The following is a 57,671-nucleotide window of genomic DNA, read 5'->3' on the forward strand; positions in this document are numbered from 1 at the left end:
GCTCGGTGTTAAACCGGCAACGTGATGCCAAAGGTATTGCCGCTGCCATCACTGCGCACAAACACATCCCCGCCATGCATCAACGCAATCGCCTTGACGATCGCCAGCCCCAACCCATGATTCGCCCCGCTGTTACTGCGCGACGCATCCACCCGATAAAACCGCTCGAACAACCGTGGCAAGTGCTCACTGGCAATCTCATCCCCAGGGTTGGTCACCGCAATCGCCACCTGATGCGCCTGCGCCTCGATAGCCACCTCAATCACCTGCCCCGGCGCGGTGTGCTGCACCGCATTGCTCAGCAGATTAATCAGCGCACGGCGCAAGTGCGCTTTTTCAATCTGCACCAAAGCGTCACCGCGCACTCGCACTTGGACCTGGGCGTCTTCGAGGATGAAGTCCAGGTAGTCGAGCGTGGTAGCCACCTCATCCGCCAGCGAACTTTCGATCAGCTTGGTCGCCTTGCTACCCTGGTCAGCACTGGCAAGAAACAACATGTCATTGATGATCGAACGCAAGCGTTCCAGCTCTTCAAGATTAGATTGCAGCACCTCGAAATAATGCTCGGCCGAACGCCCGCGCGTCAGCGCTACCTGGGTCTGGCCAATCAGGTTGGTCAGCGGTGAACGCAATTCATGCGCCACGTCGGCATTGAAAGACTCCAAGCGCGAATAAGCCTGTTCCACCCGGTCCAGCGTGGAGTTGAACGAATTGACGAACTGGCTCAATTCCGGCGGTAACGGCGACAGTTGCAAGCGCCCCGAGAGCTTGGGCGGTGCAAGTTTCTGCGCTTCATCCGAGAGTTTGCTCAACGGCTTGAGGCCGATACGCGAAACCCAAAACCCCAACAGCGCCGCCAGCACCACGCCGACAAATGCCAGGCTGATCAGCGCCACCAGCAATTGGTGTTGGGTCGTGCGGAAGTTTTCGGTGTCGATGGCGATCATAAAACGCAGCGGCGGGCGCTGTTCTTTCGCCGCGAACTGGCTCACCAGTACCTTGAACGGGTACTCACGCTCCGGCAGACGCAAGTCGCGCTTACCGGTCGGCCCTGCAGCGAACGCGCGGATCTGCGCATCCGGGTTGCCGTACTCGTAGTTTGGATCGCTGCTCACCACCCAGAAGCGGATGCGCTGGTCTTCCTCACCGAGCAATTTCAGTTTGGCGGTGATTTTCGCCCAGTGGTCCGGCGTGCCGAAGCGGTTCACCGAGGATTCAAGCACGCTGTAGCGCGCATCCAGCTCGGCGCCCGGCAACAACCCCAGGCCCCGGTCCACTTGCTGGTACAACGCGCCGCCGATCAACACGAAGATCAGCAACGCCACCAACGTGAACATGCCGCTCAGGCGCAGGGCGATGGAGTTAGCCGACACTGCGGTTCTCCAGCACATAGCCCATGCCGCGAATGGTGTGCAGCAGCTTGGTATCGAACGGCCCGTCGAGCTTGGCGCGCAGGCGCTTGATCGCCACTTCCACGACGTTGGCATCGCTGTCGAAATTGATGTCCCAGACCATCTCGGCAATCGCGGTCTTGGAGAGGATTTCACCCTGGCGCCGCGCCAACACGCTGAGCAGCGAGAACTCCTTGGCGGTCAGGTCCAGGCGCAGGCCGTTGCGGCTGGCTTTGCGGCTGATCAAGTCGATCCACAGGTCGGCGACGGTGACCTGCACCGGTTCATGCCCGCCACTGCGCCGGGTCAGCGCTTGCAGGCGTGCCACCAGTTCCAGGAATGAAAACGGTTTGCCCAAATAGTCATCGGCGCCTTCACGCAGGCCACGAATACGGTCTTCCACGCGCTCGCGGGCGGTGAGCATGATCACCGGCGTCTGCTTGCGCGCACGCAGCGCACGCAGCACGCCGAAGCCGTCGAGGCCGGGCAGCATCACGTCGAGCACGATCACTGCGTAATCGTTCTCCAGCGCCAGGTGCAGGCCCTCGATGCCTTCGCGTGCCACATCGACGGTGTAGCCTTGTTCCGTCAGGCCGCGGTGCAGGTAATCCGCGGTTTTTTCTTCATCTTCAATAATCAGGACGCGCATAAGCCTTTTGCTCCAAGGCGGGGCTTCAGCCTCAGTGTGTGGTCGCCAGCTCGTTGGCTGGTTTGGGCCTGTGGAAAAACTTCTCAAGGTACAAGTATATGACCGGTGTGGTGAACAGCGTCAGCGCCTGGCTCACCAGCAAGCCGCCTACTACGGCGATCCCCAGCGGCTGGCGCAGTTCCGCACCCGGGCCGGAGCCCAGCATCAACGGCACCGCGCCGAGCAAGGCGGCGAGGGTGGTCATGATGATCGGCCGGAACCGCGTGACGCAGGCTTCATAAATCGCCTCCTCGGGCGGCAGCCCACGCACACGCTGGGCGTCCAGGGCGAAGTCGATCATCAGGATGCCATTCTTCTTCACGATACCGATCAGCAACACCAGGCCGATCAAGGCCATGATCGAAAAATCCTGGCCCAGCAGCCACAGCATGATCAGCGCACCCAAGCCCGCTGAGGGCAGGGTGGAGATGATCGTCAGCGGGTGCACAAAGCTCTCATACAGCACACCCAGGATAATGTAGACCGCCACCAGCGCCGCAAGGATCAGCCAGGGCTGGCTGGCCAACGAACTCTGGAACGCCTGGGCGGCGCCCTGGAAGGTGCCGATCATGGTCGCCGGCATGCCGATTTCGTTCTTGGCCTGGTTGAGCATGATCACCGCATCGCCCAACGCCACGCCGGGCGCCAGGTTGAACGACAGGTTGGCCGCCGGGAACATGCCGTCATGGCTGATCGACAACGGCCCCACGGTGGGTGGATCGACTTTAGCCACTGCCGACAGCGGCACCATCTCGTTGGTCAACGGCGAGCGCAGGTAGAAGTAGTTCAGGCTTTCGGCCTTGCCGCGCTGTTGGCTGTCGAGTTCCAGCACCACTTGGTACTGGTTGATCTCGGTCTGGAACTCGTTGATCTGGCGCTGGCCGAACGCGTCATACAGCGCCTGGTCGACATCGGTGGCGGTCAGGCCGAAACGCGCGGCGGCCTGGCGGTCGATGCTGATGTGGGTGATGCTGCCGCCCAGCTGCAGGTCGTTGGACAGGTCGCGGAACGCCGGGTTGGCGCGCAGTTTTTCAGTCAGGCGCTGGGTCCAGGTGTTCAACGTCGGGCCGTCGTTACTCTTGAGCACATATTGGTACTGGGCGCGGCTGGGGCCGGAGCTGAGGTTGATGTCCTGGCCTGCGCGCAGGTACAGCACAATGCCCGGCACCGCGGCCAGTTTCGGGCGGATACGGTCGATGAACTGGCTGGCTGACACGTCACGATCACCGCGGTCTTTCAAGGCGATCCAGAAGCGGCCGTTGGCGATGGTCTGGTTACTGCCGGTGACGCCCACCGAATGGGAAAACGCCTCCACGGCTGGGTCGGCCTTGACGATCTCGGCCAGGGCCTTGTGCTTGGCGACCATGTCCGGGTACGACACGTCGGCCGCCGCCTCGCTGGTGCCGAGTACAAAACCGGTGTCTTGCACCGGAAAGAAACCCTTGGGGATAAACACGTAGCCGACCACCGCCAACGCCAGGGTGACCATGAAGATCGCCGCCATGGTGCGTTGATGGGCCAGCGCACGGCGCAGGTTGCGGGCGTAGGCGGCGAGCAGGCGTTCGCTGAAACCGGGTTTGTCTTGGGCGTGATGGGTGGGGGCGCGCATGAACAGCGCGGCGAGGGTGGGCGCCAGGGTCAACGAAACCACGACTGAAATCAGGATGGTCGAGGTCGCCGTCAGCGCGAACTCCTTGAACAACCGCCCGACCACGCCGCCCATGAACAGCAGCGGAATAAACGCCGCCACCAGTGAGAAACTGATGGACACCACGGTAAAGCCAATCTCGCCGGAACCTTTGATCGCCGCCTCGCGTTTGCTCAGGCCCGCTTCCAGGTGCCGGTGAATGTTTTCCACCACCACGATGGCGTCGTCCACCACAAAACCCACGGAAATCACGATCGCCACCAAGGTCAGGTTGTTCAGGCTGAAACCCATCAGGTACATCAAGGCGAAACTGGCGATCAGCGACACGCCGAGCACGCTGGACACGATCAGCGTCGCCGACAATTGGCGCAGGAACAGCGCCATCACCGCCACCACCAGCAAGATGGCGATCAGCAGCGTGACTTCCACTTCATGCAGGGACGCGCGGATGGTCTTGGTGCGGTCGGTTAACACGCTGACCTGCACTGAAGCGGGCAGCATGCCTTCCAGGCGCGGCAGTTCGGCTTGAATGCGGTCCACGGTCTCGACGATGTTGGCGCCGGGCTGGCGCGAAATCACCAGGTTGACCCCAGGTGTGTCGCCGGACCAGGCCTGCACGTAGGCGTTTTCCGAACCGTTGATGACTTTTGCGACGTCACGCAGTTGAACCGGCGCGCCGTTCTTGTAGGAAACGATCAACTGGCCGTATTCATCCGGGTGAAACAGCTGGTCGTTGGTGGACAGGGTCGACACGCTGTTCTCGCCGTAGATCGCGCCCTTGGCCAGGTTCAAGCTGGATTGCTGGATCGCCACGCGCACGTCGGCGAGGGTCAGGCCAATCGCCGCGAGTTTGTCGGGCGAGGCCTGTACGCGAATCGCCGGGCGTTGTTGGCCGGTGATGTTGATCTGGCCGACGCCGTCGATCTGGCTGATCTGGCGGGCCAGCAAGGTTTCTACGTAGTCACTCAGCTCGGTGCTGGGCATGCTGTCGGAGCTGACGCTGAGGATCAGCACCGGGCTGTCTGCCGGGTTGACCTTCTTCCAGGTCGGCAGGCTCGGCATGTCGCTGGGCAACTTGCCGGAGGCGGTGTTGATCGCCGCCTGCACTTCTTGCGCGGCGGTGTCGATGCTCTTGTTCAGGGTGAATTGCAGGGTCAGCAGGCTTGAGCCCAAGGCGCTGCTGGAAGTCATTTGGGTCATGCCTGGGATGGCACTGAATTGCACCTCCAGGGGCGTTGCCACCGACGAGGCCATGGTGTCCGGGCTGGCGCCGGGCAGTTGCGCGGTGACCTGGATCGTCGGGAATTCCGCTTCCGGCAGTGGCGCAACGGCCAGGCGCGGGAAGGCAATGATGCCCAACAGTACCAGGGCAAAGGTCAGCAGCAGGGTGGCGACCGGGTGATCAACGCACCAGGCGGACGGCGAGCGGTTGGCGCTCATGGCTGCACCTTGGCGTCGACGGTCTGGATCACTTGCGGCGGTTCCTTGAGTACTTCTACCTGGGCACCGGCTTTGAGCCGCGACTGGCCATCGCTGACCAGCACATCACCGGCCTGTACGCCCTTGATGATGTTCACATCGCTGTTCTGATAAGTGACTTGCACCGGCACACTCTCGACCTTGTCACCCTTGACCCGGTACACAAAGTGCGAGTCCAGGCCGCGTTGCACCACGGTGGGTGGGACCACCAGGGCATTTTTGTCGAGGGCGGTCTGGATCTTGATGGTTACCAACTGGCCCGGCCACAGGCGCTGCGAGGCATTCTTGAATTCGGCCTTGGCGCGCAGGGTGCCGGTGGTGGAGCTGATCTGGTTGTCGATCAGGCTCAAGTGGCCTTCGCCGAGCAAGTCGCCGGTCTGGCCGTCGGTGTCGGCCCCCATGTAGGCATCGACGCTGGCCGGGGTAGGCGCTGCGATCAGGCCTTGCAGGGTTGGCAGCATTTGTTGCGGCAATGAGAACTCCACGGCAATCGGGTCGATTTGCGTGACGGAGAACAGGCCCTGGGTATCACTCATGCGCAGGAAGTTGCCTTCATCCACCGTGCGAATGCCGACACGGCCGGTGACGGGAGAGCGAATCTGGGTGTAGGAAAGCTGTACCTGAGCCGAGTCAATCGCGGCCTGATTACCTTGCGCCGTGGCCTTCAGTTGGTTGACCAAGGCTTGCTGCTGGTCGTAGGTCTGCTTCGACACGCCGTCGTCGATGCTCAGTTCCTTGTAACGCTTGAGGTTGACCTGCGCCACTTGCAGCTGCGCCTGGCTTTCCCCCAGTTGCGCCCTGGCCTGGTCGAGGCTGGCGCGGATCGAGCGATCATCAATGGTGGCCAGCAGGTCGCCGGTTTTGACCAGTTGACCTTCCTTGACCAGCAATTGGGTGAGGATGCCGTCGATTTGCGGGCGAATCATCACGCTGTGCAACGACAGCACCGAGCCGATCCCGCTGACAAAGCGGGGGATGTCCTGCTGTACAACGCTGACCACGCGTACCGGGATGGCGGTCGGCGCCGCCAGTTTGGTCTTGGCCGGCCGGGTCAGGGCCCAGGCTGCAATCGCCACTACCACGAGGACGCCCACGATCAGGGCGGTTTTTCGTTGAATGTGCATGGGGATGGGGCGCCGGGGCAAAGGGTTGGGAGAATGAAAGGTCTTTATAGCCCGCCAACCCGGTCAGCACGGTGACTGCTAACTGACAGCGCTGTCAGTAAAGTCCAACCATTCGTACCAGCGGTGGTTAAAGATCCGAAGCGCGCAGGTATACTGCGCGCCAGTGTGGCCCGCAAGCCGGCCCCGCCTCATTTTTTGCACGCTCCGGAGCTTCCATGACTTCCCCGACACAATCCCCTGTTGAAGCGGCCGACCTCGTCGATCCGGCCGACGCTCAAAGCGTTGAACAAGCCGAGATCCCGGCGTTCAAGTTCCCGTTTAAACCGGGTGAGTTGGCTGGAGCCAAGAATGCCGCCCAGCCTTGGTACAAGAATGGCGCCAAAAACGGCCATACCAAGTCCCCAGGCATGGCCCCGCCAGGCACTCGCCGTTCGATGGGTAAACGCTGAGAGTAATGTGTCGGACGCTGTATCGGCTTTTGCCTACGTGGTTCGCTGACGTTTCTGATTGTAGGTCCACGACCGTTTCTTGAAAGTTTGCACTGCCTCTTTACCACCCCCACGTTTTTACAGGGGAAGGAGGTTGGTCTTTCCGGAAAAGGACGTTTCCCGTGGCTCTGATTTGCCTCTATGCAGCGCTTGCGCTATTGCTGTCGGTCGATACCGTTGCGGCCAGTGACCCCCCGCGGCGCGAAATCCGCTTCGCGGTTGTTGCGCACTTCCCCCCCTTCCAGAGCCGCAGCCCGCAAGGGCAACTGGTCGGTGTGAACATCGAATTGGGCAATGCCCTTTGCAGGCAGTTGAATGTGCGTTGTACCTGGGTCGACCAGGTCCTTGTCGAGAATTTCTCCGCCCTTGAAGCCAGGCAATTTGACGCGATCATGGGCATAGCGCCTACGTCCAATCGGCGGCGATGGGTGAGCTTTACCGATGAACTCTATGCGTTCACCACGCGGCTGGTTGGCCGCAGGGCGTCAGGCCTGACGCCTACCGTACGCTCGCTCAAGGGCAAGCGTGTCGGAGTGTTACTGGGAAGTAATCGTGAAGCTTTCGCCCGTTCGCAGTGGGCGCCCAAGGGGGTCATCATCAAGAGCTTCTGGCTGATTGACGAGGTGATCCGCAGCCTGGTGGCAGGCGAAATCGACGCTACCCTGCAAGGCCCCGTGGAATTGCGTGAGTCACTGCTCGACACCTCCCACGGTCGCGATTTTGCCTTCCTTGGCCCCGAAGTCTCGGCGGATCTATTGGGCAGCGGCGTGGCGATCGCGCTGCGCAAATCTGATATTGAACTGCTCAATGATCTCAACGGTGCCCTTGAACAGTTGGTACAGAACGGCGAGTACCAGCGAATCATCCAGCCCTACCGCCTCTACGAACACCTGGCCACGCCATGATGGCTAATTAATTGTGCGGAATATGAGCTGGATCAGTATTTGCCCCTCCCGTGAAAATCAATCTGCCGGTCACCGGTCGACATGTGGACTTAGCCCCCGATGCCAATATCCTCTCGACCACTGACCTGACCAGCGCGATTACCTATGCCAATCAGGATTTCATCGACGTTTGCGGTTATAGCCGTGACGGGTTGATTGGTTCGCCGCATAACCTGCTGCGCCACCCCGACATGCCGCCCGCAGCGTTTGCGCATAGGTGGCAGAGCCTGAAAAGCGGCCGCTCATGGATGGGCATGGTGAAAAACCGTTGTAAGAACGGCGAGCATTATTGGGTCAGCGCCTATGCCACGCCGGTCAATCGGGAAGGGGCGGCGGTGGAGTATCAGTTGGTGCGCCCCGCGACGCCGGTGAGGCCACCGTCAGCGCCGGGCAGCAAAGCCCGCGCAGCTCGGGGGAAGATTTGCGCCAGTTGGCACAAGAGTTTTGGGGCCTGAGGCGCTAAAGCAAAAAGCTGTCTACTATGACTTTGGGAATTCTCCTACTCAACATACAGGCGTGTCGTAGTTAAAGACCGGTCAGTGCTTGTTAGAACACTGGGTGCATTGGGTCATGAGTGACCGAGCCCGGATGCCTCACACCACTTTTGCATAGGACTGGTTTATGACTACGGCAACAAGAATGCTGGCGCTCGCTCTGCTTATGTTCGCCGGGAGCGGGTGTGCTGTAACTCCCCCTGGCCCGAACCCGTGGAGCGAGATACGGTTTGGAGTCGAGGCGGATGTACCGCCCTTTGAATACCGCACAGCGCAAGGCGAGCTTGTGGGGTTGGATATCGAGTTGGGTAACGCCCTGTGCGCTGAGCTCAACGCGCTTTGTGTGTGGGTCGATCAGCCTTATGCGACCAATATTGCCGCGCTCCAGGCTGGGCGTTTCGACGCGATCATGCCGATGACCGCAACCCCGGCGCGGCGCGAAGTGGTTGACTTCACCCACGACCTCTATGCCCTTGAAAGCAAGTTAGTCGCCCGCACGGGTTCAAGCCTGCTGCCAGATCCCCAATCGCTCAAGGGCAAACGTATTGGCGTACTGGCGGGCACCAGCCGGGAAGCGTTCGCCAAGGCGCGGTGGGCACCTCAAGGCGTGACCGTGCGCAGCTTCAACCTCAATGGTGAGTTGATCAAGAGCCTGCTGGCCGGGGAAATTGACGCCACCTTGCAAAACACCATTGAAATCACCGAAGCGTTGTTGAACACGCCTCAGGGCGCCGCGTTCGCTTTTGCCGGCCCCGCGGTTGTCGACGAAATGCTGGGCGGCGGCGTCGCCATTGCCACGCGCAAGAACACCCCTGAATTGACGGTGGCGCTGAACAAGGCATTGCAGCGCTTGAAGGACAATGGCAAGTACGCGGCCATTACCCAGCCTTACCTGGCGCCGGCCGCAAGTAAACCGGCCTCGGCAAAGATGATTTACACGCCGGCAGACGGTGGTTTGCCGTTCTCAGAAACCGTGCAAGTGGGGCAAACCCTCTATGTGTCGGGTTTGCTGGGGCTGGATGACCACGGCAAGCTCGTGCGCGGTGGCATTCGTGCAGAAACCGCCCAGGCGTTGACTACTCTGCGCAGCATTCTGCAAAAAAACGGCGTGGGGATGGACCGAGTCGCCAAATGCACGGTGATTCTGGCCGACATTAAGGAGTTTGCTGCGATGAACAGCGTCTATGCCGGCTACTTCCCGGCGGACCGCCTTCCGACCCGCACGACCTTCGCTGCCGGCAAGCTGTTGGCGGGCGCGCGGATCGAAATCGAGTGCCTGGCCAGCCTTTAAGCCCGCAACGAAATAAACGCGTAGTTGGCCGGCACCTGGGTGGCAATCTGGGCGCCGGCATCCAGCAGTTGTTCGGCGATGTCCATGCCGGACACATGAAACACCCACTCATTGGCCACGGACGGTTGTTCAAGCGCCAATTCGATCGCTTGGGCAAAGGCGTTCATGTCCGGCAAGTACGCGGTAAACCCGTCGCCCTTGAGCGCGGTGGTGCAAATGCCCAGCAAAGCGCACACCGCCTCCTTGGTCTGCACGTCATCGCGGTCGGCCTGGCGCGAGCGGCGGATCAGCTCAGCCAGCTCCTGATCCATCAACTCGCCACCGACGATCAACGCGGGGCCTTGCTCCCAGGACTCCGGCGGGCAGTCTTTGGCGCCAGGGTTGAGCGGGATATGCGGGTTGATTTCCATCGGATAGATGCGACACACCAGCGGGCGACGTTCATAAATGCCGCAGCGGTTGTCTTCGTCAAGATTCCGGCAGCGCCCGGCGTTGTAAGCGGCAAAGGTGATTGCCACGAACGCCTCGGTAGTACCGCTGGGCACCACCACCGAACGGCGCTCGGCGTGCTCGCGTTGTTGCGGGGGCAAACCCAGGCCATTGCCGAGAAAACCCTCCACCAGCACGATGACGTTACCGCCGTCAGCCGCCCAACTGCGGGCCTCTTCGAGGGTCAGGGGCACATGGTGGTCGGTGCAGCATTTGCCGCAACCCACGCAGGAAAAGTGAGTGTTCATGGAGGATCTGTCACCAGGCTAGGTCAGAGGGCACTCTTGAACAGTGACGGGTTTTTGCCTCTATGCACTGTTCAGGCTCTTGCGAAGCAAGTTATGCGCCAGTGCCGGTCAGCCCTCGGGTACCCGGTCGCGCAACACAAAGACCATGCCGGCGCTTTCATAGAGTTGCCGGGCGCGCAGGTTGCTCTCGCGCACCTTGAGGTCGACGTAGGGTTCGCCGCGCTGCTTGAATACCTCAAAGGTGTGCAGCAACAAGGCGCGGCCCAGCCCCTGGCCTTGGGCGCAGGGATGTACGCAGAGGTTTTTGATAAACGCACTGGTCCAGCATTGGGCCACGCCGAGAATGCCGTCGCCATTACTGACCACCAGGCACAGCGTCGGGTCGAATTCGGCATCGGTGACGAACCGGTGTTGCCATTGCTCCAGGCTGTCGACGCGGCCGCCGCCTTGGTCTTGGGCCATGCGCAACACGGCATGAATCGCTGGGGCCAGCTCTGCGCGGTAATGATCCAGCTGCGTGCCCACCGGCCACTGCGGCGCGGGCAGGCGGGTGGTGAGGTCGCGGCGTAGCAGTTGGAAGTATTCCGCCACCGGCTACAGGCCCTTTTGCGCCACGTGTTTTGCAGCGACGACCAGGCACTTGGTCAGTTCAGGCGACGAGAATTTGGTCAGCACTGCGTCGGCACCTGCCAGGCGCGCCTTTTCACTGTTCATCGCACTGTCCAGGGAGGTGTGCAGCAGCACGTAAAGCTCCTGGAAGTCCGGGGTTTCGCGCAAAGTGCGGGTGAGGGCGTAACCGTCCATTTCGGACATTTCGATGTCCGACACCACTACGTTGATCTGCCGGGCCGTGCCTTGCAGCTCGAGCAGCACATCGATGGCTTCCTTGGCGCTGCGGGCGGTGTGGCAGGTCAGGCCGAGGTTGCGCAAGGTGTGTACCGACTGCTGCAGGGCGACCTGGCTGTCGTCCACCACCAGAATCCGCGCATTGCCGAGTACTTCGGCCTCTTCCATGGTCAGGTCGGTCGGCGCCGCTTCAGCCGGTGCCGGGGCGATGCCGTGGATGACCTTTTCGATATCCAGCACCTGCACCAGCCCGCCTTCGACTTGGGTGACCCCAGTGATGAACGAGCGATTGCCGCCGGAGCCATACGGTGGCGGGCGTATATCGGTGGTCAGGCAGTGCACGATCTTGCTCACCGCCTGCACATGCAGGCCCTGCTTGGAGCGGCTGACGTCGGTGACGATCAGGCAGCCGCCATTCGGGTCTGCCAGGGGCATTTCGCCGAGGGCTCGGCTCAGGTCGATCACCGACAGCGAAGCACCGCGCAGCGTGGCGATGCCCTTAACGTGAGGGTGAGACTCGGGCAGCTTGGTCAGCGGCGGGCAGGGGATGATTTCACTGACTTTCAGCAGGTTGATCGCCATCAGCTTGCCGCTGCGCAAGGTAAAGAGCAGAAGCGAGAGTGAATCTGCGCGGGCTTTGGTGGTGGACATAAAAACCTTCTGTGGATCAGGGATGACGATCTATAGAGGGTTATCGACTTGGGCGCGCCAGGCTTTAACCGGATTTGTGTGGGGGAGTGTGTCAGCACTTCCATACCTGAGGGTTCACCAAGTCCTGCGGGCGCTGACCCAGCAAGGCACTGCGCAGGTTGTCCAGGGCGCGGTTGGCCATGGCTTCTCGGGTTTCGTGGGTGGCCGAGCCGATGTGCGGCAGGGTCACGGCGTTGCTCAGCTGGAACAACGGCGATTCAGCCAGCGGTTCCTGCTCATACACGTCCAGCCCGGCGCCACGAATTTTCTGGGCTTGCAGGGCTTCGATCAGCGCCGGCTCGTCCACCACCGGGCCACGGGAGATATTGATTAGGATCGCGCTGGATTTCATCAGGCCCAGCTCGCGGGTGCTGATCAAGTGGCGGGTCTTGTCGCTCAATGGCACCACCAGGCAGACGAAGTCCGACTCGGCCAGCAACTGGTCGAGGCTGCGAAATTGCGCGCCCAGTTCCTGTTCCAGCACGGTCTTGCGGCTGTTGCCGCTGTAGAGGATCGGCATATTGAAACCCAGGCGCCCGCGACGGGCGATGGCCGCGCCGATGTTGCCCATGCCAACGATGCCGAGGGTTTTGCCGTGTACATCGCAACCAAACAATGGTGCGCCAACGCTGGCTTTCCACTGGCCGGCCTTGGTCCAGGCGTCCAGTTCGGCTACGCGACGTGCGCTGCTCATCAGCAGGGCGAAGGCCAGGTCGGCGGTGCTTTCGGTGAGCACATCGGGAGTGTTGGTGAGCATGATCCCGCGCTCGTTGAAGTACGGCACGTCGTAGTTGTCGTAGCCTACCGACACGCTGGAGACCACTTCCAGTTTGCTTGCGCCTTCGAGCTGTGCGCGGCCGAGCTTGCGGCCTACGCCGATCAGGCCGTGCGCGTGGGGCAGGGCTTCACTGAATTGAGCGTTGATATCGCCCAGCTTGGGGTTGGGGGCGATCACCTCGAAATCCTGTTGCAGGCGCTCGATCATGTGCGGGGTGATGCGGCTGAAGGCGAGGACGGTCTTTTTCATTGCAGGCGGGCTCATCGACTACGGAAGAATGGTAAGCACGCTAACATTCTTGCCGACAATTGTCAGGGCGACCCTTTAACGGGTGGCTGGCTTGCCTGCGATAGCAATCTGTCAGTGATACATCTGCAGTTGGCCCACCGCTATCGCAGGCAAGCCAGCTCTCACAGTAAATTGATGGTGGTTGTGGGGTAGCAATCCAAAATCAGTTCGCCAACCGCGCCCCACTCAGGCTGCCGCTCAATTCATACGCCACCAACTCGGCCTGATGCGCCGCCAGAATCTCCGGCAACGACCCACGCAGGTATTCCACCCACGTCTTGATCTTCGCATCCAGATACTGGCGCGACGGGTAGATGGCGTACAGGTTCAGCTCTTGCGAGCGATAGGTCGGCATCACCCGCACCAAAGTGCCATTGCGCAGGCCTTCGATGGCGGCATACACCGGCAACAGGCCGACGCCCATACCACTGGTAATCGCGGTTTTCATCGCGTCGGCCGAATTCACCAGAAACGGTGAAGTGTTGATCGCCACACTTTCCTGGCCTTCAGGCCCGTTGAAGGTCCATTTATCCAGCTGGATCACCGGGCTCACCAACCGCAGGCAGGCGTGGTTGAGCAAGTCCTGCGGCCGCTGCGCACACCCCTTGGCCTTGACGTAATCCGGCGAGGCACAGGCGATGCTGTAGGTGATACCTAGGCGCTGAGACACGAAACCCGAGTCGGGCAGTTCGCTGGCTAGCACGATGGACACGTCATAACCCTCATCGAGCAGGTCCGGCACGCGGTTGGCCAGGGTCAGGTCGAAAGTCACGTCGGGGTGGGTACGGCGGTAGCGGGCAATCGCGTCGATGACGAAATGCTGGCCGATGCCGGTCATGGTGTGCACTTTCAACTGCCCGGCGGGGCGTGCGTGTGCATCGCTGGCTTCGGCCTCGGCTTCCTCGACATAGGCGAGGATCTGCTCGCAGCGCAGCAAATAACGTTTGCCGGCTTCGGTCAGCGCGATGCGTCGGGTGGTGCGGTTGAGCAAGCGGGTTTGCAGATGGGCCTCAAGGTTGGAGACCGCGCGCGAGACGTTGGCAGTGGTGGTGTCCAGTTGCCCGGCGGCGGCGGTGAAGCTGCCAGCTTCGGCCACGCAACTGAAAGCGCGCATGTTTTGCAAAGTGTCCATGGAGTGTTCTCAGGGGAGATAACAAATTGTGACAGAAAGTTACGCCGTTCAGTGATCCCTACCAACGGATTATCGCCTGAACGGTAATAAAGATTCACAGGAATGCCAGCTTATCGTCCTCCATCGCGCCCCCTAGAATTGCGCCACCTCTCCCGCAACACCACCTCAGGAATACGCTTGCCGTGCCGCGTCGCATCAGCAGAGAGCCGAAGACTCTTATTAACCTAGAGCTGAAGGCTCTCATCAACAGAGGGCAGCAGGCTCTCAGTGTTTGCGCCTTATCGTTAGCAATCAGCGGCTGCATCGGAACCGGAGGAATCGCCCCCCAAGGCCAGGCCCTAAACGCCAATAACCTGGCCACCGACGAAGCCATCCAAAGCGCCGCCCAAGACGCCCACTGGCCCACCACGCAATGGTGGCAAGCCTACGGTGACCCGCAACTCAATCGTTGGGTCCAACTCGCCACGCAAAACAGCCCGAGCCTGGCCATGGCCGCCGCGCGGGTGCGTGAGGCGCGGGCCATGGCCGGGATTGCCGAGTCGGCCGAGTCGTTGCAGATCAACAGTGACACCACCCTCAAGCGCCACAACTGGCCCAAAGATCAGTTCTACGGCCCGGGCGAACTGAGTGGCGCCAACACCTGGGACAATAATTCGTCCCTGGGCCTGAGCTACGCCCTCGACCTCTGGGGCCGCGAAAGCAATGCCACCGAACGCGCCGTCGACCTGGCGCATATGAGCACCGCCGAAGCGCGCCAGGCCCAGCTCGAACTGCAAAACAACGTGGTGCGCGCCTATATCCAGCTGTCGCTGCATTACGCCAACCGTGATATCGCCGCCGCGACCTTGGCCCAGCAACAGCAGATTCTCGACCTGGCCAACAAACGCCTGGACGCCGGGATCGGCACCCACTTCGACGTGAGCCAGGCCGAAACGCCGTTGCCAGAGACCCATCGCCAGCTCGACGCCTTGGACGAAGAAATCGCCCTGAGCCGTAACCAGCTGGCTGCTTTAGCGGGCAAGGGCCCGGGTGAAGGCGCGCAACTGCAACGCCCGAGTTTGTCCCTGGCCGCCCCGTTGAAATTGCCGTCGAGCTTGCCGGCGCAATTGCTCGGCCAACGCCCGGACGTGGTTGCCAGCCGTTGGCAGGTCGCCGCACAGGCCCGAGGCATCGATGTGGCCCACGCCGGTTTCTACCCCAACGTCGACCTGGTCGGCAGCCTTGGCTATATGGCCACCGGCGGCGGCATGCTGGCGTTTCTGGCGGGCAAGAAATTCAACTACAACGTCGGCCCGGCGATCACCTTGCCGATCTTCGACGGCGGCCGTTTGCGTGGAGAATTGGGCGAAGCCAGCGCCGGTTATGACATCGCTGTGGCCAAGTACAACCAGACCCTGGTCAACGCGCTCAAGGGCATCAGCGACCAGTTGATCCGCCGCGAATCCATGGACAAGCAGTCGAGCTTCGCCGCGCAATCGGTGGCCTCGGCGCAGAAAACCTACGACATCGCGATGATCGCCTACCAGCGCGGCCTCACCGATTACGTGAACGTGTTGAACGCCCAGACCCTGCTGTTTCGCCAGCAACAGGTCGAGCAACAGGTGCAGGCCGCGCGCTTGAGTGCGCATGCCGAGTTGGTCACCGCCCTCGGCGGCGGACTCGGTGCCGGCGACGATGTACCGCAACACGCCAAGACCCTCCCGAGCAAAACCCCGGCGGCACTGGCCGTGTTTGATCACTGAGTAGCCTTTAATGACGCCCTTGCCTGCACCGCTGCGCTGGTTGCACTCCTTGGAGTGGCGCCGTGGTTTTTTCGACTGGGCACGCAGCGATGGCGTGACCTGGGTGTACATCTTCAAGGTGCTGATCGCCGCGTTCCTCACGCTGTGGCTAGCGATGCGCCTGGAACTGCCGCAACCGCGCACCGCGATGATCACCGTGTTTATCGTGATGCAACCGCAGAGCGGCCAGGTGTTCGCCAAGAGTTTTTACCGCTTCCTCGGCACCTTGGCGGGGTCGGCGGTGATGGTCTTGTTGATCGCCTTGTTTGCTCAGAACACCGAACTGTTCCTCGGCGCACTGGCGATCTGGGTGGGCATTTGCACCGCAGGCGCGACGCGTAATCGCAACTTTCGCGCCTATGGGTTTGTGTTGGCCGGCTACACGGCGGCGATGGTCGGTTTACCGGCCCTGGCGCACCCGGACGGCGCCTTTATGGCGGCGGTGTGGCGGGTGCTGGAAATTTCACTGGGGATTCTCTGCTCCACCGTGGTCAGCGCCGCGATCCTGCCGCAAACCAGCAGCGCCGCCATGCGCAATGCCTTGTATCAACGCTTTGGCGTGTTCGCATTGTTCGTCACCGACGGCTTGCGTGGGCGTAGCCAGCGCGAAGGGTTCGAGGCCAGCAACGTGCGCTTTATCGCCGAAGCCGTGGGCCTGGAAGGGCTGCGCAGCGTCACCGTGTTTGAAGACCCGCATATGCGCCGAAGGAATGGCCGGCTCAGTCGCCTCAACAGCGAATTCATGAGCATCACCACGCGCTTTAACGCCTTGCACCAGTTGCTTGAGCGGCTGCGCACGGATGCGGCGGATCACGTGGTCGCCGCGATCAAGCCGGGCCTGCAAGACCTGGCCGAAGTGCTTGATGGTTTCTCCGGCCGCGCCCTGACCAGCCCCGACGCTGGGCGCTTGGTCAATCAACTGAGTGCCTATAAAGATGGCCTGCCCGCCAAGGTGCGCAGCCTGCGTGCGACCTTCCAGGAGGGTAACCCGAGCGAGGCCGAGCAGCTGGATTTCCATACCGCCTACGAGCTGCTGTACCGCTTCGTCGACGACCTGCACAACTACGCGCAAACCCACGCATCGCTGGCCGATCACACCCACGCGCGCGAGCAGTGGGACGAAGCCTACACGCCGAAAACCAACTGGCTGGCCTGCGCCGCTTCGGGGATTCGCGCGTCGTTTATTCTGATTGTGCTGGGCAGTTACTGGGTCGCCACCGCCTGGCCCAGCGGCGCGACCATGACCCTGATCGCCGCCGCCACCGTTGGCTTGTCCGCCGCCACGCCCAACCCCAAACGCATGGCCTTCCAGATGGCCTGCGGCACGTTGATCGGTGCGCTGGTGGGCTTCGTCGAAATGTTCTTCGTGTTCCCCTGGATCGACGGCTTCCCGCTGCTGTGCGTAATGCTTGCGCCGGTGATCATCTTCGGCGCCTTCCTCGCCTCACGTCCGCAGTACGCCGGCGTCGGTGTGGGCCTGTTGATTTTCTTCAGCACCGGTTCGGTGCCGGACAACCTTACGGTCTACAACCCTTACACCTTTATCAACGACTACATCGCCATGGTCATCGGCATGTTGGTGTGTGCGGCGGCGGGCGCGATTATCCTGCCGCCAAACAGCCGCTGGTTATGGCGCCGCCTGGAACAGGACCTGCGTGAGCAAGTGGTGTACGCGATCAGCGGCAAGCTCAAGGGCCTGGCGTCAAGTTTCGAAAGCCGCACCCGCGACCTGCTGCACCAGGCCTACGGCCTCGCCGTCGGCCAGCCGCACGTGCAGCGCGACCTGCTGCGCTGGATGTTCGTGGTGCTGGAAGTCGGCCACGCGATTATCGAGTTGCGCAAGGAGCAGGCGATTTTGCCGGTGCACCCGGCGTATGCCGAGTCCCAACCCTGGCGCCAGGCGATCCGCGTGATGGGCCGCTCGCTGGTGCGGCTGTTCCTGCAACCGAGCGCGAGCAACCTGGAGCGCGGCCTGATTGCCGTTGACCATGCGATCAGCCGCGTGCAGGCCACCGATGAACCCTTCGCCCCGCACTTCGACACCTCGGCCCTGCGCCGGGTGAAAAGCTACCTGCACTTTATCCGCACCTCGTTGCTGGACCCGCAATCACCCCTGGAGGCCCTTAAAGGAGCCCCGCATGCCTCGTGAAATCGCATTCCACGGCGTCTACATGCCGACCATGACCCTGATGTTTTTTATCGCCGCAGGGCTGGCCTGGGCCTTGGACCGCTTCCTGGCCGGGTTGGACCTGTACCGGTTTTTCTGGCACCCGGCGTTGCTGCGCCTGAGCCTGTTCGTTTGCTTGTTCGGCGCCCTGGCGCTGACCGTCTACCGTTGAGAATGCCCCGATGAAAAAGTTTTTCAGCCTGCTCGCGACCTTGCTGGTATTGGCTTTGGCGATCTGGATTGGCCGCACGTTGTGGGTGCACTACATGGAAACGCCGTGGACCCGCGACGGCCGCGTGCGCGCCGACATCATCAACGTGGCGGCCGACGTCACCGGCGAAGTGGTGGATGTGCCGGTGCGTGATAACCAGTTGGTGAAAAGGGGCGACCTGCTGATGCAGATCGACCCCGAGCACTACCGCATCGCGGTCAAGCAGGCGCAATCGCTGGTCGCTTCGCGCAAAGCCACCTGGGAGATGCGCAAGGTCAACGCCCACCGCCGCGCCGACCTCGACGCCCTGGTGATTTCCAAGGAAAACCGCGACGATGCCAGCAACATCGCCGACTCGGCCCTGGCTGATTACCAGCATGCGCTGGCGCAACTGGAAGCGGCCGAACTCAACCTCAAGCGCACCCAGGTGGTGGCGGCGGTGGACGGCTACGTCACCAACCTCAACGTGCACCGCGGCGATTACGCGCGCATCGGCGAAGCCAAGATGGCCGTGGTCGATATGAACTCGTTCTGGGTATATGGCTTCTTTGAAGAGACCAAGTTGCCCCACGTCAAAGTCGGTGACAAGGCCGATATGCAACTGATGAGTGGCGAGACGCTCAAGGGCCACGTGGAAAGCATCTCGCGCGGCATCTACGACCGTGACAACCCGGAGAGTCGCGAACTGATCGCCGATGTGAACCCGACCTTCAACTGGGTGCGCCTGGCCCAGCGCGTGCCGGTGCGGATTCACATTGATGAAGTGCCTGAAGGCGTGCTGCTGGCGGCGGGGATTACTTGCACCGTCATCGTCAACCCGACGCAAAACTGAATGTGGGAGCTGGCTTGCCTGCGATAGTCATGGGTATCTACGCAACTTTTTTTGTTGCGCTAAGCTTTTGACGGGTTTTTTAGGTAGATATGAGTACATATCCGTTGCTGCGGTAACGGCTGCTTAGGGTTCCGCTCTTACAGCGGGTCACTTTTTGAAGGACCAAAAAGTAACCAAAAAGTCCTCGCCCCACCACTCGTTGCCTCGCCTAGGCTCGGCATGCCAGAACGAAGGCTTGAATCCGTGGGCCGCCGCCATGGGCCATCCTTGGCCCATCGCGGCTAACCCGGCGTCCTGCCGGGTTACCCACGGATTCAAGCCTGCGTTCGGCCATCGTGGTTAACGGGCGCCTAAGATCAAGATCAAAAGCAAGAGCACGGCGGCCTAGTAGCCGACCTGAGTGGTTGAAGCAAAAGCAGAGCAGAAGCAGAGCACCATCCTATCTGGCTGATGTAATGAGATCCCAATGTGGGAGCGAGTTCGGCTGTCAGCACTGCAGTGCTCTGCTTTTCTGTGGGAGCTGGCTTGCCTGCGATGCAAGCACCTCGGTGTGTCAGGCATAACCAGCCGATGCCATCGCAGGCAAGCCAGCTCCCACATTAGATTGAGTTCAGTTTCAAATATCAGGTCGGCTGTCAGGCCGCCTCGGTTTTGCTTTTGATTTAACCACTCAGGTCGGCTACTAGGCCGCCGTGCTCTTGCTTTTGATCTTGATCTTAGGCGCCCCGTTAAACCACGCTGGCCGGAGTGAGGGCACACCGAAGCGTGAGCGAGGTGCCGAGTGGTGGGGCAAGAGCCCTTTTGGTTACTTTTGGGGCTCTTTTCCAAAAGTGACCCGCCGTAAGAGCGGAACCCTACGCAGCCGTTGCCCAAATAACGGATATGTACCCCGCGCGCCCGCGACAACCAAAGAATCCAACCCATAAAAAGATGTGTAGATACCTATGCTGCGATGGGGGACTGTCAGTTGAAGGATGTGCAGTTGACCCACCGCTATCGCAGGCAAGCCAGCGCCCACATTTTTTGACCGCGTCAGGCCTTGATGAAGGTTTCGTGCAAATGGCGCCACAACAGCGCGCCGCTCGCCTGCTTTTCAAACACCACGGTGGCGCGGCGATCGGTTTGCGTGCCGCTGTCGTCAACCTGATGTTCGCGGTAAGTCACCGTCGCGCCGCGTGCATGTCGGTCAATACCGGCTATTTCGCTCAAGGTGATCTTCAACCCCGGGCGCATGCCGCCCAAACGTGTGAACAGCGCTTTAACGCCGGCTGCATTCACCCTCGTCCCCGTGGCGGGCGCGACCATGCTGAATTCAGGTGAGAACCGCGCAAGCAAGGTTTCCAGAGTTTCCTGGGGCGCAACGCCGGCAAACCATTGTTCGATCTCGACGTGGGTCTGGATCACTTCCTCAAAAAAATCGCTGTAATCAATCATTGCTGGGACTCGCTGGCAGGGTGAAGCAGTGTGCGTACCCTGGACGCATCCAGGCGCAACACGGCAAAAAGGGGCAACAATGTCAGGGCTGCGGCCATCGTGAAGGTTATGGCAAAGGAATCCAAGGCCGACAACAACGCACTGAGGGCGGCAGCGCCCAGGCAGAAGCTGACTTGCCGATTGATGTTCCACAGGGCGCTGGCATGGCCCATGCGCTCGGCGGGTATGTCGAGAAACGCCAGGGTCTGTGCGGTGCTGCTGCACAGGCTGCCGCCCAGGCCCATCAACGTATAGGCCAGAATAATCAAGGCCGGTTCGGGTTTTGTCAGCAGCAGAATGCCGACACATTGCAGGGCCATGCCCGCCAGTAGCAAGGGTTTGGGGCCGCTGCGGTTGAACAGTTTTTTGCTCAGGAAAATCGCCAGCGCCGACGCCAGCGCCCACGGCAACATCAGCGCGCCGGTGCGTGTGGCGTCGTAGCCCAGGCCGCGCAGGTAGAGGATGGCGATCAGGCTGGTGCCGATAAATACGCCGGGGATGAACAGATAGACCAGCATCGCCACGCGCAGCATCGGGCTGCGGATCTGTTTGAAAATACTGTCCAGGGCCAAGGCCGGGCGCACCGTTGCCGGCGCGTCAGGTTTTATCCACAGCAGTGCCAGCAGCAGCGTGAGCAACGCCAGTGGTAGGTTGGCGTAGAAGATCCGGCGCCATGACACGGTGTCGACGATCAGCCCGCCCAACGCCGGGGACAGCGCCGGTACCAGCAGGGCTACCGACATCACCCGCGCCGTGAGTTGGCTGCGTTCTGCCGCCGGGTAATGCCGGTAAGCCATGGCTTGCCCCACGGGAATCAGCAAACCACCGCCCAAGCCTTGCAGCGCGCGCCAGCCAATCAACGTTTCGATTGAACCCGCCTGGCCGACCATCACCGAAGCCCCCGCGAATAACAGCAGGCTCGCCGCGATCAGCGTGCGTTCACCCAGTATCGCCGCCAGCCACACACTCAAGGGGATGATCACGGTCAGCCCCAGCATGTAGGCGTTGCTGATCCAGGCCAGTTGCGTCACTGAGGCATGCAGCTCGCGGGCGATGTCCGGGTAGGCGACCGTGGCGACAAACATGTTCACCAGGTCCAGGGCGAAGCCGAGTAAGAAGATCCAGGCGACTTTCGAGCGGTAGGTCATGAACGCGATCCTGCGAGTGAAGCGGGCAGGGTAGGCCGCCTGCAGGGTTTGGGATACGCCGGTTTGCCTGTTAGTTTGTCAAAAATATTTTGACAAAGGAGGGCGCGGCCGATGGTCAGCCTGGACCGATTCGACACCTTCAAGGCTGTAGTAGAAGCCGGTTCGCTCACCGCTGCGGCGGATATGCTGGGCCAGACCCGCGCCGTGGTCAGCTTCAACCTCAAGCGCCTGGAAGCGGAACTGGGTGTCACTTTGCTGACCCGCAACACCCGCCAATTGGCGCTGACCGATGCCGGCGAACGCTTCTACCTGCGTTGCACGCGCATGCTCGAAGAAGCGCGCCTGGCGGTGGAAGAAGCGCGCTCCGAACACGCCCAGCTCAAAGGCACGCTGCGCATCACCACCACCGTGGAATACGCGCTGGCCGTGGTCGCCCCGGCGGTGGAAGCCTTCCGCCGCTTGCACCCGGATCTGAACATTCACTTATCCACATCCTCCACCCACGCCGATTTGATCTCGGAACGCTTTGACGTGGCGATTCGGTTGGGCCGCCTGCTGGACTCCAACCACCGCGCAGTGCAGTTGTCGACCTTCGAAGTGTTTGCGGTGTCGGCGCCCGAGTTTGCCGGGGTGCAAACGTTGGATGAGTTGGAGCAGGTGCCCAAACTGGGCCATGGCCGTTTAACCGAACTGAGCGTGACCGACCCGGCCGGTGGCGAGCATCAATACCGCCCCGGCCCTACGGCGCTGGTGGCCGACAGCGCCGCCGTGCTTCAAGCGTTCGCCGTGCGCGGCCACGGCGTGGCGGTGCTGCCGCAGTGGCTGGTGCAGGAGGATCTGGACGCGGGGCGGCTGGTGCGGTTACTGGCCGACCATCGCTTTGCGCCGCAGGGGATCTACGCGATGTACCCGGACACCCGGCATTTACCGCTGAAGGTGCGGGCGTTTATTGATTTTATGAAGGGTTAGAGTGAACCCGTCAGCCCAAAGCGCTTCTTCAACACCGTCTCCAGCAATGCCTTGGGCAACAAGGCTGCCATCAACGGCAGCGCGCGGCTGCCATTGCCCGCACGCAGCAGCCGTGGCGGCGTGGGCTGTTGCACAGCCTTCAACACCTGCGCCGCGAATTGCTCGGCTGAGGTCGGGTTGTTCTGCGAGGCCTGGGAGCGCGCGCGAATGCCTTCGCGCAACGGCCACCAGGGCGATTTTTCGTTGATCAACAGCTCAGCCTGGGCTCCGGCGTTTTTCGCGAAACGCGTATCGATGGCCCCCGGCTGTACTTCCAATACCCGCACACCAAACGGTGCCAGCTCCATGCGCAAGGCATCGCTCAATGCGTGCACCGCCGCTTTCGACGCGCAATAAGCCCCGGCAAACGGCGTGACCAGCACCCCGGAAACGCTGCCGATATTCACCACCAGGCCTTTGCTGCGCCGCAGCGCCGCAAACAGCGCCTGGGTGACGCCGACGATGGAAAACACATTGGTCTCGAACTGGCGCTGCATCGCCTCGGTGCCGCCGTCGAGCAGCGGGCCCATGGCGCCGTAGCCGGCGTTGTTGATCAACACATCCAGCTCGCCCCACTGCTCGGCCAGGTGCTGCAAGGCGGCGCTGTCGTTGACGTCCAGCTTCACCGCGTTGAAGCCGGCGGCGGCGAGGGCGGCGACGTCGTCTTCGCGGCGCGCGCTGGCCCACACGTCGAAGCCTGCGGACTTGAACGCATCAGCCAGGGCGCGGCCAATGCCGCTGGAGCAACCAGTGATCAGTACGTTGGGCATGGATCAATCCTTTGTCAGTCCGAGAAGCTGCCTTGCAGGTGCTCGGCGCGAAATTCCAGGGTTTGCGGGCGGTAGCCAGGGCGCAGCGGTGGCGTCGGCAGGCAGTCGTCCCAAGTAGCGCCGGCCTGCAGCTCGCCTGGGCCGCGGTAGCGTGGTGCAGTGTAGACGTTGTCGGCCAGGTTGACCGAGTCGCCTGGCGCATAAGCCGCGACGCGCCAGCGCAGCTCGGTCAGCGGTACGTCGTTGCCGTTATTCAGGATCAGTTTAAGTGGGCGATCAGCCGGGCATTCCTGCGGTGCATAGCTGATGCGCAGTTCCAGGCGCGACAGTTGTGAGGCTTCGCGGTTGTCCAGCCACACCACCCAAATCGCCACAAAACCCAGGCCGACGGCGGCGGCAAGGGATACCGGCAAGGCCTTGGCGGGGTAGCGTAGCAGCAGGATCAGCCAGGTGATGATCAGAAGAACGCCGAAGAACATGGGGGCAGCCTCGCGAATGGATGAACCATCCTACCCGTCGTCGGGCGCGGTTGCCTATGTACATGTCCCAGGAGGAAGGGGAATGAACGGACTTTACGCAAGTGTGCCTACAAGGGCATCAGGTGCTGGCTGATAGTGCCAGGGTACTTCGTCTTACATTTGCGAGGGAACCGTCACGCATTGAACCGTCACTTATCTGGCGACCTACAGGGAGCGTAGCGATGACATCCATTCCTCCAATTAAGGCTCTTTTATGCTGCAATCCACTCAAAATTCGTCTCGCCTTATCACCCCGCACGCTCACGACGATTCAAACGAAATCGAAGCCCCCCTTGCCAATAATTTACACAGGCTGGCGCCTTCTCCACCTGTTTTGACCTACGCGCCTGGGGGCATTCCTCTACCCACTTCCCCCGCAATACCACCGGTCAAGGTGCAGTACCCTCAACTGGTCAGTCAATTCAATGTCAGCAATCAGGAAGCATTCAACTATCAGCACCGCAACCTAACCCATGACATGCAACGTTTGCACAGTCAGCAACCGAAATTTCAAGATTTCCTGAACCAGCAACTGGCCCAAATGTTGGCGGGCCGGCCGAACCTGAAGCCAGAAGACCTGACCTTCGAGCAACGGACCACACTGCGCGATGGCAGCGTGAAAACGCTGTCTTCGGAACCGCTGCTGGACGCCTTGAACCGAAAGGTTGCGGCACGCCTGGCCAGTCCTGACAAGAAGGTCGAAGACGACAGCGCTGTGCGTTCCGATGTATTCGCCCCAAGCACGGCTACCTATACGAGGGCCTCAGTCGCAACGAAATTCTCGCTGGATGAGCTTGCCCAGCGCGTTGTCACGCAATTTGCGCAGGCCCTTCAGGCATTTTGGACAACCCCCCGCCCGACGTTGCGAGATCCCGACGTTGTGGAATCTCCTCAAAACCATGTGTTGACCTTGCACAAGCAGCAACTGTCGACCCTGGCCGCGTTGCGCGTTAGCGATGGAACAATGAGCAATGCGAGCAAGCGATTGATCGACGTCGCGCTGCAATACCCAATGCTGGCCGAACGGGAACAAGCCTTTCCTAATGGTGCACGCCCTGGTGTCTACCCGCTGACCATCGATGACGGTACTGAGCGGGGTGCGTTGATGGCGGGCAGCTTCCTCATCACCAGCACCGATGGTTCCCACGCTACGCCACCCACCTGGACGAACGGGCGGACCCTGCCACTCGATGATGCTAATGGGCCGGTCGTACTCTACACCCCCGGCGAAGGGCTCGAAGAGTTCGCGACCCCAGCTCAGGCACGCCAGGCGGTTGCACAGCGCATTGATGCGGGCGGAGCCAGTGCTGAACTGTTGCTGCAAACGCTGCCATTGTCGTTGCAAAACAGGCCGGAGCCCCCTTCTGGTAACGATGTGACGTTGAGCGCTGAACCCTTGACGGGGGATGTGCTGGCGGAGGGGATACCCTGGATGCTCAAGCGCCAGCAAGAGGAAGTCAAAGTGGCTTTTGCCCGACTAGCGGACGATCCAAAGGCATTGCAGACAGTCGATGATGCCGCTGACTGGTCGTACTTGCTCAGTGGCGATAATGCCATGGCGGCGCGGGATGAAAAGCTGGCCGATAAGTTGGCGCCTGAGTGGCTGAAAAACCTGAACCCTGCGCAAAACGAACTGTTTGATGTCCTGGAGCTTTCCGAGGCAAACAGCAGGCGTGCACTGACACCGTTGCTTGAAAAAATTCCGCCCTTGGGCGTCTTTTCCCGAGATCAGATGAACAAAGCCATCAAAACGCTGTACCCCTCCGCGCAGGTGGATGCGGACAAGCTAATGGTGCAGGTGCAAGTCAGGTCTAATCTTCACGGTGGCGGGTCCAGTAGTTCTAATACGGTCAGTGTCCGAAACCACGAAGTGTCGCTGACGGATCTGGCGCTGAAAAACCCCAGCGAATTTCCGGAGCTCCAGAGAGGTCGTTTCGCCCAAGCCGTTTACAAACTGCCGCTGATCGATATTCACGGCCAGCCCATCCTGGGAGATGACGGTAAGCAGGTGGTCCTGGAGGACTCGCAGCTCAGGGGGGTGGTCAATACCGTTGATGTGGGAGGCGCGTATACCCAACTGCTTAAAAAGGAGTTGGCTACGGACGCCGAGTCGGGGGCTGCAGGCGAGCTGCGTAAAGCGTGGAAAGCCAACGTGAGCGACAGTTTGGATAAAGAGGCGTTTGTCTCTGCACTCAACCCGGACACCTATAAGGCACAGGCTACCCAAGACACCAGCAGCAAACGGGGGGCGCAGTGGCTTGCGGCTGTTCTTGATTATCCTGACCCGGCCAACCGACCTCAGGTTGATGGAAAAAACATTGTCGCCAATACCCTTGTCCAACGTGGTTTGCCGGTTCAGGGCGTCATGGTAATTGGCAATACCACTGACCCGCAGTTGGTGCTGCACACGCCAGATGCACCCGACGGTATTTCTATTCGCGAAGTGGCCGATATGAGTGCCCTGAATGCCTTGATGGATAAAAAAGAGTGGAAGCTCTACACCGCGAGTAGAAAAACACCGGTTAGTAAAGATGATGTGGTTAAGGCGGGCAGGGCAGTCAAGGAATACGCGCTCGATGTGACTAAAAGCCCAGGCCGCACCGTTGGTGCGCTCGTCAATATACTCAAATTGACGAAAGATCCCATCACACTCACGCCCATTAATGGCAATTTTCAGGATGAACTGTACAAGCAGAAAGTAGCGTTGGTCATCGACCAAGCGGACCACCAATCCGTCAGCAGCGCAGAGGTCGCGGCTCAATCGAAAACCAACAAAGCCTTGTTTGGCGTTGAAGTGGCCTTGATCTTTATGGACTTGTTGCCAGTTATTGGCAAAGGCGTGTCTATGGGCGTTCGCTTAGGCAAGGCCGGCGTGACGGCTTTGCGCGCCGGTACTCGAATCCTGCCGAGGCTGATCAAAAACCCGGGCGTGGCGCGTGCGCTCTATTCTGATTTTTCCGTGACCGCATCGGGTATCCCCACCCTTCGTGCCGCACCGTTGCGGCCGGTATTCAAAAACCCGGTGGTCCTGCAGCCCTCTACAGGCATCGTCCCGACGCCCAAGACGACTGCGGGCCCACAGCTCGACCTGAGCGCCGTCGCCGTGTCGGATGACGTCATCAAAGGCCGCCCTTTGCGGCCAGACGGCACCTACAACGTCGGCGACAATTGGTACGTGCGCTTTACCGACAAAACCATGGTTGAAAGGGTGTACCAGATTGATTCGGCCTTCCATGCACGGGATCAACGCGTTGCCATCGTAGACCCCAGCCTGCCCTTGACTACGCCAAAAATTTATAGAATACAGGCGTTTTTGCAGGGCGCCGGAAACGGTCAATGGCGATCGAGCCAATTGCCGGGAGGCGCTCCCAATCCTACGGTGACGTCCCAAGGGACCAAACGTGCGGCGGGCCAGGGCAGTTCTTCAGGCAGCTCCGGCTCCAGTAGCGCGGCAAACGGTCAACCTGCCTTTAAGCGGCCTAATGTGCCTGAAAGTTTTCCGGGCGAAAAGGCGCTGATGGAACCACCCGTCAAAGGGAAAAATATTTTTTATCACTACACCAGCCGTAAGGCGCATGACACGATCAACGTCGATTACATGCTTTCTTCGTCAGGTAAGGACTTCAGAGGTGTTGATCTGCCCCGAGGCCGGGGCAGGCATTACTTTACGGACCTGGCGCCAGGAGATATGCCGACCAAGCAGATTTCACAGACCATTTTTGGACAACGTAAACATGGCAATGCCTTGGATAAAATGTCGCACTACTATGAAATCAATACGTCAGGGTTAAACGTGATTCAAACCCCTGATAACCCGCATATTTTCTATGTGGATGTACCGCACTCCATCCCTTTGAAGTACAGGGGCGGTCCTGATCGTGACCCCGTCAGTCGCATTATTAGTAGTGGTCTAACGCGCTTAAAAATATGAGCCTATAGCACTGGCCGGTATTGGGTGGGGCCAATCATGGCCTCGCAGTCAGCGTAAACAGAAAGAAAAAGCCCCCACCCAACCCACTGCGGATAGGGGACGCAATGGGCTGGGTGAGGGCTTCTTTTACGACTGTTTTACTGCGCGATAGTTTTCACCGACACGCCACGCTCAACTGGCGTGGAGCGGCCGTAGATATCTTCGAACCGCTCGATATCGTCTTCGCCCAAGTAGCTGCCCGATTGCACTTCGATGATCTCCAGCGGAATCTTGCCTGGATTGCGCAGGCGGTGCACCGAGGCGATCGGGATGTAGGTGGACTGGTTCTCGCAGAGCAGGAACACGTTCTCGTCACAGGTGACTTCGGCCGTGCCGCTGACCACGATCCAGTGTTCGGCGCGGTGGTGGTGCATTTGCAGTGACAGGCACGCGCCCGGTTTTACCGAGATGTGCTTGACCTGGAACCGCCCGCCCATGTCCACCGAGTCGTAGGAACCCCATGGGCGATAGACTTCGCAGTGGTTCTGGGTTTCGCTGCGGCCCTGCTCGTTGAGGGTGCTGACCATCTGCTTGACGCCCTGGACCTTGTCCTTGTGGGCAATCATCATCGCGTCCTTGGTTTCCACCACCACGATGTTGTCCAGGCCGATCACCGAGACCAGCTTGCCGTTGCCGTGGATCATGCAGTTGCGGCTGTCCTGGATCACCACGTCGCCTTTGCTGACGTTGCCGTTGGCGTCTTTGTCGTTAACCGCCCACAACGAAGCCCAGCAACCCACGTCGCTCCAACCCGCACTCAGCGGCACCACGCAGGCGCGCTGGGTTTTTTCCATCACGGCGTAGTCGATGGAATTGTCCGGGCAGCAGGCGAAGGTGGCTTCGTCGAAGGTCACGGTGTCGGCGGTCTGCTCGCTGCGTTCCAGGGTCAGCAGGCACGTGTCGTAGATGTCCGGATCGTGCTTTTTCAGCTCTTCGAGGAAGCGGCTGGCACGGAACAGGAACATGCCGCTGTTCCAGAAGTAACCGCCGCTTTTAACGAACTCGACGGCGCGTTTTTCATCGGGCTTTTCCACGAACTGCTGTACGCGGCTCACGCCTTCGGGCAGCAGCGAATCGTTGGTGGACTTGATGTAGCCATAACCGGTTTCCGGACGGGTTGCTGGCACGCCGAACAGCACCATCTCGCCACGCTCGGCCGCCACGGTGGCCAGGGCCAGGGCGCGCTGTAGGGCTTTCTGGTCGTCGAGCACGTGGTCGGCCGGCAGCACCAGCATCAGTTCGTCGCGGCCTTCGTTGACCAGCATCATCGCGGTCAGGGCCACGGCCGGTGCGGTGTTGCGCCCGAACGGTTCCATCAGGATGCGCTGGCACTCAAGCTTACGCGTGCTCAGTTGCTCATTAACGATAAAACGGTGGTCCTTGTTGCAGACCACGATTGGGGAGTCCATGCCTTCGAACACCAGGCGCTCCAGGGTTTGCTGGAACAGCGTGTGCTCACCGGTCAGGGCCAGGAATTGCTTCGGGAACTGTTTACGGGAAAGCGGCCAAAGACGTGAGCCGCTACCACCGGAAAGGATTACTGGGATCATGGATGTTTCTCCTTGAATCGATTTGGGTCAGAGCCTGTGGGAGCGGGCTTGCTCGCGAAGGCATCACCTCGGTGTCACTGATGCACTGAGGTGTCAGCATCGCGGGCAAGCCCGGCTCCTACAGGGGGAGCGTCAATTTCAAAAGCTAATCAGCGGGTCGACACTGGGCGCTTGACCCAGACTGGCGAAATGCTCGAACCAGAACCGGTCACATACAGCACCGCCGCTTCACCACGTTCCAACGCAACCGGCTTCACATCACCGACTTTCTTGTCGCCGTCATACAACGCCAGGCTCACCTTCACCGGGTTGATTTCACGCTCGCCACGGCCTTTGGCGGCCACCGACTTGACCACGTCGGTCTTGCCGTCGGCGGTTTTCAGGGTCAGGGCCTTGTCGCTGAGGTTCTGCACGCGTACCAGGGATTTCTGCTTGTTCTTGAACGGCGGTTCTTCGATCAGTTGCGGCTGGCCGCTGCCACTGTTGACCAGGGTGTAGTAGTGGTCGGCGGCGAGTTTGACCGGCACGGTCTGGCTGCCGACCTTGGCGCTGTAGTCGCCGCCGGGCATGAAGCTGAAGTCACTGCTGGCCAGTGGCGCAACGTCGCTCAGGTTGGTCGCGCCGACGGTGGCGCTCACTTCTTGGTTGGATGCGTTGTAGACACGTACGAAGCTTGAGCCTTTCGGTGCGACAGGGCCGTACAAGGCAGCGTCACCGGCGAAGGCGGACAGGGATACCAAGCTCATACCGGCAGCCAGGGCCAGAGTCTTAGCGAGATGACGCGCAGTAGTAGTGAAAGTCATGTGAGTTACCTCTCTTTCAGTTTTGCGCCCGGTCGGGCGTCTCGGATTTTTGGTGTTTAGCGGGTGTATTCAGTGCCATGTTCTGTTGGCGCGAACCGGCTTTTTTAAGCTGCGCAACCCACTGCGGGTCGGCGTCACCGATTTCGTTGTTGACGGGCAGATAACGTTCAGGAAACTCCCAGATCAGCACCTGTGGCGGGCTGTTCTTGAAGTCGTCGCTTTTCAGGTAGCTGAGCATCGGCAGAATCGGGCCGTGGCCGTCTTCGGAGTAGTTGATGACATCGCTGTGCAAGGCTTGCTTGAGCGCGCCGACGAAGTTCCAGTTAGGGTTGGCGCTGTAGCTGGTGCCGACCAGTGCCACCGGGGTTTCGCTGTTGCTGAACAGCGCGTCGTCGCCTTTGTTTTCAGCCAAATGCGTCACGCGTTTTTGCAGCGGTTCTTTGGGCGGCATCAGGTTTTCAAACAGCGGGTCCAGCGGCAGGAACAGACGCAGGTCGCCTTTGTGCGGTTCGGTCTTTTCAGCTTCGGTGACAAAGCGCTGTGGCTCGCCACTGAGCGGAGTCTTTTCACTAATCACCTTGGCCAATTGCTTGGCAGCGATTTCGGCGCCGTCCGGCGTCCAGTGGGTGTCGGTACGCAGGAACACTTGCTGGCCGCCCAGCTTGGCCTGTTGCAGGGGCCCAAGCAGGTCAGGGGCGATGATCTTGTCGGCGGCGACACGGGCGTGGAAGTCCTGGTACAGGTTGGCGTGGATGCTCGCTGGTTTCACTTCGCCCAAGTGTTCTGGGTACAAGCGCACCTTGGCCGGCACAATCGCCATCACCAATTGAATGCCCTGGGCCTTGAGTTTCTGGCGTACGCCTTCGACCAGCGCGTAGTTGCCCTCAAGGTTCTGGTCTTCATTGACGGCGGGGTTGAACTCCTCGTCGCTGTACAGCCAGTGATCGCGGCCCAGCACCACGCCAGGGCGGCCTTCGTTGAACAGCTTGTAGTCCAGCGCCGCCCACAGGTTGGTGCCGATACGCTTGATCGGGAACTGGTCGTCGTAGTGGGTCTCGACGGCCTTGGTCCAGCGGCCGTTGAGCACCGTCGCGTCGGCATTGGTGCTGAAGCCGAAGAAGCTGCGCATCGACCAGGCGCCCAGGGCCAGCAGCACCAGTAGGAACAGCGCGATATAGAGGACGCGGAATGAACGGGTCATGGTCGGCTCCCTCAGAATTGGAAGTAAAGGAACGGCGAGAAGCTCTGCGCCGACAGTTTCAAGATCGATGCCACAAACAGCAGCAGTACCGCAGCGCGCATGGCGTAGCGTGGCCAGTCAGCGGTCCAGTAAGCCGGTTGCACGGCGGCGTCCTGGCCGACGGTGAAACCTGGCTGGTGGATGCTGTCCGGGTTGTCACCCGGCACGGCCTTGATCAGGCTCGGGTCGGCCGGCTTCGCTTTCTCGGCAGGGCGGTTGGTGTAGAAGTCGCGCAGGCCGAAGAACGCCAGCGTTGCGTACGCCACCACCAGGGTTGCCACTTGCAGGCCAGTGAGGTTGGCGCGGTTGAGCTCCGACAGTGACCACTCGCCAAAGCTGAACATCGCACCGTACATACGGCCGGCGACGTGCAGGTTCTCCGAGCGGAAGATCACCCAGCCCATCACCACCAGCAGGAAGGTGAAGGCCCAGCGCACCACGTTGAAACTGCGCGGCGCGGTGTTGAGGCCGATGGCTTTTTCAATCGCCAGCCACATGCCGTGCCAGGCGCCCCACACGATGTAGGTGATGTTCGCACCGTGCCACAGGCCACCGAGCAGCATGGTCAGGAACAGGTTGCGGTAGGTGGTCAGCGTGCCTTTACGGTTGCCGCCCAGGGTGATGTACAGGTAGTCACGCAGCCAGGTCGACAAGCTGATGTGCCAGCGGCGCCAGAACTCGGTGATCGACTGGCTGATGTACGGCTGTTTGAAGTTTTCCATGAAGCGGAAACCCATCATCAAGCCCAAACCAATGGCCATGTCGCTGTAGCCGGAGAAGTCGAAGTACAGCTGCGCGGTGTAGGCCAGCGCGCCGAGCCACGCATCGCCCGTGGTCGGATTTTGCAGGGCAAAGCAATGGTCGGCCACCACCGCCAGGGTGTCGGCGATGAAGACTTTCTTGATGAAACCCTGCATGAACCGCGTGCAGCCCTCGGAGAATTTGTCGAGGGTGTGCGTGCGGTTGTTGAACTGGTCGGCCAGGTCGCGAAAGCGCAACACGGGGCCGGCAATCAAGTGCGGGAAGATCGCCACGAACGCCGCAAAGTCGATGAGGTTACGGGTGGCCGGGGTGTCGCCGCGGTACACGTCGATGATGTAGCTGATGGACTCGAAGATGTAGAACGAGATCCCGATCGGCAACAGCACGTGAGTGAGAATGAACGGCTCCAGGCCCGCCGACTTCATCATCACGTTGATGCTGTCGACGCCGAAGTTGGCGTACTTGAAGTAGCCGAGGATGCACAGGTCGACTGCCACGCCGAGCAGCAGCCAGCGTTGAGCCGGCTTGGTGCGCACGCCGGCCGCACCGACCTTGAGGCCGATCCAGTAATTCCACAGCGTGACGGCGGCGAACAGCGCCAGGAAGTCCACTCGCCACCAGGCGTAGAACACATAGCTGGCCAGTAGCAGCAGCAGGTTGCGATAGCGTTGCCCGCTCCAGTAATACAAGCCGAGAAAGATCGGCAAGAACAGAAACAGGAACACATTGGACGAGAAAACCATCCCGATCTCTCCATGTTTAACAGACAGTCAAGGGCCAACGGCCCCCCCAAACCCCCCATCAAATTCGGGAGGGTGTACACGTTTCAGTGTGGGAGCTGGCTTGTGTGGGAGCCGGGCTTGCCCGCGATGGGATCAACTCGATTTGTCTGAATCACCGAGGTGTCTGCATCGCAGGCAAGCCAGCTCCCACATAAAGCCAGCGCCCACTTTTGGACCGAGTCCAGGTGTGGGAGCTGTGTATCAGTTGCCTTTGTTGCCTTTTTCATGCGTCGGGTCGTAGACCTTGGTCAGGTCACCGCCCAGCCGGAAGGTCTTGAACGGCTGCATGCCGTGCTTGCGCTCGATCACATCCGGGGCGCAGGTGTAGAGGGTGCAGAAGGGCTCAAGCCAGGCGAATTTCATGTCCTCCTTGAGGTCCTTCATGTCCTGCTCTTTACCGTTCTTCTTCTCGAAGATCTCCGGGTCTTTGACCCCGGCCAGCACTTTGTCGCCCAGGCGTTTCAACGCGCCGTTGTTTTCCTGGCGCAGATCCACACCGTTGACCAAGGCAAAACTGGCGATCATCGACAGCGGCGGCAGTGCGTAGTTGTGGTACGACAAAGCCCGTTGCTGGCGCTTCAATTCATTCGGCAAAAAGCCCTGGTCATCGACCTGGTTGGCGCCGACCTTGTATTCCTTCACCGCCCAATCAAACAGGTCACGGCGGTTGACGGCGACGGACGTGGCCATCACCGACCAGGCGGCCCAGTAGGAGTGGTTGTTGGTTTTTTCCAGCGGCAGGTTGTCCCAATCGCTGACGACCTGATCGGCCATTTTGCTGAACCAGGCTTCGATCAACTGCGATTCCTGCTGGTGGTTGGCCAGCGGGTGCGAGTCGGAGAACTTCAGTCGCACATAGGCCGAAGCCATGCTGCCCAGCGCCCATTTGCGCATGGACTTACCGGTGTGGTTGAAGTCCTTGGACATCAACGCATCCGCCTTGGCCCAGCTCGTAAGCCAATTGAGCGTGCATTCCAGCTGCTGCGGGCGACCGTCGCGCATGAACTGCATCACGCGCTTGCTGGTGTCTTTTTCCAGCTTGGTGATGTCGGCGGTGCTGTCGCGAAAGGCTTTTTCGGATTGCACATTCAGGGTGGAACGGGCTTTGTCCGAACCTTCGTACTTGCTGCGAAATTGCAGCGAGCCGGTGTACGGCGCCGGCATGGCGTCGCAGTCATTTTTGAAGTCGCCGGTCTTGAACGCTTCGATCGGTGCGAAGTAGCCCTGAGGCGGACGCAGCGGGGCGGCGGCGTTGGCTGCGCCGGCGAAGATCGCCAGGCCCAGCAACGATGGAATCAATAACTTCTGCATAGGTAACCTCATTGCGCGCTTATTTCACGGCCTTGAAGCGGTCTGTTGACCGCTGGCCGGGAATACGTTGCGTGTGCAAATTTTCGCTTCGACTTTCTGCGCGGCAGCGCCCGCTTCGGGGCCTTGTACTTCCACGGCCAGCAAGTTCTGCGAGGCCCAGTCTTCATCGGTGCGCAGTTCAAAGGCGAAACGCCCGTCTGTGTCGGATGTTTCGGGTTTCTCGATCTTGATGTCCTCGTGGCGCCCGTTCATGTACCAGAGGGTGGCTTGCAGGGTTTTCACCGACGGGTCGGCGAAGCGGATATCAACCTGATGGTTGGCGTTGCGCAGGTCTTTGTTCGAACTGTTAACCAGCAATTCGTTCTTGCCGGGTTTCAACGTCGTGCTGGCGGTCATCTGCGCAGTCTTGCCTTCGCAGCCGTTGTCGAGCAGCGACATCATCTGGCGGTAGATGGTCTCCTGGTCGAGGCGATACAGCGGCGAGAACTCCCAGATCAGAATCTTTGGCGGGGTTTTCTGGAATTCTTCGCTGCCCAGGTACTGGATCATCGAACCTTCGAGGCCACCGCCAGGAAAGGCGACGTTGAGGATGTCGGCACCGATTTCCTGTTCGAGGAAACCGGCGAAGTTGTAGTTCTTGCCACTGTGGCTGGTGCCCACCAGGGTGATCTGCGGGTTGCCCGAATCGCTGAACAGGTCGCCGTCGCCCGCTTCGCCCTTGGGCTCGGTGGTGAACTGGTCCATGTACTGGATCGCGTAGCTGGTGCCGCACAGTTGCCCGGCCATGTTGTGCAGGGTGCCGGTCTTGCCCATGCGGCCCGAGCGCTTGGTCTCGAATTCGCGCTTGGGAATCTCGGCGTACTCGGGCATGGCACGCACTTTGGCACCGACGATTTTCGCCGTGCGCTGGGCACCGTATGGCGTCCAGTGTTGGTCGCCACGGAAGTAGAAATCGTGGGCCGGCAGTTCATCCGGCAGTTGCTCATTGGTGAGCGGCGACAGGTCCGGCACCACGTAACCCATCTTGGCGAAACGGCCGAGCATGGTCTTGTAGTTGCCCAGCGCCTTGTCGAAATCGAACTTGGCTTTCTCGTCGGGGTTGAGCTTGTTGCGGTTTACCAGGCCACGGGTCGGCTGGTACACCACCACCAGCTCCACGCCCTTGGCCTTGAACGCATCGTGCAGCTGTTGCATGCGTTTGTAGCCGGCGGGGCTGGTGTCGAATTCGGTGCGCAGGTCTTCCTGGGTACGGAACAGCCAGTCGCCCTGGGCTTGCACCAGAGTGGTGAAGTTCTGCTGGTAACGCGTGGTGTAGTTTTTCGCGTCGTGGGCAGCCGGGCACAGGCTGCAGCACGGTTCGGCAGTGAAGGTCGGCGCCTTGATTTCGTCGGCGCGTACGCCTTGGCTGGCCGCCAGCAGGCCGAGGGTCAGACCCGAGAGGCTCAGCAGTTTGATCATGTGTGGGTGCATAAGGGTCATCCTCAGTCCTGCATTTCGGTCTGGCGTTCGACAGGGTCGATCAGCACGGCTTTCTGTTGGCGCACCAACAGGTCGAGAATTTCTTCCTGCCGATCACCCAGCACGCCGTTGAAGCTGATGCCGCTGGATTTGGTCGGCGCCAGCATCGACACGCGATACAGTTCGACACTCAATGGCGAATCGATCGACAGCGGCCCGCTGCCGTTACCGGCAAGCTCACCGCCAACCACGATCAGCGAGACCTTGGCGTCGAACGGGTCGAGGGCGATGTCGCGGTCGGTGTCGGTCAAATCCTTGATGTGGCCGTACACGCCGGTCAGGCCGTTGGCCATCGAGGTGTTTTCGTACAGGCGAATGTTCACGCTGTTACGGATGCGAATGCCGTGGCGACGGTTGGCGATCACTTTGTTGCCCCACAGCAGGTTGTCGCCGCTCTCATAGAGCGTGATGCCGTCGGTGTGGTTGCGGTAAATCTCGTTGTCGGCGATCAGGTTGTTCACGCTGTTACGGTCGATCACTAGGCCCGAGAGCTTGTTGTCGTAGCTGCGGTTGTTGAAGATAAAGCTGTCGTTCACTTCCCGGGAAATGATGATGCCGTGCTTCTTCTTGGTGCCGTAGACGGTGTTGTCGGCGATGATCAGGCCGTGGGAACGGTCGTGCGGGTCAATGCCGTAGACGATGTTGTCTTTGTAGGTATTGCCCTTGAGCACAAAACCTGTGGTTTCGTAGCAGTAGAAGCCGTACCACATGTCCGAGAACTCGGAATCGATGATCCAACCGGTCGGCTCAGGGCGCTTGAGCACCTTGGCCATGTTCGGCGTGTACTGGGAAATACTCACCCCGTACGACTTACTGTTGGCATAGCCGAAGCTGGCCATCTTGCTGTTGGCGACGTAGGTCTCGGTACCGCCCCAGGCCAGCAGGAACGGGCGGAATTCCTTGGGCGACTGGAACAGCGCCGGGCCATTGGTTTTTTCGTTCCAGCCGGTGATCTTGGTGTCACGCACAAACAGCTGGCCGTCGTTGATCAGGAACGAGCCGGCTTGTTGTGACAGGCGCAACTCCTGAGTCTTCTTGTCGATTTCGAGGATGCCCTTGCGCCCGACCACGATCGGCAACTTGGCCAGGAACACACCCGGCGAGGTTTCGCTGAGGTACTGCTTGGGCACTTTGCCGAGCAGGTCCTTGAGGTTCATGTAGCCGTCGTCGACAAAGATCGCCTGGGGAATGCCGTGCTGGCGAACCACCCATTCGGCCATCTTGTTGTCGCCGCCGATGAAGTCCTTGAGGGCGTCTTCCTGCATCATGCGTCGGATGCTGACTTTGCCCGTCTTGCTTCTGACGATCTTCTTTTCCATCGCTGCGGCGGTGTAGCCCGACAGGTCCGGCAGGGCCGGTTTAGCCATTTCCAGCGGCGCGGTTGGCGGGCTGGAAATGGTGTAGGTCTTGGCCTGTTGCAGTTCTTTGGCGATGGTCGGCGCCTTCACCGCCGCACCGTCGGCAAAGGCCGAAGTGCTGGCCAGCAGCATGGCTGCGACCAGCAGGCTGACCGAGCCTTTGAGGGCTTGAGGGTTCATTGCGCAGGCTCCCATCAGAATTTCCAGATCACGTCGACAAACGCGCGGTGCATGTACGAGTCGACCTGGCTGCCATAGGCATCACCCGGCTTGAACACACCCGCCCGGAAGCGCACCAGGGCCGACGGTTCGTCGATCGACTGGCTCAGCGCGGCCGGCAGCAGGCCTTTCTTGAAGTACTTGGTGACTACCACGTCCATCTCCTGGCCCAAGTCTTTCTTGCCGTCTTCAAGCGGCAGGGAAGTGCTGGACAGGATCGCGCCGGTCACGTCGTCGGTGTTGTTCTGCACGGCATCGATACCGTTGCTGCCCACCGGCTTGTTGCCGTCGACGCGCCAGAACTTGTGATAGACCAGGCTGGCGTCATAGTCCTCGCGCAGTTGCCAGGAACCGAACAGGCTCATGGACTGCACGTTGTTCATCTCGCCGCGAAACGCTTCGCCGAAGCGGTGCACGCGGGACTGGGTGCCGGTCCAGTTCGAACGGTTGCTCTGCAGGCCGTTCTGCTCGTAGTTGGCACTCGCACGCGAATAAGCCGCGCCGACTTGCCACTGCGGATCCAGACGCAGGCGGATACCCAGGTCGGTAGCCCAGCCACTCACGTCATCGCTGCGCTTGGCTTCTGTCGGACGTGAGCCGTCGGCGTTCAAGGCGTTGACCGTGTTGCGGTCGCCTCTCATGCCGGTGACGCTGGCCCAGTAATTGACCGTGTTGGTGTTGCGCCAGTTGTAGGCGTCGCTGTTGGCTTCGATGCCGAGCCAGGTCAGGTCGCCGTTTTCGCGTTTGTCCAACGAGTCGGTGGCCACGCCCGGTTCCGGGTAGTCGAGCTTGCCGTCGTCATGGGTGTGGTGGGCGCGCAGGCCGATCCACTGGCCGGGCGTCCACTGGTAGGCGGCGTCGGCGTAGAGGTGCTGGCGGTCCTTGTCCTTGGGCGACAGCTCCTTGAGGTCGGTGCGGTATTCGCTGAAGCGTTCGGCAACGCCGACATTGGCCTTGAGCAGGGTGGTGTCGAAGGTCCAGTTCAGCGCTTCGATATTGGTGTCGCGCCATTGGCCGTCGTCATTGCGCAGGCGTTGGCGACCCAGCTTGAGCAGCTCGCCCGGGTAAGGCGTGAAACCGCTGTAGCCGACCCAGAACTCGCGCATGGCCAGGTAGTTTTTCTTGGACTTGCGGTCGTTGTTGGTGGTTTGCTGATTTTCGTCATCGGCCGATTGTTGCAGGGGGTCGGTCTCGATGATGTCGCTCGACACGACCGCCTGGCCCATGGCGTAGGCGCTCCACGCGCCACTTTCGCCGTAGACCCACGGGCGCAGGTCGAGGCCGATACCGTTGACGTCGCCGCCTTTCTGGGTACCGAGGTCGCGGTCATCTTCGGACTGCGCGGTGGCTTTGACTTCCAGGCCGAAGTTCTTGGCTTCGGTCAGCGCGGCCAGGGTCGGGCACGACCACAGCAGGGCGAAGGTCAGGCCGATGCCGGCCTTGACGAATGGGTTGAGCTTCATAGGGATTCCTCGCCGTCTTCTTCTTGCAGGGCGTGCAGTTGCAGCGTGCTCTGGGCCAGGGTGCCGCGTGTCGCCAGCTCCTGTTGCACCAGGCGTTGGCCTTCGGCGCGTTGCTCTGGCGTGAGCGGGGCTTCGAGCTGCGTGGCCAAGTCATTGGCCTCTGGCGTGTCCTGGGCTTTCGCCAACTGGCTGAAGACGTAGGCGTTCAATGGGTCGGGCTTGGTGCCCTTGCCTTGGGAAAACAATTGCGCGATGGCGAAGTCGGCGCTGTTCTGGCCGTTGCGCGCAGCGGTCAGCAAGTGGTCGAGGGCTTTTTGCGAGTAGACCTTGCCCAGGTAGCCACGGCGGTAGATCTGGCCGAGGTAGTAATCGGCGGCGACTTCCTTGCCCACGGCTTTTTCGAAATGCGCTTCGGCGGCCTTGGCGTCTGCCGGCACCCACTTGCCTTCGTAGTAGAGCTTGCCCAGCAATAGCTCGGCGCGCGGCTGGTCGGCGGCGCGGCCGTTGTCCAGGTATTTCATCATCTGGTCGACGTCGCCCAGTTCGGGGAAGTCGTAGAGCAGTTGCGCCAGGCTGACCCAGGAAGCGGGGTAGCCGGGGGCGATTTTTTCCAGCAGGGCTTGCGCGGTTTTTTCATCGGTCTTGCCCAGGGTCGCATCGCCCAAGACACGCGCAACGCTATCAACACGCTGGGCGGTGACGGTGCCACGGCTGTAGCCTGCTTCCATTTGCTTGAGCAGTTCGGCCTGTTTTTCCGGCTCGGCTTTTTTCTGGTAGACCGTGGCCAGCTCGACGTAGCAGATGTCGGTGGTGTTCAGCGCGGCCTTGCAGATGCGCTCTACATCATCCAAGTGCTGGTCGTAGGTGTCCTGGGTGCGATACAGCAGCACCTGGGCTAGACCTGCTTCCGGGTAACCCGCTGCTTGCCATTTGGTGATCTGCTGCTGGGCATTCACGTTGGGGAAGCTGTGCGGGTATTGCAGGTACAGCATGGCCAGCGGGATCAGGGTGTTGCCTTCGCCATTGGCAAAGGCTTTTTTCAGCAAACCTTCAGCCTCGTGCTGCTCGGCCTCGGTGGCACCCGGCTTGGCCACCAACAGGCGACCCAGGCGGGCTTGGGCCCGTGGCGAGGTATCGGCGGCCGCGCGGTAAGTGGCTTCGGCTTGGCGGATTTGCTCGGGGTCGCGGGTGGTCACCTGGATATCGGCCAGGCCTACTTGGGCCTCGCTGTAACCCAGGTCCGCCAGCTGCTGGTAGTTCTGCTGGGCGGTGACGGTGTCGCCACGCTTGAGGGCTTCGTTGGCCAGGCGCTGGTCGGGCAGGCCGGCGCAACCGGCCAAAGAAACTGCCAGTGCCAGCGCGCAGTAGGCTGCGGCGAAGTGCGATCTGCTCTGTGTGGGAGCTGGCTTGCCTGCGATGGGCTCACCTCGGTGCATCTGAAAAACCGAGTCGCCTGCATCGCGGGCAAGCCCGGCTCCCACATGGGTCAGTGCTGTTTTTGAAATAGGGTTCACAGGCATGTCCTCGCTTACAGACCGTGAGCCATGGCTTTATCGATCAGCCAGTTCAGCGATGGGCCACGGTCGCTGGTCACTTCTACCGGGCGGCCGGCGTAGGTGCTGTCCAGCGGGGCATCCGGCTTGATTTGCACGCGGATGTCGGAGGACAGGTCGGCGCTGTTCAGGCTGGTGCTGCTGACGATGGTGCCGGTGCGGATCTGTTCTTCGTCGGCGATCTGGAAGTTCACCTGTGTACCTGGGCGAACGTCGGCGAACTGGCGGTAGGTGAAGCGCGCTTCCACGTTGGCCAGGCTGCCGCGTGGCACCAGTTGGAAAATCACATCGCCCTTGCTGGCGTACTGGCCGTCGGCGACCAGTTGCTGGGCGACGATGCAATCGCATGGGGAGGTTAGGGTGCCGGTCATTTGCTTGCCGAACAGCTCTTCCACCTTGGCCGGTTGCAGCTGCTCTTCGTCCAGGTGGCCCTTGAGCACATCGAGCATGCTGGTGCTGAAGGTCGCCAGTGGTGCGCCTTTGGCGGCGACCGCGTCACCTTTGAGCAGGCTTTGCACGGTGCCGTCGCGCGGCATGGTCACGTTCATGCCGGGTACGCTGACGAGGCCAGCCTGGGCATGGCTGACGAAGTACATGCCGTACACCGATTTGAAGATGAAACCGAAGGCTGCCAGGCCGACGATGAAGATACCTGCGCTGAACACCACGGCGCGCAAGCGGCCCGCGGCGCTCATGTTGCTGCCGCCGTCCTTAACCTTGCGCGCCTTGGTGAAGTTGTCACGTTGCAGGGTCGCCAGCACGTCGCCCATGGTCACGATGTCGCCGGACAAGTGCGAGGTGATCAAGTGGCGCAGGGTGGAAATATCTTGGGCGTCGAGGTTCTGGAACTGGCAACCGGTACGGCCAGTCTGGCGGTCGTAGGAGCGAATCTGCAGCTCGACATCCATCGCCAGGCCGAGGTTATCGATGACGAATTGCAGGCGGCCTTTGTGCACTTCACCGACGGTCAACGGCTGGGTGGCGGTGAACGCCAGGCCGCCGGCAGACAGGTCGATCACCCGTGCTTCGGTCTGGGTGCGGTCGGTGTTGAAAAAGCGCAGCTTGGCCGGGATTTTGACCCGGGCATGTTGGCGCTGGGCTTCGGATTCGTGGACAACATTGGCGTTTACTTGGCTATTCATGGTGCTTTAGTTCCTAGTTAATTCAGGCTTGGCAGGGTCAGACCATCATCAGCAACACGGCGACGAAAATGCTGCCGGCGGAGAAGGTCATGGTCCGAGACGACCAGGTGTTGAACCAACGTTGAAAGCTGGCCAAATCGCGGGTCAGTTTGGTGTCCTGGCGGGTCCAGGACTGTTGATCAAGGCGGAAGAACACGTAGATCTTCACCAGCGCGCCCATGATCTGGTTGTAATAGAGAATCACCGGGTAAGCCGGGCCGATCTTGTGACCGGAGCACGACAGCAGCAGGGTCAGGATCAGGCGAGTGATGCCGATCCACAGCAGGTACGCGAGGATGAACGCGCCGCCGTATTTGAAGGTGGCGATGACGGCCACGGTCAGGCCGAGCAGCGAGGTCCACATCGACACGCGCTGATCGAACAGCACCACGCTGGTGAACAGGCCGAGCCGGCGCACACCCAGGCCCAGGGCACGGGAGTTCTGACGCAGGTTGTTGCCGTACCAGCGGAACATCAGCTTGCGGCTGGCTTTGATAAAGCTCTTTTCCGGCGGGTGTTCCACGGTATTGATCGCGGCATCCGGCACGTAGAAAGTGTCGTAACCCAGGCGCATCAGGCTGAACCAGCTGGACTTGTCATCACCGGTCAAGAACTTGAAGCGGCCCAGGCGCCAGTGTTGCAGCGAGTCGCTTTCCACATCGGCGATAAAGCCCGGGTCGGTGACCACGCTGGCACGGAACACCGACATGCGCCCGGTCATGGTCAGCACGCGTTTGGACAGGGCCATGGAGCACATGTTGATGTGACGCTGGGCGAAGCGCAGCTTGTGCCATTCGCTCATGATGTAGCCGCCGCGCACTTCGCAGAACTCGTTGGTGGTCAGGCCGCCGACATTGCCGAACAGTTGGAACCACGGCACGGTCTTGCGCACCACGCCTTCGGCGAGCACGGTGTCGCCATCGATCACCGCAACCACGGCACGGTCATCCGGCAGGTGGCGGGAGATGGCGCGGAAACCAAAGGCCAGGCCGTCGCGCTTACCGGTGCCGGCAATGCGCACGAAATCGAGCTTCACGTGTTCCGGTGGGTTCATGCGTTCCCACAGGCTTTTCACCAGCAGCTCATCGGACATTTCCACCAGCGAGCAGACCACGGTGGTGGGGAAGCCGCATTCGATGGCCTCGCGGATCACTGAGCCGTAGACCTGCGCGGTGGTCAGCGCGTCAATACGAAAACTGGTCACCATCAGGAACACATGGGAGGGGTCCGCCGACTTGCCCAGCTTGCGCACTTTACGGCGCAGGTGCGGGTAGACCACGTACAGGAACAGCATGCCGCGAAAGAAATGCGTAGCACCCATCGAGTAGCGCCAGATACCGACGGCGCCAATCAGGAAAATAAAATTCTTCGACTCGGAGTCGAACGTACTCGCCGGTAACAGCAGGGCGAGTCCCATCAGCAGGCTCAGAAAGAACAGCCAGCCGGCGGATTGGAGCAGTACGTGTTTTAACTTGGACATAAGCGTCATCCGAAGGTGAAGAAGGCTCCAGGCTGCAAGCGCTGGGGATGGGTACGCTTGCAGCCTGAAACTTGCCGTTGCTGTTACCAGCAAATGCCTTCGGTGCGGCCTGTCGTACTGGTAGCCTTGGACATGAAGCCCACCAGGTCGATGACTTGCTTGCCGTGCGGCGCGTTCTGCGCCAGGGCACGGAACTTCTCATCTCGGTTGCCGAGGATGATCACGTCGGAGTTGTTGATCACATCATCGAAGTCCGAGTTGAGCAGGGACGACACATGCGGGATCTTGCCTTCGATGTAGTCTTTGTTCGCGCCGTGGACACGGGCGTACTCGACGTTGCTGTCGTAGATGCTCAGGTCGAAACCCTTGCCGATCAGCATTTCCGCCAGCTCCACCAATGGGCTTTCGCGCAGGTCGTCGGTGCCGGCCTTGAAGCTCAGGCCCAACAGGGCGACTTTGCGTTTGTCGTGGCCGGCGACGATGTCGAAGGCGTTTTGCACCTGGGACTCGTTGCTGCGCATCAGCGAGTTGAGCAGCGGCGCTTCCACGTCCAAGGTGCTTGCGCGGTAGGTCAGGGCACGCACGTCTTTGGGCAGGCACGAGCCGCCGAACGCGAAGCCTGGGCGCATGTAGTACTGCGACAGGTTGAGGGTTTTATCCTGGCAGACCACTTCCATCACTTCGCGACCATCGACGCCGACGGCCTTGGCGATGTTGCCGATTTCGTTGGCGAAGGTGACTTTGGTGGCGTGCCACACGTTGCAGGTGTACTTGATCATTTCGGCAACGGCGATGTCCTTGCGGATGATCGGTGCGTCGAGTTCTTCGTACAGCGACTGCAAGACATCACCGGAGGCTTTGTCGAACTCGCCGATGACGGTCATCGGTGGCAGGTCGTAGTCGGCGATGGCGGTGGATTCACGCAGGAATTCCGGGTTGACCGCGACGCCGAAGTCGACGCCGGCTTTCTTGCCGGAGCAGTCTTCGAGGATCGGGATCACCACATTGGCCACGGTGCCTGGCAACACGGTGCTGCGCACTACGATGGTGTGGCGGGTGGCTTTGTCACGCAGGACAAAACCGATCTCGCGGCATACCGATTCGATGTAGTTGAGTTCCAGGTCGCCGTTTTTCTTGCTCGGCGTACCGACGCAAATCATCGACAGGTCGGTGTCGCGGATGGCCTCGGCGAAGTTGGTCGTGCCGCGCAGTCGGCCGGTTTCAATACCCTGGCTCAACAGTTCACCCAGACCCGGTTCAACGATTGGCGATTTGCCCGCATTGATCAGGTCAATCTTTTCCTTGGAGATGTCTACGCCGACCACTTCATGGCCACGGGCAGACAGGCAACCGGCACAGACTGCGCCAACGTAACCGAGACCAAATATGCTGATGCGCATCGCATTTACCTCTTTGTCATTGAAGACGATATTAATCATGCCAATTAGATGGCTGGAGTTCATGTTTGCAAGCGTCACTGATGCCGCGAAAGTTGGGCGAATAGACGCCGACTTACCGTGTGCAGGCATGTTAAATAACGAGTGACTAACGAGTGCACTCAAGTTGTGCGAAACGTGGCCTTGTTATTGGCACTTGCCCTGAAATGCAGCCAGCCTTCCTAGGGGAAGGGCTTGGCGCCAGCGCCGCAGGGCATCGATTGAGGCAATTAGCCTTTAAGTATCAATGCCTTGGGTTATCTCGCTGACCCATTAGGGGAAGCTGAGCCTTGGCCTTGTAGTTGCTGGCGATTCATCCTTATCGCCGCTATTAACTAATCGGTTGGTAATATGACTCCTGAGTCAAAGTTCAATATGACAACTTTGCTACTTCCGTTGGTCGGTCATGTAAGTCATCTCTTACAGCAACAGAGAATTTCGTTACCGGTGGTATGAGCAGTGCTTTGGGGTGAAGTTCCTAGCCGCTCATCCTGTTTCCGGAAATTTCTTGAAATATTAGAAAAGATGGCACTGGTACTATACTGATAGCACTTGCTATTTGGGCCAGTAGTTATAGGGAGTTGGTGCGACGGGATAGTTTTGTGCCACTAGTGTTTTAAAAAATGGGTGCCACTACGAAAAAAAAAGAGAAATGTCGAGTGAAAGATTCGTTAGGAATTCGTCAGTATGTTTTTTGGCGCCAAATAAATGACGATTACAGTTATCGAATGCGAACGAAAATGTGGGAGCTGGCTTGCCTGCGATGACGGAGTATCAGTCGACTTATCTCTGACTGAAACACCGTAATCGCAGGCAAGCTAGCTCCCACATTGGTTTTTTAGCGTCTGTGAGGCGGGTGCAGGGCCTTATTCCGGCGCGTGATCGCGTAGGAACACCAGGTTATCCGGCTTGGACTGCTCGGCATTGAAGCGATAACCCTGCACATCGAACTGCTTGAGCTTGGCTGGGTCGTTGATGCGCTCTTCGATCACAAAGCGGCTCATCATGCCCCGCGCTTTTTTGGCGTAGAAGCTGATGATCTTGTACTGGCCGTTCTTCAGGTCTTTGAACTCGGTGTTGATGATCCGCGCGTTCAGGGCCGTGCGTTTGACTGCCGAGAAGTACTCGTTGGAGGCCAGGTTGAGCAGTACGTCATCGCCTTGCTCGGCGAGGGCTTCGTTGAGCCACTCGCTGATGCGAGTGCCCCAGAAGGCGTAGAGGTCTTTGCCACGGGCATTGGGCAGTTTGGTGCCCATCTCGAGGCGGTACGGCATCATCAGGTCCAGCGGGCGCAGCAGACCGTACAGGCCGGAGAGCATGCGCAGGTGGTCCTGGGCGTAGGTGAAGTCGGCGTCACTGAAGGTTTCGGCGTTGAGGCCGGTGTAGACGTCACCCTTGAAGGCCAGCAGGGCCTGCTTGGCGTTCTCCGGTGTGAAAGCGGGGTTCCAGCTGCCGAAGCGCGCGGCGTTGAGGCCGCCGATCTTGTCGGAGACGTGCATCAGGTCGCTGATTTGGGCTGGGCTCAGTTCACGCAGTTGTTCGATCAGCTCCTGGGAGTGGTCGAGGTACTGCGGCTGGGTGAAGCGCGGGGTTACCGGCTTGGACTCGAAGTCGAGGGTTTTGGCGGGGGAAATCACCATCAGCATGAGGTTGGCTCCTGTAATCGTGGCGTGTAGCGTGGGCGGGATTCTAGGGGTTGGGGCGGTTTGACTCCACCTATGATGGCGATAGGCGCGATCCGCTATGATGGGCGGTGACTCTGGAGAGGGAGACCCTAGGTGCGAATCGCGCTTTTATTATCTGCTTGCCTGTTATGCCTGACCGCCAACGCGGCGCCGGTTGATGTAGCCAGCCTGGACCGCACCACCTGGCCAGAAAAACTCAGCAGCCCCGCGCTGTTCGACGTCGCCTCACGCGCCGAAATCCTGATGTTCGCCCACAGCTTGATCGCCAGCGAAGCCCAGGACGAAGCCGCACTCAAGCAACGCCTGGGCCTGAAGATCATCAACCTGGCGGCCATCGACGACCTGCGTCGCCAGCTCTGGCAGCGCCTGCTGGAAAACTACACCTTCGCCCAGCAAAGCTGCGAAGAAGACGCCTCATTCTGCTACCTGGTCGAAAGCATGGACGACCTGCGCGAGCAAGCCGGCAAATTCCAGGTCAGCGACAACTCTTTCTACATCGGCTGGGCTGGCCCCAGCCATAACTTCCACGAACGCTACCTGGACGAACTCCTGCGCAAAGCCGCACTGTTCCCACAGATCAGCAGCGAAATCGCCCGTTTCGGCGACCACGAACGCAATGGCGACGAATTCAACGACCGCCTGTTCTTGCTCACCTTCGACGGCGGCCCCGCGCCGGTCAGCGGCCATACCGACTGGCTCACCGACTACCTGCGCAAGCAGAAGATGGACGCCACCTTCTTCGCCCTCGGCAGCAGCCTGCAAACCCGCGTAGAACGCAGTTCCGCCGCCGATGTGCAGGCGCTCTACCAAGGCCAGTGCGTGGGCACCCAAGGTTGGCAATACCGTTCCCACAGCCATTGGGTCGACTGGCAAAGCTCGATCACCCGCAGTGCCGCGCTGGCGCAGAACCTGATGCCGGAAAACTACGTGCCGCTGTTCCGCCCGCCATACGGCCAGCGTCGCGCCGACAGCCAGGGCTTCTTCCAGTCGCAAGGTTTGCAGGTAGCGCTATGGGATATCGACTCCCAGGACGAGCCCGGCAAACTCAAGGCTGATGAGTCGGCGCAGCGGGTGCTGACACTGATGCTGTTGTGGCGCAAAGGCGTGATTGTGTTTCACGACACCCAGGACAAGGCGCGGGTCGCATTACCGATGTTGCTGCAGGCAACGGCGCAAAGTGGGCTGGGTTGGCAGGACTGCCGGGAGGCGTTTCGCTGAAAAAGCGCAAATGCCCGGCCCTGTTGGGGATGAGGCGTTTCGGGGGTGATTTTGTGCGACATTTCGATGCAGGCGGACTTCCGACTTTAACGGGGTGGCTGGCACTCGGCTAGTGCTATTCGTCATCCTGAAAAATAAACTTCAAAAAAGCGTCAAAGTGCTTTTTCCTGTCATGGTTTTTGCGGTATTACGAAGTCAGATCGCCGAAACCTGCAACACAGGTGGCGTCTTCCAAGACTCCTCATGTGGGCACTGCACTTGACGTCACTGCGGTGCAGTCGGTGGTCGAATCGAGGCGCAGCACCGCCCAGGTATTGCGTCGACTGGCTCCCACAAAGGTGACCGAGTATGGATGATCATGGACGTAACCCTTCTTCCGACCAGCCAATCCTTTATGTGCTTGATACCAACGTATTGATCCACGATCCAAACGCACTGCTTAATTTCGAAGAACACCACGTCGCCATCCCGATGATCGTGCTTGAGGAGCTCGATAAGCTCAAAAGCGGCCACCACAGCGTTGCCGCCGAATGCCGCCAGGCCATCCGCCTGATCGACAAGACCCTGGGTGAAGCTTCACCTGAGGACGTTGAAGTCGGCGTGCCGATCCAGCGTGGCAAAAGCGGGCCCAAGGGCTTGCTGTCGATTCTGATGAGCAAGCGCAGCGAGCCCAACAGCCTGCTGCCGGAAAACCTGAACGACAACAAAATCATCAACCAATTGATCGACCTGCACGCGCGTGACAAGGACCTGCGCCTGGTGCTGGTGACCAAAGACATCAATATGCGCCTCAAGGCACGAGCGTGTGGGATCGCTGCCGAGGACTACAGTACCGACCAACTGGTCGACGACGTGTCGATGCTGTCGCGGGGTTATCACACCGTGACCGGTTCCTTCTGGGACCTCGTCAGCAAGGTCGAAACCCGTCAGGACCATGGCCGCACCTGGCACCAGGTACAACTGATCGACAACCTGCCGGCCGTGCACATCAATGAATTCATCATCGACGAACAGGGGTTTGTGGGCTGGATCAAAGAGATCCAGGTCGACAAATTGCTGATCCTCGACCTGCATCAGGAACCCCTGTTGCACCAGGAAGCCTGGGGCCTGAAACCGCGCGACATCTATCAGAGCCTGGCGCTGTACGCGCTGCTCGACCCGGATATTCACCTGGTTAACCTGACTGGCGCCGCAGGCTCAGGGAAAACCATCCTCGCCCTGGCTGCTGCCATCGAACAGACCATGGTGACCAAGCGCTATCGCCGCATCATCGCCACCCGCAGCGTGCAGGGCCTGGACCAGGAGATCGGCTTCCTGCCCGGCACCGAAGCGGAAAAAATGGAGCCGTGGCTGGGGGCGATCACCGACAACCTCGAAGCCTTGCACATGGATGATGAAAACACCCATGGCAGCGTCGATTACATCCTCAGCAAAGTGCCGTTGCAGTTCAAATCCCTCAACTACATCCGAGGTCGCAGCTTCCAGCAAAGCCTGATTTTGATCGATGAATGCCAGAACCTCACGCCGCACCAGATGAAAACCATCATCACCCGTGCCGGCGCCGGTTCCAAAGTGGTGTGCTTGGGCAACCTGGCACAGATCGACACCCCTTACCTGTCCGCGACCAGCTCCGGGCTGACTTACCTGACGGAACGCTTCAAAGACTTCCCCAACGGCGTGCATATCGCGCTGCAAGGGGTACCTCGTTCGATACTCGCCGAGTACGCCGAGTCCCATCTGTAAAACACACTGATGTCGTAGTTGGTGGCTAAATGCCACGAACCACCCCGGATTTCTCGCGAAATCCGGGGTTTTTGTTGTGCGCGACATTTGTCTTCGTTAATGCGCCGTGGGTGCTTGTGGGGTTTGTAATTATTTTGTTACATTTTTTCGCGCCGCAAAAACAATAAGAACGCTGTGTGACCCCGTCGGAACACCACCTCATTGATTCGACGATGTTTTAAAAAACCTATGGGTTTTTCGCGTGACCCTGCCTATTACAAAAAGCCCGATACATCGCTCATTGACGACGCACATATCCAAAGGGAAAGGAATAATGGACGTAGCAGGTAATGGCTTCACTTTGTCTCAAAAAAGCAAGCGCGCTACAGGTTTCAAATCGATACCCCTCACGCCCATCGCACTCGGGCTGGCTTTATGGCTAAGCCAGGGGCCGATGGCCATGGCCGATGACGCCAGCCCCTACACCTCTCAAGTGTTGGATGCGGCGTTCAGGAAAGCCGTTGCATCGTTTGGCCCCGACACCGATGTCTACAAGAACCTGCGGTTTGCCTACGCCGATATCGTCGACCTCGCCGCCAAGGACTTTGCCGCCCAATCGGGCAAGTTCGATTCAGCCCTCAAGCAAAACTACGAGCTGCAGCCGGAAAACCTGACCATCGGCGCCATGCTTGGCGATACCAAACGGCCGCTGGACTATGCCTCGCGGCTGGATTACTACCGCAGCCGGCTCTTCAGCAACAACGGCCGCTACACCACTAATATTCTCGACTTCTCCAAAGCCATCATCGCCAACCTGCCGGCTGCCAAGCCCTACACCTACGTAGAGCCGGGCGTCAGCAGCAACCTCAACGGGCAACTCAACGCCGGCCAGTCCTGGGCCGCCGCCACCCGTGACTGGAGCGCCAACGCGCAAACCTGGAAAACCCCCGAAGCCCAGGTCAACTCCGGCCTGGACCGCACCAACGCGTATTACGCCTATGCCTTGGGCATGACCGGCAAGGGCGTGAACGTGGGCGTGCTGGACTCGGGCATCCTCACCGAACACTTCGAGTTCCAGGGCAAAAATGCCCAGGGCCAGGATCGCGTGCAGGCGGTGACGTCCACCGGCGAGTACTACGCCACCCATCCGCGTTACATCCACGACACGCCGGACGGGGAGTTTCAAAAAGGCGAGCATTTCAGTATTTCCGGTGAGTACGACCCGACCATCAACGACGGTCACGGTACGGAAATGTCCGGCGTGCTGGGCGCCAGCCGCAATGGCACCGGCATGCACGGCATCGCGTTTGACGCGAATATTTTTGTCGCCAATACCGGCGGCACCGACGACAACCGCTTCCAAGGCTCCAACGATCTGGACTACAACGCGTTCATGGCCAGCTACAACGCCCTGGCGGCGAAGAACGTGTCGATCGTCAACCAGAGTTGGGGGCAGAACTCGCGTAACGAGGTGGAAAACCACTTCGGCAATGTCGGCGACAGCGCGGCGGACAACGTGCGCGATATGAAGGCGGCCTATCGCCCGTTCTGGGACAAGGCCCACGCCGGGCAGAAAACCTGGATGGACGCCATGGCCGACGCCGCACGGCAAAACACCTTTATCCAGATCATTTCGGCGGGCAACGACAGCCACGGTGCCAACCCGGACACCAACGCCAACCTGCCGTTTTTCAAGCCGGATATCGAAGGCAAATTCCTCTCGATCACCGGCTACGACGAGACCAGCGCCCAGGTCTACAACCGCTGCGGCACCTCGAAGTGGTGGTGTGTGATGGGCGTTTCGGGCATTCCGTCGACCGGGCCTGAAGGCGAAATTATCCCCAATGCCAACGGCACCTCCGCCGCCGCGCCGAGCGTGTTCGGGGCCTTGGCGCTGGTGATTCAGCGCTTCCCCTACATGACCGCCAGCCAGGCTCGGGATGTGTTGCTGACCACCTCCAGCCTGCAAGCGCCGGATGGGCCGGACACGCCGGTGGGCACCCTGACCGGTGGCCGCACCTACGACAACCTGCAACCGGTGCACGATGTCGCGCCAGGCACGCCGCAAGTGCCGGGCGTGGTCAGCGGTTGGGGCTTGCCCAACCTGCAAAAAGCCATGCAGGGGCCAGGGCAGTTTCTCGGCTCAGTGGCAGTGGCTTTGCCCTCCGCCACACGCGATATTTGGGCCAACCCGATTTCCGACGAAGCCATTCGCGCCCGTCGTGTAGAAGACGCCACCGAGCAGGCCACCTGGGCGGCCACCCAGCAGCAAAAAGGCTGGCTGAACGGCTTGCCGGCCAATGCTTCGGCGGATGATCAGTTTGAATACGACATCGGCCACGCCCGGGAACAGGCGACGCTGGCACGCGGCAAGGATTTGCTCACCGGCACCACCTACGTCGGCAGCCTGGCCAAGTCCGGCGACGGCGAACTGGTGCTGGAAGGCCAGAACACCTACTCGGGCAGCACTTGGGTGCGCGGCGGCAAGCTGTCGGTAGATGGTTCGCTGACCTCTGCCGTGACCGTGGATGGCAGCGCCGTAGGCACACGCAATGCCGACAACGGCGTGATGACCACGCTGGGCGGCACGCTGGCCGGCAACGGCACGGTGGGTGCGTTGACGGTCAACACCGGTGGCCGCGTGGCACCGGGGCACTCGATCGGCACTCTGCACACCGGCGACGTGACCTTCAACCCGGGCTCTGTGTATGCCGTGGAAGTTGGCCCCAACGGGCAAAGCGACCAGATCCAGAGCAGCGGCGTCGCCACCCTCAACGGCGGTGTAGTGACCGTTTCCCTGGAAAACAGCCCCAACCTGTTGTCCGCCACTGAAGCCCGTAGCTTGCTGGGTCAGCCGTTCAATATCCTCAGCGCCAGCCAGGGCATCAATGGGCAGTTTACGGCGATCACGCCCAACTACCTGTTTATCGGCGCCCAACTGAACTACCAGCCGAATCAACTGAGCCTGGCGGTGGAGCGCAACCAGACGACCTTTGCCAGCATTGCGCAAACCCGCAACGAACGTGCCGTGGCGACGGCCGCCGAGGCGTTAGGCAGCGGCAGCCCGGTGTATGAAAGCCTTCTGGCGTCGGACTCGGCCGTCCAGGCGCGGGAGGCGTTCAAGCAACTCTCGGGGCAATTGCACTCGGACGTGGCGGCGGCGCAAATGGCTGACAGTCGCTACATCCGTGAAGCGGTCAACAGCCGCCTGCAACAGGCACAGGCGCTGGATTCCAGCGCGCAAATCGAGACCCGCGACAACGGTGGTTGGGTGCAGTTACTGGGCGGTCGCAATAACGTCAGTGGTGACAACAACGCCAGCGGTTATTCCTCGTCCACCAGCGGTGTGCTGCTGGGCCTGGACACCGAGGTCGGCGACGGTTGGCGTGTGGGCGCGGCTACCGGTTACACCCAAAGCCACCTCAACGGAGACGCTTTCGCCTCGGCCGATAGCGACAACTATCATCTGTCTGTTTACGGCGGTAAGCGTTTCGACGCGATTGCCTTGCGCCTGGGCGGCGCCACCACTTGGCACCGCATCGACAGCTCGCGGCGCGTGGCTTACGCCAACCAGTCGGACTACGACAAAGCCGACTACAGCGCGCGCACCGATCAAGTGTTTGCCGAGATCGGTTACACCCAGTGGAACCTGTTCGAACCCTTCGCCAACCTCACGTACCTGAACTACCAGAGCGATTCGTTCAAGGAGAAAGGCGGCGCCGCCGCCTTGCATGCCAGCAAGCAAAGCCAGGACGCCACGCTCTCGACCTTGGGCTTGCGCGCGCATACCCAAGTGCCGGTCAGCTCGACCTCGGCGGTCACGTTGCGCGGTGAGCTGGGCTGGGAGCATCAGTTTGGCGACACCGATCGTGACGCTTCGCTGAAGTTCGCCGGTAGCGACACCGCCTTTGCCGTCAACAGCGTGCCCGTGGCGCGTGACGGTGCGGTGATCAAGGCCAGCGCGGAAATGGCCTTGACCAAAGACACGCTGGTGTCCTTGAGCTACAGCGGTTTGCTCTCCAACCGGGGTAACAACAACGGGATCAATGCCGGGTTTACCTTCCGCTTCTAATCCCGGCGCTGTTGTTATAAAGGGCACAGGTATCTACGCAACTCTTTGTGTTGCTTTAAGCCTGTGGGGGGGTAGATTGAGTACATATCCGTTGCTGCGGTAACGGCGGCTATTGGTTCCGCCCTTACGGCGGGTCACTTTGGAAAAGAGCCCCAAAAGTAACCAAAGGGCTCTTGCCCCACCACTCGGTGCCTCGCCTAGGCTCGGCATGCCCTCACTCCGGCTTGAATCCGTGGGCCGCCGCCATGGGCCATCCTTGGCCCATCGCGGCTAACCCGGCGTCTTGCCGGGTTACCCACGGATTCAAGCCTGCGTTCGGCCATCGTGGTTTAACGGGGCGCCTCAGATCAAGATCAAGATCAAAAGCAAGAGCACGGCGGCCTGGTAGCCGACCTGAGTGGTAGAAGCAAAAGCAAGGCAAAAGCAGAGCAGAAGCAGAGCACCACCCTATCTAGCTGATGTAATGAGATCCCAATGTGGGGCGGGCTTGCTCGCGAAGGCGGTGTGTCAGTCAGCTCATGTGTAACTGCCACACCGCCTTCGCAAGCAAGCCCGCTCCCACAATTTTGACCGAGTTCGACTGCCAGACCGCAGTGCTCTGCTTTTCTGTGGGAGCTGGCTTGCCTGCGATGCAGACACCTCGGTGTATCAGGCATAACCAGTTGATGCCATCGCAGGCAAGCCAGCTCCCACATTAGATTGAGTTCAGTTTCAGAGATCAGGTCGGCTGTCAGGCCGCCTCGGTTTTGCTTTTGATTTAACCACTCAGGTCGGCTACTAGGCCGCCGTGCTGATCTTAGGCGCCCCGTTAAACCACGCTGGCCGAACGCGGCAGGACGCTTTAAACCGGCAGGACGCCGGTTTAACCGCGATGGGCCAAGCCCCCGGTTAAACCACGCTGGCCAACTTTGGGGCTCTTTTTCGCGTACCCGCAAAGTTTTGATCGCGCACCAAATAACATTCACCCGGATCCGCCGGTTTCCCGCGATGAGCCGCGGGGCCAGCGGGATAAACAGCCTGCGCAAAATTGACCCACGGGTTTACAATTGCCGCTGAGCGGAACCCCTGTGCTGAGCATCCGATTCCCAAGGTCGCGCCCTATGGTCGCACCGACAAAGCCGTGCGTTCGCGAAGCCGTGGTTACCTCGGGTGCGCATGCTTTTTCCGTCGACGGCGCCCCCGCCGTATTTGCTACCAATAGCAGTGTTACCCAAATAACCTGATCCCGATATGCCACCCATGCTCACCCGCGAAAACCAAAGAACTCAACCCGGAACCATGCCAAAAAGATGCGTAGATACGATGCTATAAAGGGCGCACTACGCCCCGTTTATTCATGGGATAAACAGCCTGCGCAAAATTGACCCACGGGTTTACGCCTTGCCGCTCCTGATCAGGAGTATCCCTGTGCTGACTCATCTCGATTCCCAACGTATTGTTTTGCGCGCATATGGTCGACGTCACCGACAAAGCCGAGATGGAAGGTGATTTCCGCACGGTTGATGCGGTGCGCCAGGCGCGGGTGCGCATGCTGCCTCGAACGAACCCCTGAAAATGATTGTCGAAACTCGATGAACCGGTGCAAGCCGACTTTTGGTTACTTTTGGGGCTCTTTTCCAAAAGTGACCCGCCGTAAGGGCGGAACCAATAGCAGCCGTTACCCAAATAACGGATATGTACCCAGCGCCCCCGCGAAAACCAAAGAACTCAACCCGAAAAAAAGATGTGTAGATACCGATGCTATAAAGGGCGCACTACGCCCCTTTATTCATGGGATAAACAGCCTGCGCAAAATTGACCCACGGGTTTACAATTGCCGCTCCTGATCAGGAGTATCCCTGTGCTGACTCATCTCGATTCCCAAGGTCGCGCCCATATGGTCGACGTCACCGACAAAGCCGTGACGTTCCGCGAAGCCGTGGCCGAAGCGCGGGTGCGCATGCTGCCCGACACCCTGAAAATGATTGTCGACGGCGCCCACCCCAAGGGCGACGTATTTGCCGTGGCCCGTATTGCCGGGATCCAGGCGGCCAAAAAAACCAGTGACCTGATCCCGCTGTGCCACCCGCTGATGCTCACCGGCGTCAAGGTCGAGCTGCGCGCCGATGGTGTGGACGCTGTGCATATCCTCGCGCGCTGCAAACTCAGCGGCCAGACCGGCGTGGAGATGGAAGCCCTCACCGCCGCCAGCGTCGCGGCGCTGACGATCTACGACATGTGCAAGGCCGTGGACCGTGGCATGACCATCGAAAGTATTCGCCTGCTGGAAAAGCTCGGCGGTAAAAGCGGGCATTTCAAGGCGGACCAGGCATGAGCATCAACGTATTGTTTTTTGCGCGCTACGCCGAGGCGGTGGGCTTTGACTCGCTGGAGATGGAAGGTGATTTCGCCACGGTTGATGCGGTGCGCCAGGCGCTGGCGGCAGACCCTGAGTTTGCAGTGCTCAACGAACCCAGCTTGATGTGCGCGCGCAACGAGGAGCTGTGTGGCCTCGATGAACCGGTGCAAGCAGGCGATGAAGTCGCGTTTTTTCCGCCCGTGACCGGAGGCTGATCATGGCGATTCGCGTACAGGCCGAGGCATTTGATCCAGGCTTCGAGGTCAACGCGATGCACGCGGCGAATGTTGGCGTGGGCGCGGTGGTGAGTTTTGTCGGCTATGTGCGCGACTTCAATGATGGGCGCGATGTGTCGGGGATGTTCCTTGAGCACTACCCCGGCATGACCGAAAAAGCCCTGGCTAAGATCGCCGTGGAGGCCGAGCAACGCTGGCCGTTGCTCAAGCTGGAAGTGCTGCACCGTATCGGCGCACTTGAGCCGGGCGAGCCGATTGTGTTCGTGGCCGCCGCCAGTGCGCATCGCCAGGCCGCGTTTGATGCCTGCGCATTTGTGATGGACTACCTGAAGACCCGCGCGCCGTTCTGGAAGAAAGAAAACACCCCGGAAGGCCCGCGCTGGGTGGAAGGGCGGGGCAGCGATCACGCGGCGGCGGATCGCTGGAAATAAGCCTGATGCAAAACCAAATGTGGGCGCTGGTCAGCTCCCACATTTTTTACCGCATTTGAGCCTTAAGGGCGCTTGCGCTCCACAGCCCGCAGCAAGTGCGTCGGCGGCGTTTCGCAGCTGATCTTGCGGCCCAGCAACGTCTCGATGGACGGCAACTGGTACGAGTCATCTTCACCGGCAAAGCTGATCGACACACCCGCAGCGCCTGCACGGCCGGTACGGCCAATGCGGTGCACGTAGTCGTCCGGCACTTCCGGCAGGGTGAAGTTGATCACGTGGCTGATGCCGTCGATGTGAATCCCGCGCCCGGCCACGTCGGTGGCCACCAGCACGCGAATCTTGCCTTCGCGAAAGCCTTCCAGGGTCTTGATGCGCTTGTGCTGCGGCACATCGCCCGACAGTTGCGCGGCGTTGACGCCATCACGCACCAGGCGTTCTTCGATGCGGCGCACTTCGTCCTTGCGGTTGGCAAACACCATGACGCGCTCCCAACCGTTGTCGTTGATCAGGTTGTAAAGCAGCTTGTACTTGTCGGCACCGGCCACGGCGTAGATGTGCTGTTCGACGTTTTCGCTGGCGACGTTCAGCGCTTCGATCTCGACGATGGACGGGTCGGTGGTCCACTGCTTGGCGAGGTTCATCACGTCTTCGGTAAAGGTCGCGGAGAACAGCAGGGTCTGGCGCTCGTTTTTCGGCGGGGTCTGGCGAATGATCTGGCGTACTTGCGGGATGAAGCCCATGTCGAGCATGCGGTCGGCTTCGTCCAGCACCATCACTTCGACCATGTCCAGGTGCACGTCGCCGCGCTGGTTGAAGTCGAGCAGGCGGCCAGGGGTGGCGACCAGGATGTCGCAGTGACGGGCTTCAAGGTGCTTGAGCTGCTTGTCGAAGTCCATGCCGCCCACGAACGTCATGACGTTGAGGCCGGTGTACTTGGTCAGGTCGGCGGCGTCCTTGGCGATCTGCACCACCAGTTCGCGGGTCGGGGCGATGATCAGTGCGCGCGGCTCACCCATGTAGCGCTCTTTGGGCGGCGGCGTCTGCAGCAACTGGGTGATGATCGAGATCAGGAACGCGGCGGTCTTGCCGGTGCCGGTTTGGGCGCGGCCAATGGCGTCTTTGCCCGCCAGGGTGAAGCCCAGCACTTGCGCCTGGATCGGTGTGCAGTACGGGAAACCCAGGTCCTGGATGGCGTGCATCAGTTCCGGGGCCAGCTTGAAATCGTGGAAGCGGGTTTTACCTTCCAGGGGCTCGACGGCGAAGTCTTCGAGCTTCCATGGCGTCACGGGCGGTTTGGGTGCACGTTCGCGGCGCGGTGCTTTGGGCGCAGGTGCAGGCTCGGCTTCAGCGGCTTTTACCGGTTCAGTCGGTGTCACCGGTGGCTTCTTCGGCGCGGCGACAGGTGCGGTCCGTTCTG

42 protein-coding genes and 1 pseudogene (1 of these 43 only partly in view) are annotated in these 57,671 nt (G+C 60.3%); 16 read left to right on the forward strand and 27 right to left on the reverse strand.

The features are described from left to right. Positions 1-8 precede the first annotated feature (8 nt). The 4 genes from KZH41_RS06315 to KZH41_RS06330 are packed head-to-tail and all read right to left on the reverse strand — an operon-like array spanning position 9 to position 6,330. Positions 9-1,373: a heavy metal sensor histidine kinase gene (locus KZH41_RS06315; protein WP_094951300.1), complete on the reverse strand. Its 1,365-nt coding sequence runs from the start codon at positions 1,371-1,373 to the stop codon at positions 9-11. Beyond that, entirely contained in the window at positions 1,363-2,040 is a 678-nt protein-coding gene (locus KZH41_RS06320; RefSeq protein ID WP_094951301.1) for a heavy metal response regulator transcription factor, read from the reverse strand. The genes KZH41_RS06315 and KZH41_RS06320 overlap by 11 nt, the downstream gene beginning before the upstream one ends. A gap of 31 nt (positions 2,041-2,071) precedes the next feature. After that, positions 2,072-5,167: a multidrug efflux RND transporter permease subunit gene (locus KZH41_RS06325; protein WP_263274535.1), complete on the reverse strand. Its 3,096-nt coding sequence runs from the start codon at positions 5,165-5,167 to the stop codon at positions 2,072-2,074. After that, positions 5,164-6,330, reverse strand: a complete 1,167-nt coding sequence (locus KZH41_RS06330) for an efflux RND transporter periplasmic adaptor subunit (RefSeq protein WP_263274536.1) — start codon at positions 6,328-6,330, stop codon at positions 5,164-5,166. Before KZH41_RS06330 ends, KZH41_RS06325 begins: the two co-directional genes overlap by 4 nt. Positions 6,331-6,545: 215 nt before the next feature. On the opposite strand from KZH41_RS06330, the gene KZH41_RS06335 reads away from it, so the two are divergent. From KZH41_RS06335 to KZH41_RS06350, 4 genes and pseudogenes are all read left to right on the forward strand, one after another. After that, on the forward strand, positions 6,546-6,779 hold the full coding sequence (locus KZH41_RS06335; protein ID WP_094951304.1) for a hypothetical protein: 234 nt from the start codon (positions 6,546-6,548) through the stop codon (positions 6,777-6,779). 161 nt (positions 6,780-6,940) lie between these two features. Then, the gene (locus KZH41_RS06340) at positions 6,941-7,723 is read left to right on the forward strand and encodes a transporter substrate-binding domain-containing protein (RefSeq protein WP_094951305.1); all 783 of its coding nucleotides are present in this window, start codon (positions 6,941-6,943) and stop codon (positions 7,721-7,723) included. A 50-nt stretch (positions 7,724-7,773) separates the two neighbouring features. Further along, positions 7,774-8,119: pseudogene (locus KZH41_RS06345) on the forward strand (PAS domain-containing protein); the annotation flags it as partial. Positions 8,120-8,422: 303 nt separating this feature from the next. After that, on the forward strand, positions 8,423-9,547 hold the full coding sequence (locus KZH41_RS06350; RefSeq protein ID WP_094951315.1) for a transporter substrate-binding domain-containing protein: 1,125 nt from the start codon (positions 8,423-8,425) through the stop codon (positions 9,545-9,547). On the opposite strand, the gene KZH41_RS06355 is transcribed toward KZH41_RS06350, so the two are convergent. From KZH41_RS06355 to KZH41_RS06375, 5 genes are all read right to left on the reverse strand, one after another. Then, positions 9,544-10,284: a YkgJ family cysteine cluster protein gene (locus tag KZH41_RS06355; protein WP_094951306.1), complete on the reverse strand. Its 741-nt coding sequence runs from the start codon at positions 10,282-10,284 to the stop codon at positions 9,544-9,546. The two genes, KZH41_RS06350 and KZH41_RS06355, sit on opposite strands and share 4 nt — an antisense overlap. 108 nt (positions 10,285-10,392) lie before the next feature. Further along, on the reverse strand, positions 10,393-10,875 hold the full coding sequence (locus KZH41_RS06360) for a GNAT family N-acetyltransferase (protein WP_094951307.1): 483 nt from the start codon (positions 10,873-10,875) through the stop codon (positions 10,393-10,395). 3 nt (positions 10,876-10,878) lie between these two features. Then, on the reverse strand, positions 10,879-11,781 hold the full coding sequence (locus tag KZH41_RS06365) for a chemotaxis protein CheV (RefSeq protein ID WP_094951308.1): 903 nt from the start codon (positions 11,779-11,781) through the stop codon (positions 10,879-10,881). 91 nt (positions 11,782-11,872) lie between these two features. After that, positions 11,873-12,847, reverse strand: coding sequence for a 2-hydroxyacid dehydrogenase (locus KZH41_RS06370; protein ID WP_263274537.1), 975 nt, complete (start codon positions 12,845-12,847; stop codon positions 11,873-11,875). 202 nt (positions 12,848-13,049) lie between these two features. Continuing rightward, on the reverse strand, positions 13,050-14,018 hold the full coding sequence (locus tag KZH41_RS06375) for a LysR family transcriptional regulator (RefSeq protein WP_094951310.1): 969 nt from the start codon (positions 14,016-14,018) through the stop codon (positions 13,050-13,052). Positions 14,019-14,200: 182 nt separating this feature from the next. On the opposite strand from KZH41_RS06375, the gene KZH41_RS06380 reads away from it, so the two are divergent. From KZH41_RS06380 to KZH41_RS06395, 4 genes are read left to right on the forward strand one after another with little or no spacing between them, the layout of a single operon-like run. Further along, entirely contained in the window at positions 14,201-15,760 is a 1,560-nt protein-coding gene (locus KZH41_RS06380) for an efflux transporter outer membrane subunit (protein ID WP_406991527.1), read from the forward strand. Between the two features lie 10 nt (positions 15,761-15,770). Further along, positions 15,771-17,948 (forward strand): FUSC family protein, encoded by a 2,178-nt coding sequence (locus KZH41_RS06385; RefSeq protein ID WP_263274538.1) that lies wholly within the window; start codon positions 15,771-15,773, stop codon positions 17,946-17,948. Beyond that, positions 17,938-18,138 (forward strand): DUF1656 domain-containing protein, encoded by a 201-nt coding sequence (locus KZH41_RS06390; RefSeq protein WP_094951312.1) that lies wholly within the window; start codon positions 17,938-17,940, stop codon positions 18,136-18,138. Before KZH41_RS06385 ends, KZH41_RS06390 begins: the two co-directional genes overlap by 11 nt. 10 nt (positions 18,139-18,148) lie before the next feature. After that, the gene (locus KZH41_RS06395; RefSeq protein WP_094951313.1) at positions 18,149-19,009 is read left to right on the forward strand and encodes an HlyD family secretion protein; all 861 of its coding nucleotides are present in this window, start codon (positions 18,149-18,151) and stop codon (positions 19,007-19,009) included. Between the two features lie 1,032 nt (positions 19,010-20,041). Here the strand turns inward: KZH41_RS06395 and KZH41_RS06400 are convergent. Both KZH41_RS06400 and KZH41_RS06405 read right to left on the reverse strand, forming a co-directional pair. Next, positions 20,042-20,443 carry a DUF4440 domain-containing protein gene (locus KZH41_RS06400; protein ID WP_263274539.1) on the reverse strand — a complete coding sequence of 134 codons (402 nt, stop codon included), beginning with the start codon at positions 20,441-20,443 and terminating at the stop codon, positions 20,042-20,044. Beyond that, positions 20,440-21,630, reverse strand: coding sequence for an MFS transporter (locus KZH41_RS06405; RefSeq protein ID WP_094952150.1), 1,191 nt, complete (start codon positions 21,628-21,630; stop codon positions 20,440-20,442). The genes KZH41_RS06400 and KZH41_RS06405 overlap by 4 nt, the downstream gene beginning before the upstream one ends. Before the next feature lie 111 nt (positions 21,631-21,741). Between KZH41_RS06405 and KZH41_RS06410 the strand changes: the two genes are divergently transcribed. Next, a complete protein-coding gene (locus KZH41_RS06410; protein ID WP_094952151.1) occupies positions 21,742-22,599 on the forward strand; it encodes a LysR family transcriptional regulator in 858 nt (285 codons plus the stop codon). Here KZH41_RS06410 and KZH41_RS06415 read toward each other — a convergent pair. Both KZH41_RS06415 and KZH41_RS06420 read right to left on the reverse strand, forming a co-directional pair. Continuing rightward, positions 22,596-23,408, reverse strand: coding sequence for an SDR family oxidoreductase (locus KZH41_RS06415; protein ID WP_242154538.1), 813 nt, complete (start codon positions 23,406-23,408; stop codon positions 22,596-22,598). The genes KZH41_RS06410 and KZH41_RS06415 overlap by 4 nt on opposite strands. Positions 23,409-23,422: 14 nt before the next feature. Then, a complete protein-coding gene (locus KZH41_RS06420; RefSeq protein ID WP_263274540.1) occupies positions 23,423-23,887 on the reverse strand; it encodes a multidrug transporter in 465 nt (154 codons plus the stop codon). A 253-nt stretch (positions 23,888-24,140) separates the two neighbouring features. Here KZH41_RS06420 and KZH41_RS06425 point away from each other — a divergent pair, with 253 nt between their 5' ends. After that, positions 24,141-27,857, forward strand: a complete 3,717-nt coding sequence (locus tag KZH41_RS06425) for a dermonecrotic toxin domain-containing protein (RefSeq protein ID WP_263274541.1) — start codon at positions 24,141-24,143, stop codon at positions 27,855-27,857. 137 nt (positions 27,858-27,994) lie between these two features. Here the strand turns inward: KZH41_RS06425 and KZH41_RS06430 are convergent, their stop codons facing one another. From KZH41_RS06430 to yaaA, 13 genes are all read right to left on the reverse strand, one after another. Then, positions 27,995-29,446 carry a mannose-1-phosphate guanylyltransferase/mannose-6-phosphate isomerase gene (locus tag KZH41_RS06430; RefSeq protein ID WP_094952155.1) on the reverse strand — a complete coding sequence of 484 codons (1,452 nt, stop codon included), beginning with the start codon at positions 29,444-29,446 and terminating at the stop codon, positions 27,995-27,997. Positions 29,447-29,595: 149 nt separating this feature from the next. Beyond that, positions 29,596-30,249: an alginate O-acetyltransferase AlgF gene (locus KZH41_RS06435; RefSeq protein ID WP_094952156.1), complete on the reverse strand. Its 654-nt coding sequence runs from the start codon at positions 30,247-30,249 to the stop codon at positions 29,596-29,598. Between the two features lie 16 nt (positions 30,250-30,265). Next, positions 30,266-31,450 (reverse strand): alginate O-acetyltransferase, encoded by a 1,185-nt coding sequence (locus KZH41_RS06440; RefSeq protein WP_242154540.1) that lies wholly within the window; start codon positions 31,448-31,450, stop codon positions 30,266-30,268. An 11-nt stretch (positions 31,451-31,461) separates the two neighbouring features. Beyond that, the gene (locus KZH41_RS06445) at positions 31,462-32,994 is read right to left on the reverse strand and encodes an MBOAT family O-acyltransferase (RefSeq protein WP_094952158.1); all 1,533 of its coding nucleotides are present in this window, start codon (positions 32,992-32,994) and stop codon (positions 31,462-31,464) included. Positions 32,995-33,234: 240 nt separating this feature from the next. Continuing rightward, positions 33,235-34,344 (reverse strand): mannuronate-specific alginate lyase, encoded by a 1,110-nt coding sequence (locus KZH41_RS06450; protein ID WP_094952159.1) that lies wholly within the window; start codon positions 34,342-34,344, stop codon positions 33,235-33,237. Between the two features lie 24 nt (positions 34,345-34,368). After that, entirely contained in the window at positions 34,369-35,814 is a 1,446-nt protein-coding gene (locus tag KZH41_RS06455; RefSeq protein WP_094952167.1) for an alginate O-acetyltransferase, read from the reverse strand. 11 nt (positions 35,815-35,825) lie between these two features. After that, a complete protein-coding gene (gene algG, locus KZH41_RS06460) occupies positions 35,826-37,415 on the reverse strand; it encodes a mannuronan 5-epimerase AlgG (RefSeq protein WP_094952160.1) in 1,590 nt (529 codons plus the stop codon). Next, positions 37,415-38,902: an alginate export family protein gene (locus KZH41_RS06465; protein ID WP_094952161.1), complete on the reverse strand. Its 1,488-nt coding sequence runs from the start codon at positions 38,900-38,902 to the stop codon at positions 37,415-37,417. Before KZH41_RS06465 ends, algG begins: the two co-directional genes overlap by 1 nt. Beyond that, positions 38,899-40,338, reverse strand: coding sequence for an alginate biosynthesis TPR repeat lipoprotein AlgK (algK, locus tag KZH41_RS06470; protein ID WP_371917698.1), 1,440 nt, complete (start codon positions 40,336-40,338; stop codon positions 38,899-38,901). The genes KZH41_RS06465 and algK overlap by 4 nt, the downstream gene beginning before the upstream one ends. Before the next feature lie 92 nt (positions 40,339-40,430). Then, positions 40,431-41,597 carry an alginate biosynthesis protein Alg44 gene (locus KZH41_RS06475; RefSeq protein ID WP_094952162.1) on the reverse strand — a complete coding sequence of 389 codons (1,167 nt, stop codon included), beginning with the start codon at positions 41,595-41,597 and terminating at the stop codon, positions 40,431-40,433. A 37-nt stretch (positions 41,598-41,634) separates the two neighbouring features. Beyond that, positions 41,635-43,116 (reverse strand): mannuronan synthase, encoded by a 1,482-nt coding sequence (alg8, locus tag KZH41_RS06480; protein WP_263274542.1) that lies wholly within the window; start codon positions 43,114-43,116, stop codon positions 41,635-41,637. An 83-nt stretch (positions 43,117-43,199) separates the two neighbouring features. After that, positions 43,200-44,516 (reverse strand): nucleotide sugar dehydrogenase, encoded by a 1,317-nt coding sequence (locus KZH41_RS06485; protein ID WP_094952169.1) that lies wholly within the window; start codon positions 44,514-44,516, stop codon positions 43,200-43,202. A gap of 902 nt (positions 44,517-45,418) precedes the next feature. After that, positions 45,419-46,198 (reverse strand): peroxide stress protein YaaA, encoded by a 780-nt coding sequence (yaaA, locus tag KZH41_RS06490; protein ID WP_094952164.1) that lies wholly within the window; start codon positions 46,196-46,198, stop codon positions 45,419-45,421. Between the two features lie 132 nt (positions 46,199-46,330). On the opposite strand from yaaA, the gene KZH41_RS06495 reads away from it, so the two are divergent. The 6 genes from KZH41_RS06495 to moaE all read left to right on the forward strand — a co-directional run bounded on the left by KZH41_RS06495 (position 46,331) and on the right by moaE (position 56,254). Beyond that, positions 46,331-47,455 carry a polysaccharide deacetylase family protein gene (locus KZH41_RS06495; RefSeq protein WP_263274543.1) on the forward strand — a complete coding sequence of 375 codons (1,125 nt, stop codon included), beginning with the start codon at positions 46,331-46,333 and terminating at the stop codon, positions 47,453-47,455. Between the two features lie 348 nt (positions 47,456-47,803). Further along, complete coding sequence (locus KZH41_RS06500) at positions 47,804-49,198, forward strand: PhoH family protein (protein ID WP_012722339.1); 1,395 nt, start codon at positions 47,804-47,806, stop codon at positions 49,196-49,198. Positions 49,199-49,511: 313 nt separating this feature from the next. Beyond that, on the forward strand, positions 49,512-53,249 hold the full coding sequence (locus KZH41_RS06505) for an autotransporter domain-containing protein (RefSeq protein WP_263274544.1): 3,738 nt from the start codon (positions 49,512-49,514) through the stop codon (positions 53,247-53,249). A 1,840-nt stretch (positions 53,250-55,089) separates the two neighbouring features. Next, positions 55,090-55,563, forward strand: a complete 474-nt coding sequence (gene moaC / locus KZH41_RS06510; RefSeq protein WP_056858942.1) for a cyclic pyranopterin monophosphate synthase MoaC — start codon at positions 55,090-55,092, stop codon at positions 55,561-55,563. After that, the gene (gene moaD / locus KZH41_RS06515) at positions 55,560-55,802 is read left to right on the forward strand and encodes a molybdopterin converting factor subunit 1 (protein WP_242154551.1); all 243 of its coding nucleotides are present in this window, start codon (positions 55,560-55,562) and stop codon (positions 55,800-55,802) included. Before moaC ends, moaD begins: the two co-directional genes overlap by 4 nt. Positions 55,803-55,804: 2 nt before the next feature. Next, on the forward strand, positions 55,805-56,254 hold the full coding sequence (gene moaE / locus KZH41_RS06520) for a molybdopterin synthase catalytic subunit MoaE (protein WP_094951926.1): 450 nt from the start codon (positions 55,805-55,807) through the stop codon (positions 56,252-56,254). Between the two features lie 62 nt (positions 56,255-56,316). Here the strand turns inward: moaE and rhlB are convergent, their stop codons facing one another. Then, positions 56,317-57,671 carry the 3' portion of an ATP-dependent RNA helicase RhlB gene (rhlB, locus tag KZH41_RS06525; protein ID WP_094951925.1) on the reverse strand. It continues 115 nt past the right edge of the window, so 1,355 of the gene's 1,470 nt are visible here — the last part of the coding sequence; its start codon lies beyond the right edge, outside the window — the gene reads right to left on this strand; its stop codon occupies positions 56,317-56,319.

It is taken from the genome of Pseudomonas sp. YeP6b, from assembly GCF_025642995.1.
Classification (GTDB): domain Bacteria; phylum Pseudomonadota; class Gammaproteobacteria; order Pseudomonadales; family Pseudomonadaceae; genus Aquipseudomonas.

Coding starts and splice junctions, on each gene's coding strand:
- KZH41_RS06410 (WP_094952151.1), top strand. CDS start 21,742: ATGGTCAGCCTGGACCGATTCGACACCTTCAAGGCTGTAGTAGAAGCC.
- KZH41_RS06430 (WP_094952155.1), bottom strand. CDS start 29,446: ATGATCCCAGTAATCCTTTCCGGTGGTAGCGGCTCACGTCTTTGGCCG.
- algK (WP_371917698.1), bottom strand. CDS start 40,338: ATGCACCGAGGTGAGCCCATCGCAGGCAAGCCAGCTCCCACACAGAGC.
- KZH41_RS06415 (WP_242154538.1), bottom strand. CDS start 23,408: ATGCCCAACGTACTGATCACTGGTTGCTCCAGCGGCATTGGCCGCGCC.
- KZH41_RS06365 (WP_094951308.1), bottom strand. CDS start 11,781: ATGTCCACCACCAAAGCCCGCGCAGATTCACTCTCGCTTCTGCTCTTT.
- moaE (WP_094951926.1), top strand. CDS start 55,805: ATGGCGATTCGCGTACAGGCCGAGGCATTTGATCCAGGCTTCGAGGTC.
- yaaA (WP_094952164.1), bottom strand. CDS start 46,198: ATGCTGATGGTGATTTCCCCCGCCAAAACCCTCGACTTCGAGTCCAAG.
- KZH41_RS06485 (WP_094952169.1), bottom strand. CDS start 44,516: ATGCGCATCAGCATATTTGGTCTCGGTTACGTTGGCGCAGTCTGTGCC.
- KZH41_RS06330 (WP_263274536.1), bottom strand. CDS start 6,330: ATGCACATTCAACGAAAAACCGCCCTGATCGTGGGCGTCCTCGTGGTA.
- KZH41_RS06375 (WP_094951310.1), bottom strand. CDS start 14,018: ATGGACACTTTGCAAAACATGCGCGCTTTCAGTTGCGTGGCCGAAGCT.
- KZH41_RS06505 (WP_263274544.1), top strand. CDS start 49,512: ATGGACGTAGCAGGTAATGGCTTCACTTTGTCTCAAAAAAGCAAGCGC.
- KZH41_RS06450 (WP_094952159.1), bottom strand. CDS start 34,344: ATGCAGAAGTTATTGATTCCATCGTTGCTGGGCCTGGCGATCTTCGCC.
- KZH41_RS06335 (WP_094951304.1), top strand. CDS start 6,546: ATGACTTCCCCGACACAATCCCCTGTTGAAGCGGCCGACCTCGTCGAT.
- KZH41_RS06350 (WP_094951315.1), top strand. CDS start 8,423: ATGTTCGCCGGGAGCGGGTGTGCTGTAACTCCCCCTGGCCCGAACCCG.
- KZH41_RS06355 (WP_094951306.1), bottom strand. CDS start 10,284: ATGAACACTCACTTTTCCTGCGTGGGTTGCGGCAAATGCTGCACCGAC.
- KZH41_RS06420 (WP_263274540.1), bottom strand. CDS start 23,887: ATGTTCTTCGGCGTTCTTCTGATCATCACCTGGCTGATCCTGCTGCTA.
- KZH41_RS06400 (WP_263274539.1), bottom strand. CDS start 20,443: ATGATTGATTACAGCGATTTTTTTGAGGAAGTGATCCAGACCCACGTC.
- KZH41_RS06395 (WP_094951313.1), top strand. CDS start 18,149: ATGAAAAAGTTTTTCAGCCTGCTCGCGACCTTGCTGGTATTGGCTTTG.
- KZH41_RS06465 (WP_094952161.1), bottom strand. CDS start 38,902: ATGAAGCTCAACCCATTCGTCAAGGCCGGCATCGGCCTGACCTTCGCC.
- alg8 (WP_263274542.1), bottom strand. CDS start 43,116: ATGTCCAAGTTAAAACACGTACTGCTCCAATCCGCCGGCTGGCTGTTC.
- moaD (WP_242154551.1), top strand. CDS start 55,560: ATGAGCATCAACGTATTGTTTTTTGCGCGCTACGCCGAGGCGGTGGGC.
- KZH41_RS06325 (WP_263274535.1), bottom strand. CDS start 5,167: ATGAGCGCCAACCGCTCGCCGTCCGCCTGGTGCGTTGATCACCCGGTC.
- KZH41_RS06390 (WP_094951312.1), top strand. CDS start 17,938: ATGCCTCGTGAAATCGCATTCCACGGCGTCTACATGCCGACCATGACC.
- KZH41_RS06455 (WP_094952167.1), bottom strand. CDS start 35,814: ATGCACCCACACATGATCAAACTGCTGAGCCTCTCGGGTCTGACCCTC.
- algG (WP_094952160.1), bottom strand. CDS start 37,415: ATGGGAGCCTGCGCAATGAACCCTCAAGCCCTCAAAGGCTCGGTCAGC.
- KZH41_RS06475 (WP_094952162.1), bottom strand. CDS start 41,597: ATGAATAGCCAAGTAAACGCCAATGTTGTCCACGAATCCGAAGCCCAG.
- KZH41_RS06320 (WP_094951301.1), bottom strand. CDS start 2,040: ATGCGCGTCCTGATTATTGAAGATGAAGAAAAAACCGCGGATTACCTG.
- KZH41_RS06425 (WP_263274541.1), top strand. CDS start 24,141: ATGCTGCAATCCACTCAAAATTCGTCTCGCCTTATCACCCCGCACGCT.
- KZH41_RS06500 (WP_012722339.1), top strand. CDS start 47,804: ATGGATGATCATGGACGTAACCCTTCTTCCGACCAGCCAATCCTTTAT.
- KZH41_RS06385 (WP_263274538.1), top strand. CDS start 15,771: ATGACGCCCTTGCCTGCACCGCTGCGCTGGTTGCACTCCTTGGAGTGG.
- KZH41_RS06435 (WP_094952156.1), bottom strand. CDS start 30,249: ATGACTTTCACTACTACTGCGCGTCATCTCGCTAAGACTCTGGCCCTG.
- KZH41_RS06440 (WP_242154540.1), bottom strand. CDS start 31,450: ATGACCCGTTCATTCCGCGTCCTCTATATCGCGCTGTTCCTACTGGTG.
- KZH41_RS06370 (WP_263274537.1), bottom strand. CDS start 12,847: ATGAAAAAGACCGTCCTCGCCTTCAGCCGCATCACCCCGCACATGATC.
- KZH41_RS06405 (WP_094952150.1), bottom strand. CDS start 21,630: ATGACCTACCGCTCGAAAGTCGCCTGGATCTTCTTACTCGGCTTCGCC.
- KZH41_RS06445 (WP_094952158.1), bottom strand. CDS start 32,994: ATGGTTTTCTCGTCCAATGTGTTCCTGTTTCTGTTCTTGCCGATCTTT.